This is a genomic window from Dyadobacter sp. AC419 (assembly GCF_979253085.1).
On sequence record NZ_CEEDCD010000019.1, the window covers coordinates 55,427 to 113,097 of the forward strand.

The 57,671-nt window shown below is 45.4% G+C and carries 55 protein-coding genes, 1 tRNA gene and 2 pseudogenes (2 of these 58 running past the window's edge); 44 read left to right on the plus strand and 14 right to left on the minus strand.

The window, feature by feature from the left end:
* From flxB to AC0IYG_RS13905, 21 genes are all read left to right on the plus strand, one after another.
* Positions 1-502, plus strand: the 3' portion of a protein-coding gene (gene flxB / locus AC0IYG_RS13805) for a flexirubin biosynthesis SDR family reductase FlxB (RefSeq protein WP_471711642.1). 230 nt of this gene lie to the left of the window's left edge; 502 of the gene's 732 nt are visible here — the last part of the coding sequence; its start codon lies off the left edge, out of view; its stop codon occupies positions 500-502.
* 3 nt (positions 503-505) lie between these two features.
* Complete coding sequence (locus AC0IYG_RS13810) at positions 506-1,726, plus strand: beta-ketoacyl-[acyl-carrier-protein] synthase family protein (protein ID WP_471711643.1); 1,221 nt, start codon at positions 506-508, stop codon at positions 1,724-1,726.
* Positions 1,727-1,920: 194 nt separating this feature from the next.
* Positions 1,921-2,187: an acyl carrier protein gene (locus tag AC0IYG_RS13815; protein ID WP_471711644.1), complete on the plus strand. Its 267-nt coding sequence runs from the start codon at positions 1,921-1,923 to the stop codon at positions 2,185-2,187.
* A 2-nt stretch (positions 2,188-2,189) separates the two neighbouring features.
* Positions 2,190-3,056: an LpxL/LpxP family acyltransferase gene (locus AC0IYG_RS13820; protein WP_471711645.1), complete on the plus strand. Its 867-nt coding sequence runs from the start codon at positions 2,190-2,192 to the stop codon at positions 3,054-3,056.
* Complete coding sequence (locus AC0IYG_RS13825) at positions 3,056-3,475, plus strand: hotdog family protein (protein ID WP_471711646.1); 420 nt, start codon at positions 3,056-3,058, stop codon at positions 3,473-3,475. Before AC0IYG_RS13820 ends, AC0IYG_RS13825 begins: the two co-directional genes overlap by 1 nt.
* A gap of 21 nt (positions 3,476-3,496) precedes the next feature.
* Positions 3,497-3,910 (plus strand): acyl-CoA thioesterase, encoded by a 414-nt coding sequence (locus AC0IYG_RS13830; protein ID WP_471711647.1) that lies wholly within the window; start codon positions 3,497-3,499, stop codon positions 3,908-3,910.
* Positions 3,911-3,956: 46 nt separating this feature from the next.
* The gene (locus tag AC0IYG_RS13835; protein WP_471711648.1) at positions 3,957-5,003 is read left to right on the plus strand and encodes a beta-ketoacyl synthase N-terminal-like domain-containing protein; all 1,047 of its coding nucleotides are present in this window, start codon (positions 3,957-3,959) and stop codon (positions 5,001-5,003) included.
* A complete protein-coding gene (locus tag AC0IYG_RS13840) occupies positions 5,000-5,617 on the plus strand; it encodes a hypothetical protein (protein WP_471711649.1) in 618 nt (205 codons plus the stop codon). The genes AC0IYG_RS13835 and AC0IYG_RS13840 overlap by 4 nt, the downstream gene beginning before the upstream one ends.
* Positions 5,618-5,651: 34 nt before the next feature.
* Positions 5,652-5,909: a phosphopantetheine-binding protein gene (locus tag AC0IYG_RS13845; protein WP_471711650.1), complete on the plus strand. Its 258-nt coding sequence runs from the start codon at positions 5,652-5,654 to the stop codon at positions 5,907-5,909.
* A gap of 15 nt (positions 5,910-5,924) precedes the next feature.
* Positions 5,925-7,109 (plus strand): beta-ketoacyl-[acyl-carrier-protein] synthase family protein, encoded by a 1,185-nt coding sequence (locus AC0IYG_RS13850; protein ID WP_471711651.1) that lies wholly within the window; start codon positions 5,925-5,927, stop codon positions 7,107-7,109.
* A 34-nt stretch (positions 7,110-7,143) separates the two neighbouring features.
* On the plus strand, positions 7,144-8,103 hold the full coding sequence (locus AC0IYG_RS13855; RefSeq protein WP_471711652.1) for a beta-ketoacyl synthase chain length factor: 960 nt from the start codon (positions 7,144-7,146) through the stop codon (positions 8,101-8,103).
* Positions 8,093-8,857: a polysaccharide deacetylase family protein gene (locus tag AC0IYG_RS13860; RefSeq protein WP_471711653.1), complete on the plus strand. Its 765-nt coding sequence runs from the start codon at positions 8,093-8,095 to the stop codon at positions 8,855-8,857. Before AC0IYG_RS13855 ends, AC0IYG_RS13860 begins: the two co-directional genes overlap by 11 nt.
* Positions 8,850-9,479, plus strand: coding sequence for a flexirubin biosynthesis/transport protein LolA2 (gene lolA2, locus AC0IYG_RS13865; protein ID WP_471711654.1), 630 nt, complete (start codon positions 8,850-8,852; stop codon positions 9,477-9,479). Before AC0IYG_RS13860 ends, lolA2 begins: the two co-directional genes overlap by 8 nt.
* Positions 9,480-9,502: 23 nt before the next feature.
* Positions 9,503-9,859: an ApeI family dehydratase gene (locus AC0IYG_RS13870; protein WP_471711655.1), complete on the plus strand. Its 357-nt coding sequence runs from the start codon at positions 9,503-9,505 to the stop codon at positions 9,857-9,859.
* Between the two features lie 57 nt (positions 9,860-9,916).
* Complete coding sequence (locus AC0IYG_RS13875) at positions 9,917-10,714, plus strand: glycosyltransferase family 2 protein (protein ID WP_471711656.1); 798 nt, start codon at positions 9,917-9,919, stop codon at positions 10,712-10,714.
* Positions 10,715-10,746: 32 nt separating this feature from the next.
* Positions 10,747-11,070 carry a DUF2062 domain-containing protein gene (locus tag AC0IYG_RS13880; RefSeq protein WP_471711657.1) on the plus strand — a complete coding sequence of 108 codons (324 nt, stop codon included), beginning with the start codon at positions 10,747-10,749 and terminating at the stop codon, positions 11,068-11,070.
* 157 nt (positions 11,071-11,227) lie between these two features.
* Positions 11,228-13,384 (plus strand): sodium-translocating pyrophosphatase, encoded by a 2,157-nt coding sequence (locus tag AC0IYG_RS13885; protein WP_471711658.1) that lies wholly within the window; start codon positions 11,228-11,230, stop codon positions 13,382-13,384.
* Between the two features lie 186 nt (positions 13,385-13,570).
* Entirely contained in the window at positions 13,571-13,867 is a 297-nt protein-coding gene (locus AC0IYG_RS13890; protein ID WP_471711659.1) for a nucleotidyltransferase family protein, read from the plus strand.
* Complete coding sequence (locus tag AC0IYG_RS13895; RefSeq protein ID WP_471711660.1) at positions 13,860-14,210, plus strand: HepT-like ribonuclease domain-containing protein; 351 nt, start codon at positions 13,860-13,862, stop codon at positions 14,208-14,210. Before AC0IYG_RS13890 ends, AC0IYG_RS13895 begins: the two co-directional genes overlap by 8 nt.
* A gap of 109 nt (positions 14,211-14,319) precedes the next feature.
* The gene (locus tag AC0IYG_RS13900) at positions 14,320-14,664 is read left to right on the plus strand and encodes a hypothetical protein (protein WP_471711661.1); all 345 of its coding nucleotides are present in this window, start codon (positions 14,320-14,322) and stop codon (positions 14,662-14,664) included.
* Between the two features lie 111 nt (positions 14,665-14,775).
* Positions 14,776-16,008: a multidrug effflux MFS transporter gene (locus tag AC0IYG_RS13905; protein ID WP_471711662.1), complete on the plus strand. Its 1,233-nt coding sequence runs from the start codon at positions 14,776-14,778 to the stop codon at positions 16,006-16,008.
* A gap of 80 nt (positions 16,009-16,088) precedes the next feature.
* Here the strand turns inward: AC0IYG_RS13905 and AC0IYG_RS13910 are convergent, their stop codons facing one another.
* Positions 16,089-16,688, minus strand: a complete 600-nt coding sequence (locus tag AC0IYG_RS13910; protein WP_471711663.1) for a class I SAM-dependent methyltransferase — start codon at positions 16,686-16,688, stop codon at positions 16,089-16,091.
* A gap of 88 nt (positions 16,689-16,776) precedes the next feature.
* Between AC0IYG_RS13910 and AC0IYG_RS13915 the strand changes: the two genes are divergently transcribed.
* The 4 genes from AC0IYG_RS13915 (at position 16,777) to AC0IYG_RS13930 (ending at position 24,807) form a co-directional block, all read left to right on the plus strand.
* Positions 16,777-18,609: a DUF885 domain-containing protein gene (locus AC0IYG_RS13915; protein ID WP_471711664.1), complete on the plus strand. Its 1,833-nt coding sequence runs from the start codon at positions 16,777-16,779 to the stop codon at positions 18,607-18,609.
* A 175-nt stretch (positions 18,610-18,784) separates the two neighbouring features.
* Entirely contained in the window at positions 18,785-21,106 is a 2,322-nt protein-coding gene (locus AC0IYG_RS13920; RefSeq protein ID WP_471711665.1) for a PSD1 and planctomycete cytochrome C domain-containing protein, read from the plus strand.
* A 33-nt stretch (positions 21,107-21,139) separates the two neighbouring features.
* The gene (locus AC0IYG_RS13925; protein ID WP_471711666.1) at positions 21,140-22,594 is read left to right on the plus strand and encodes a DUF1501 domain-containing protein; all 1,455 of its coding nucleotides are present in this window, start codon (positions 21,140-21,142) and stop codon (positions 22,592-22,594) included.
* A 41-nt stretch (positions 22,595-22,635) separates the two neighbouring features.
* Positions 22,636-24,807: a c-type cytochrome domain-containing protein gene (locus AC0IYG_RS13930; protein ID WP_471711667.1), complete on the plus strand. Its 2,172-nt coding sequence runs from the start codon at positions 22,636-22,638 to the stop codon at positions 24,805-24,807.
* 7 nt (positions 24,808-24,814) lie between these two features.
* Here the strand turns inward: AC0IYG_RS13930 and AC0IYG_RS13935 are convergent, their stop codons facing one another.
* Together AC0IYG_RS13935 and AC0IYG_RS13940 are read right to left on the minus strand one after the other, a co-directional pair.
* Positions 24,815-25,993 carry an AGE family epimerase/isomerase gene (locus AC0IYG_RS13935; protein WP_471711668.1) on the minus strand — a complete coding sequence of 393 codons (1,179 nt, stop codon included), beginning with the start codon at positions 25,991-25,993 and terminating at the stop codon, positions 24,815-24,817.
* 131 nt (positions 25,994-26,124) lie between these two features.
* Positions 26,125-26,454 carry a hypothetical protein gene (locus AC0IYG_RS13940; RefSeq protein WP_471711669.1) on the minus strand — a complete coding sequence of 110 codons (330 nt, stop codon included), beginning with the start codon at positions 26,452-26,454 and terminating at the stop codon, positions 26,125-26,127.
* 221 nt (positions 26,455-26,675) lie between these two features.
* Here AC0IYG_RS13940 and AC0IYG_RS13945 point away from each other — a divergent pair, with 221 nt between their 5' ends.
* A complete protein-coding gene (locus AC0IYG_RS13945) occupies positions 26,676-27,959 on the plus strand; it encodes a PQQ-dependent sugar dehydrogenase (RefSeq protein ID WP_471711670.1) in 1,284 nt (427 codons plus the stop codon).
* 66 nt (positions 27,960-28,025) lie between these two features.
* On the opposite strand, the gene AC0IYG_RS13950 is transcribed toward AC0IYG_RS13945, so the two are convergent.
* Complete coding sequence (locus tag AC0IYG_RS13950) at positions 28,026-28,811, minus strand: 3-keto-disaccharide hydrolase (protein WP_471711671.1); 786 nt, start codon at positions 28,809-28,811, stop codon at positions 28,026-28,028.
* Between the two features lie 250 nt (positions 28,812-29,061).
* Here AC0IYG_RS13950 and AC0IYG_RS13955 point away from each other — a divergent pair, with 250 nt between their 5' ends.
* Positions 29,062-29,595, plus strand: coding sequence for a hypothetical protein (locus tag AC0IYG_RS13955; protein ID WP_471711672.1), 534 nt, complete (start codon positions 29,062-29,064; stop codon positions 29,593-29,595).
* 82 nt (positions 29,596-29,677) lie between these two features.
* On the opposite strand, the gene AC0IYG_RS13960 is transcribed toward AC0IYG_RS13955, so the two are convergent.
* On the minus strand, positions 29,678-32,053 hold the full coding sequence (locus AC0IYG_RS13960; RefSeq protein WP_471711673.1) for a prolyl oligopeptidase family serine peptidase: 2,376 nt from the start codon (positions 32,051-32,053) through the stop codon (positions 29,678-29,680).
* Positions 32,054-32,139: 86 nt separating this feature from the next.
* Between AC0IYG_RS13960 and AC0IYG_RS13965 the strand changes: the two genes are divergently transcribed.
* Positions 32,140-34,641, plus strand: coding sequence for a M1 family metallopeptidase (locus AC0IYG_RS13965; protein WP_471711674.1), 2,502 nt, complete (start codon positions 32,140-32,142; stop codon positions 34,639-34,641).
* 112 nt (positions 34,642-34,753) lie between these two features.
* On the plus strand, positions 34,754-35,254 hold the full coding sequence (locus tag AC0IYG_RS13970) for a DinB family protein (protein WP_471711675.1): 501 nt from the start codon (positions 34,754-34,756) through the stop codon (positions 35,252-35,254).
* Between the two features lie 3 nt (positions 35,255-35,257).
* Here the strand turns inward: AC0IYG_RS13970 and AC0IYG_RS13975 are convergent, their stop codons facing one another.
* The 4 genes from AC0IYG_RS13975 to budA all read right to left on the minus strand — a co-directional run bounded on the left by AC0IYG_RS13975 (position 35,258) and on the right by budA (position 38,470).
* On the minus strand, positions 35,258-35,890 hold the full coding sequence (locus AC0IYG_RS13975) for an HAD family hydrolase (protein WP_471711676.1): 633 nt from the start codon (positions 35,888-35,890) through the stop codon (positions 35,258-35,260).
* 52 nt (positions 35,891-35,942) lie between these two features.
* On the minus strand, positions 35,943-36,437 hold the full coding sequence (locus tag AC0IYG_RS13980; RefSeq protein ID WP_471711677.1) for a hypothetical protein: 495 nt from the start codon (positions 36,435-36,437) through the stop codon (positions 35,943-35,945).
* A gap of 134 nt (positions 36,438-36,571) precedes the next feature.
* Complete coding sequence (locus AC0IYG_RS13985) at positions 36,572-37,594, minus strand: alpha/beta hydrolase (protein ID WP_471711678.1); 1,023 nt, start codon at positions 37,592-37,594, stop codon at positions 36,572-36,574.
* Between the two features lie 33 nt (positions 37,595-37,627).
* Entirely contained in the window at positions 37,628-38,470 is an 843-nt protein-coding gene (gene budA / locus AC0IYG_RS13990) for an acetolactate decarboxylase (protein ID WP_471711679.1), read from the minus strand.
* 240 nt (positions 38,471-38,710) lie between these two features.
* Between budA and AC0IYG_RS13995 the strand changes: the two genes are divergently transcribed.
* The 14 genes and pseudogenes from AC0IYG_RS13995 to AC0IYG_RS14060 all read left to right on the plus strand — a co-directional run bounded on the left by AC0IYG_RS13995 (position 38,711) and on the right by AC0IYG_RS14060 (position 52,524).
* Positions 38,711-39,919: a dipeptidase gene (locus AC0IYG_RS13995; RefSeq protein WP_471711680.1), complete on the plus strand. Its 1,209-nt coding sequence runs from the start codon at positions 38,711-38,713 to the stop codon at positions 39,917-39,919.
* A 123-nt stretch (positions 39,920-40,042) separates the two neighbouring features.
* Positions 40,043-42,052 (plus strand): 1,4-alpha-glucan branching protein GlgB, encoded by a 2,010-nt coding sequence (glgB, locus tag AC0IYG_RS14000; RefSeq protein WP_471711681.1) that lies wholly within the window; start codon positions 40,043-40,045, stop codon positions 42,050-42,052.
* 114 nt (positions 42,053-42,166) lie between these two features.
* The gene (locus AC0IYG_RS14005; protein ID WP_471711682.1) at positions 42,167-42,850 is read left to right on the plus strand and encodes a hypothetical protein; all 684 of its coding nucleotides are present in this window, start codon (positions 42,167-42,169) and stop codon (positions 42,848-42,850) included.
* A 23-nt stretch (positions 42,851-42,873) separates the two neighbouring features.
* Positions 42,874-43,545: an NUDIX hydrolase gene (locus AC0IYG_RS14010; RefSeq protein WP_471711683.1), complete on the plus strand. Its 672-nt coding sequence runs from the start codon at positions 42,874-42,876 to the stop codon at positions 43,543-43,545.
* Positions 43,546-43,653: 108 nt separating this feature from the next.
* Positions 43,654-43,728: transfer RNA gene (locus AC0IYG_RS14015), tRNA-Arg, on the plus strand.
* A gap of 247 nt (positions 43,729-43,975) precedes the next feature.
* A complete protein-coding gene (locus AC0IYG_RS14020; protein WP_471711684.1) occupies positions 43,976-44,254 on the plus strand; it encodes an Arm DNA-binding domain-containing protein in 279 nt (92 codons plus the stop codon).
* A gap of 152 nt (positions 44,255-44,406) precedes the next feature.
* Positions 44,407-44,685 carry a hypothetical protein gene (locus AC0IYG_RS14025; RefSeq protein WP_471711685.1) on the plus strand — a complete coding sequence of 93 codons (279 nt, stop codon included), beginning with the start codon at positions 44,407-44,409 and terminating at the stop codon, positions 44,683-44,685.
* Positions 44,686-45,029: 344 nt separating this feature from the next.
* Positions 45,030-45,538: pseudogene (locus tag AC0IYG_RS14030) on the plus strand (phage tail protein).
* A gap of 51 nt (positions 45,539-45,589) precedes the next feature.
* Positions 45,590-46,105 (plus strand): phage tail protein, encoded by a 516-nt coding sequence (locus tag AC0IYG_RS14035; RefSeq protein WP_471711686.1) that lies wholly within the window; start codon positions 45,590-45,592, stop codon positions 46,103-46,105.
* A gap of 46 nt (positions 46,106-46,151) precedes the next feature.
* Positions 46,152-46,673 (plus strand): phage tail protein, encoded by a 522-nt coding sequence (locus tag AC0IYG_RS14040; RefSeq protein WP_471711687.1) that lies wholly within the window; start codon positions 46,152-46,154, stop codon positions 46,671-46,673.
* Positions 46,674-46,717: 44 nt separating this feature from the next.
* Positions 46,718-47,215 (plus strand): GNAT family N-acetyltransferase, encoded by a 498-nt coding sequence (locus tag AC0IYG_RS14045; RefSeq protein ID WP_471711688.1) that lies wholly within the window; start codon positions 46,718-46,720, stop codon positions 47,213-47,215.
* Entirely contained in the window at positions 47,197-47,505 is a 309-nt protein-coding gene (locus AC0IYG_RS14050; RefSeq protein ID WP_471711689.1) for a DUF6916 family protein, read from the plus strand. Before AC0IYG_RS14045 ends, AC0IYG_RS14050 begins: the two co-directional genes overlap by 19 nt.
* Before the next feature lie 64 nt (positions 47,506-47,569).
* A complete protein-coding gene (locus tag AC0IYG_RS14055) occupies positions 47,570-48,445 on the plus strand; it encodes an Ig-like domain-containing protein (RefSeq protein ID WP_471711690.1) in 876 nt (291 codons plus the stop codon).
* Positions 48,397-52,524, plus strand: coding sequence for a T9SS type A sorting domain-containing protein (locus AC0IYG_RS14060; protein ID WP_471711691.1), 4,128 nt, complete (start codon positions 48,397-48,399; stop codon positions 52,522-52,524). Before AC0IYG_RS14055 ends, AC0IYG_RS14060 begins: the two co-directional genes overlap by 49 nt.
* A gap of 480 nt (positions 52,525-53,004) precedes the next feature.
* On the opposite strand, the gene AC0IYG_RS14065 is transcribed toward AC0IYG_RS14060, so the two are convergent.
* A complete protein-coding gene (locus tag AC0IYG_RS14065) occupies positions 53,005-53,454 on the minus strand; it encodes a VOC family protein (protein WP_471711692.1) in 450 nt (149 codons plus the stop codon).
* Positions 53,455-53,684: 230 nt separating this feature from the next.
* Between AC0IYG_RS14065 and tal the strand changes: the two are divergent.
* Positions 53,685-54,793: pseudogene (gene tal, locus AC0IYG_RS14070) on the plus strand (transaldolase).
* Positions 54,794-54,812: 19 nt separating this feature from the next.
* Here tal and AC0IYG_RS14075 read toward each other — a convergent pair.
* The 4 genes from AC0IYG_RS14075 to AC0IYG_RS14090 form a co-directional block, all read right to left on the minus strand.
* Positions 54,813-55,352 carry a hypothetical protein gene (locus AC0IYG_RS14075; protein WP_471711693.1) on the minus strand — a complete coding sequence of 180 codons (540 nt, stop codon included), beginning with the start codon at positions 55,350-55,352 and terminating at the stop codon, positions 54,813-54,815.
* Entirely contained in the window at positions 55,349-55,828 is a 480-nt protein-coding gene (locus AC0IYG_RS14080) for an RNA polymerase sigma factor (protein ID WP_471711694.1), read from the minus strand. Before AC0IYG_RS14080 ends, AC0IYG_RS14075 begins: the two co-directional genes overlap by 4 nt.
* A 203-nt stretch (positions 55,829-56,031) precedes the next feature.
* Complete coding sequence (locus AC0IYG_RS14085) at positions 56,032-56,892, minus strand: NAD-dependent epimerase/dehydratase family protein (protein ID WP_471711695.1); 861 nt, start codon at positions 56,890-56,892, stop codon at positions 56,032-56,034.
* A 147-nt stretch (positions 56,893-57,039) separates the two neighbouring features.
* Positions 57,040-57,671: the 3' portion of a helix-turn-helix domain-containing protein gene (locus AC0IYG_RS14090; protein ID WP_471711696.1), read on the minus strand. The gene runs 172 nt beyond the window's last position; the window shows 632 of its 804 coding nt (coding positions 173-804); the start codon falls outside the window, past its right edge; its stop codon occupies positions 57,040-57,042.

The following is a 57,671-nucleotide window of genomic DNA, read 5'->3' on the forward strand; positions in this document are numbered from 1 at the left end:
GAACGAGGGAAAGCACATCAGTGTTTTGGTCAATAATGCCGGAATTACGCGTGACGGGCTGTTTATGTGGATGCCGGAACAGGATTGGGACGATGTGATCAACATTTCAGCCAAAGGCCTGTTCAATGTAACGCAAAATGCAATTCAGGAAATGTTACGGAAGCGTTCGGGACGGATCGTGAACATTGCTTCTGTTTCGGGGATGAAAGGCGTTGCCGGGCAGACCAATTATTCGGCGGCAAAAGGAGCGATTATAGCGGCTACAAAAGCATTGGCGCAGGAAGTTGCAAAGCGTAAAATTACGGTGAATGCTGTGGCGCCCGGTTTTATAACCAGCGACATGACAAAAGATTTAAATGAAACAGAATTAAAACAAATGATCCCGATGAACCGTTTTGGCAAAGCCGAAGAAGTGGCGCATCTGGTGAGTTTCCTGGTTTCAGACAAAGCAGCCTATATTACCGGAGAAGTTATTAATATCAACGGAGGAATTTACTCATAACGAATGGATCGCAGGGTTGTCATAACGGGAATTGGAATTTACTCTTGTCTGGGCGAGAACCTGGAAGAAGTGACTAATTCGCTGTATGCCGGCAAAAGCGGGATTATCTTTGATCAGGCGAGAAAAGACTTCGGATTTCGTTCAGCCCTGACCGGCATGGTGCAGGAGCCCGATCTCAAAAATTACTTATCCCGGAGGCAGCGCCTAGGCATGCACCAGCCGGCGATTTATGCGTATATGGCGACCAGGCAGGCGCTCGAACTCTCCGGCTTGGATATTGAATATCTTGAAAAAACGGAAACAGGCATCATTTACGGCAATGACAGCACGGCGGCTTCTGTTGTAGAAGCGGTGGATAAGGCCAAAGAAAAGCACGACACCACATTAATAGGAAGCGGCGCTATTTTTCAAAATATGAATAGCACCGTTAATATGAACCTTTCGACGATTTTCAAGCTGAAAGGGATCAATTTTACATTAAGTGCAGCTTGCGCTTCGGGTTCGCATTCCATCGGGATGGGTTATCTGATGATCAAGCAAGGCTTGCAGGATAGAATCGTCTGTGGCGGTGCTCAGGAAATTAATGCTGCTGCAATGGCGAGTTTTGACGGATTAGGCACATTTTCAGTCCGCGAATCGGAGCCCGCAAAAGCATCACGTCCATTTGATCGCGACCGGGACGGGCTCATTCCGAGCGGAGGAGCGGCGACCGTTATTTTGGAATCATACGAAGCTGCGGTGAAGCGTGGCGCCCCGATACTAGCCGAATTGATCGGTTACGGTTTCTCATCCAATGGCGATCACATTTCCAATCCAAGCATTGACGGGCAGGTTCGCTCGCTAAAAATGGCGATGACGCAGGCCGGGATTAATGCTTCCGAAGTGGATTACATCAATGCGCATGCGACGTCCACACCGGTTGGAGACGGGAGCGAGGCACGCGCCATTTTTGAGGTGTTTGGTGGAGAAGTGCCGGTGAGTTCAACCAAGTCAATGACTGGCCATGAATGCTGGATGGCGGGTGCGAGTGAGATCGTTTACTCCCTATTAATGATGCAGAACTCATTTATTGCTCCGAATATCAACTTCGAAAATCCGGACGAAGATTCTGCACATATCAACATTGTTCCCGAAACTAAGGAACAGAATATCAATTGTTTCCTCTCTAATTCATTTGGTTTTGGCGGAACGAACTCGACGCTGATCCTGAAAAAAATGTCCTGAGCCGGACGATTCGGTGCAGTTTAACTTCGTGACCGGCACCGCGCTCCAATCAGAAATTTGTATTTTTGTTCTGCCCGCTATTCCGATATCTGCGTAATGAATTTCTTGCAAAATTATTGTGCAGCCGATTTAATTTAATTTAAAAAAGAGGAATATTTTTAAACTATCAGCCAGAATAATATATTTTTGTAGCCATGCAAGTTAACGACGTAAAAATGAGTTGGGAAGAAGTTATTGAAGATACGAGGGATTTCTTATCTGAGGAGTTTGAAGTAGACCGCAACCTGATTCTTCCGGAAAACAGTCTTAAAGATACGCTGGATTTGGACAGTCTTGACTACGTCGACCTTGTGGTGCTTATCGAAGAAAATCTCAATATCAAGATTACAGGAGAGGATTTTAAGGAAATCGTGACGTTCGGCGATTTTTACAAACTGGTCCGTAAGAAACTCGATTTATAGGCATGAGCCGTTGGGATGGTAAAACCAAAGGTTCATTAGCAGGTTACAAAATCTTTCTCTTTTTTATCAATTCGCTGGGACTGAATTTTGCTTACGGCCTGCTGAAATTAGTGACCTATTATTATTACCTTTTTGCAGCAAAGCAGCGGAACGCATTGCTGGATTTTTATCAAAATACCCTTCACTTCCCGCTTTCAGAAGCTAAAAAGCTTGCCCGCAAAAATTTTTATATTTTTGGGCAAACACTCGTTGACCGCGCAGCCTTTCTGCTCGGCAAAACTGAAAAGTTTACACATAAATTTGAAAATGAACAATATCTGCTCGATATCCGGGACGGCGGAAAGGGCGGGATCTTACTGAGTGCACATTTGGGAAACTGGGAAACAGCCGGAAATTTACTGAAAGGAAGGGTTACGCCGACGATCAACATTGTGATGCTGGATGCAGAAGTAGAGAGCATCAAGCAATATATGGACAACACCACAGGCGGTTCGCGGTTTAAGGTGATCGCCATCAAGAATGATCTATCACACATTATTGCCATCCGGAATGCGCTTGTTAACAACGAATTTGTCGCCATACATTCAGACCGTTATCTGGATGGAGCCAAATTCATTGAACTTGATTTTTTCGGGAAAAAAGCGAAGTTCCCATTCGGGCCATTTGTGATAGCTTCAAAGTTTGATGCGCCCGTTACATTTGTGTTTGCTGCCAAAGATGGCAATTACAGTTATCATCTCAGCGCAACATTGCCCATTACAACGAGGATGAAACCGGAGGAAATTGCCAGCATGTATGTAGCCGAATTGGAGAGAAAAGTCAAGCAATATCCTGAGCAATGGTTTAATTACTTTAACTTCTTTGTTTAATGAAAGTAGCCAAAGGCGTTATAGATCAATACATTCCGCATCGGGCACCGTTTGTGATGGTTGATAATCTGATCGCGGTAACCCAGGAACGTTTCGAGTCGGATTTTCAAATATCATCTGAAAACCTGCTGGTTGATGAGGGGTTTTTTCAGGAATCGGGTTTGATGGAAAACATTGCGCAGACCTGTGCGGCATCATTCGGATATCTGGACCGGGAGGAGAACGGAACACCAAAAATCGGCTTCATCGGTGCAATCACGAAAGTCGAAATACATGAGCTTCCGCCCATCGGTTCTACGATAAATACTGTCGTAACACCTTTGCATCAATTGGGAAATATTTATCTGGTTCGGGGGGAATGTTTCATGGAAGGGCGTATATTGCTTGGATGTGAAATGAAGATTGTAGTAAAAGAATAACCCCTAATGATAATAAGTGACATGATTGCTTCGGAAATCGAAATAGATATACGTTTCAGTGAAACCGATGCCATGGGAGTGGTTTGGCACGGCAACTATCTGAAATTCTTTGAGGACGGACGGGAGGCTTTCGGCAAAGCATATGGACTGGAATATCTCACCATTTTTGACAAGGGCTATTTTACGCCCATTGTCAAGTCAGAAATCGATCATAAGGCCCCCGTTTACTATGGGCAGATCATCAAAGTGATTACGAAATACATTCCTGCAAAATCAGCCAAGATCCAGTTTGAGTATGAAGTGATCAATCTCACTACGGGCGAATTGTGTGCAGTAGGCAAGACGATGCAGGTTTTCCTTGATCGGGAGACGCGTGTTCTGGAATTGATTACGCCGGATTTTTACCGGGAATGGAACGAAAAGTACAAGGCTTAGCATTTTAAGAATGACCTATATTGGTGCAGAAGTAATCATAAGTCCATTGGGTAGGACAGCGGCTGAAAACTGGTCGGCAATGCATGCCAATCAGTCGGGCATATCATTGGTTACCAAAGCCGGGTTCGATCATGCAGACCTTCACCTTGCAAAAATCCTTGATGCTGACAGTGACTTAAAGTTTGAGAAACTGCTGCTAATGGCATTGGAAGAAATTCTAACACTGGTAGATAGTGCCATTATTTGCTCAGAAAGAACGATTATGATTATCAGCTCAACAAAAGGCGAGCTGGCAAACCAGATTACGGATCAGTTTAGCCACAGTCTTGAAATGCTGGTTTCGCAATTTTCTCTCGCCAATCAGCCGCTTGTAATTTCCAATGCATGTATTTCGGGAGTGCTTGCAATCAATGCAGCGCAGCAATTTATTGATGCAAAAATATATGATCATGCGATTGTGATCGGCTGTGACGTCATTTCAGATTTTGTGGTTTACGGGTTTCAATCGCTTTTTGCGATTAGTGATAAGCCTTGCGCACCATTTGATGCCGCGCGGAAAGGCATTACAATGGGAGAGGGCTGCGGTGCGGTTGTGGTTTCCAATTCAAAAGAAGTTTTCAATAATCCACCACTCAGGCTGCTCAAAGGAACGAGCGCTAATGATGCGAATCACATTTCCGGCCCGTCCAGAACCGGAGAAGGTCTTTACAGAAGTGTAAAACGAACACTGGACATCAATGAGATTTCATTCGACGAGATTGATTTTATCTCAGCACATGGAACTGCAACGGTTTTTAACGATGAAATGGAATCCATTGCATTCGACCGGCTTGGCCTTAATAATGTTCCGTTAAACAGTTTGAAAGGCTATTTTGGTCACACGTTGGGTGCCGCAGGAGTCATTGAAACAGCTGCTTCCATGCAAATGATGCGACACAGCATTCTCATAAAAAGCCTGGGTTATAATGAAAGCGGCACGTCCAAGCCATTGAATATTGTCTCACAAAATAAAGGAAAAGCGCTTAATACCATCTTAAAAACGGCTTCGGGATTCGGAGGAGGAAACGCATCTTTGATCATCAGAAGTCTATGAGTTTGATTACAACATATTGCCGTCTGACGGCGGATCAATGTTCGGTTGACGGCGACATTGTGAACGAAAGGAAAGGTGATTCGGACGACAGCTGGTTCAAACAAATTTATAAGGATCAGGGATTTGCTTATCCGAAATTCTATAAGATGGATGCACTTTCGCAGGCTGGTTTCCTGGCTTCTGAATTGATAAAAAGAGCAAATCCGCGTGTTGGAGCTGCCTATCAGGACGATGAAATTGCTTTGGTTTTTGCCAATCATTCATCCAGTGCAGATACGGATATGCGGTTTGTGCGCTCGTACGAGCATAATGGTGCGCCGAGCCCTTCGCTTTTTGTGTACACTTTGCCCAACATTGTTTTGGGGGAAATTGCGATCATTAACAAATGGTATGGCGAAAATATGTTTGCCGTTTTGCCTAAATTCGCCCCGGAATTTTTTACGAATTACGGAAGCATTATGCTGTCCGGAACATCGAAAGCCATGTTATGCGGATGGCTCGAAATCATGGGAGATGCGGTTAATGTTTTGCTTTTTTTTGTAGAAAACAATGTAGAAAACGGCCTGCCATTTACCACTGAAAATCTTTTACAACTGAATAGCCTGATCTCGTAACAGATTGAAAATTACCCTTACATATTAATTTGCCATGGATAATTTAAAGGAAGACCTTAAAAATCAGATCATTGAGCAGCTGAATCTTGAAGACATTACGCCTGCCGACATTGCAGACGATGCAATGCTTTTCAATGACGACGGGCTGGGACTCGATTCTATTGACGCATTGGAACTGATCGTTTTGCTTGAAAAATACCACGGCATACAAGTGACCAATCCGGATGAAGGCAAGGTCGCATTCAAGTCGATCAACACGCTGGCAGATTACATTCGCAGCAGAAAAGACTGATAAAAATTTAACTCAATGGGCGTTCGAATTACCGGTTTTGGCATTGTCTCGGCCATCGGATTAAATGTTGCCGAGAACTTACAGTCGCTTCGTGACGGCAAAACAGGCATTGGTCCCGTTCGTTTTTTGGCTGAATCAGAAGGTTTGCTGGTTGGAGAAGTGAAGCTTTCGAATGCCGATCTGGAATCCGAGCTGAATGTTGTCAAAAAGCCTATTTCCAGAACTTCATTGTTGGGATTGAAGGCAGCGCGCGAAGCCTGGGGCCAAAGTGAACATTCGCCTGAGCTGCGGACCGGCATTATTTCAGCCACTTCTGTGGGTGGAATGGATCGAACAGAAAATTTCTACAAAAGCTATCTTGCCGATAACAGTCCGGATTTCAGCACATTAAGGACTCATGACAGCGGCAACACAACTGAAAAGATCGCTGCTGAGCTGGGGATTTCGGGTTATATCAACACGCTTTCAACCGCATGCTCGTCAGGCGCTAATGCCATTATGCTGGGCGCCAGAATGTTGCTGCAAAACAAATTTGACCGCGTTTTGGTCGGCGGATCAGATGCTTTGGCTAAATTTACGATCAACGGTTTTCGTTCCTTAATGATCTACGACGATCAATGGTGCAGGCCGTTTGATGAAAGCAGGAGCGGACTTAATCTGGGTGAAGGTGCTGCATTTTTGTTATTGGAAAACGAAAAAAGCATTAGCATAACGGGAAATAAGACCATTGGTTATGTCAACGGCTGGGCCAATGCAGCGGATGCTTATCACCAAACTGCCTCATCGCCGGAAGGAATCGGCGCGACGTTGGCCATCAAAAATGCTTTGGGAAAATCGGGCATCGAGCCGAGCAAAATTTCCTATGTGAATGCGCACGGAACCGGGACTAAAAACAACGATTTGTCAGAATCTGTGGCTTTGAAAAATGTCTTTGGCGAGCGTATTCCATCTTTCAGCTCCACAAAACCTTTTACCGGTCACACATTGGCCGCAGCGGGAGCCATAGAAGCTGTTTTTTCATTACTAGCAATACAAAACGACCTGATTTTCCCAAACCTTAATTACAAGAACGCTATTTCAGAAACGGGTTTGGAACCGGTAACCGCATTGCAAAGCCAGGAGCCGGTGCATGCAGTTTTATCCAACTCATTTGGCTTTGGCGGCAACAATTCTTCGCTGGTTTTTTCAGACCACGAGTGAGTTTAATTTGAACAAATTTCTAAGCATTATATAGTTGTATTACATTTCCGCAGCATCAACGATTTCTCATCAGCCTACATTTCAAAATGCAGGTTTCTCTTCATTGCTGACACCTTTGGAACCGACGGCTTTGCTTGCAAGTCCGGATTATAAGGGATTTATCGAGCCCGGATTACTGCGCCGGATGAGTAAGATTTTGCGAATGTCTGTCGCATGTGCGAAGGATTGCCTCACTAAGGCGGACATTGCACAGCCAGACGCGATCATTGTCGGCACGGGGTTAGGCTGTTTGCTGGACACTGAGAAATTTCTCCATAATGTGCTCACGATCGAGGGACTGCTGCCGCCCACGTCGTTTATTCAGTCAACCCATAATACAATGGCCGGGCAGATTTCGCTGAGCATTGGAAATCACGGTTATAACATGACCCACACGCAAAACTCGCTGTCATTTGAGCATGCGTTGCTGGATGCAATGTTGCTTTTGGATGAGGGAGAAGAGCATGTGCTGGTCGGGGCGGCAGATGAGGCAATTGATTTTCTTGCCGAGGCATCGTCCAGGATTAACCTGAATTTAAAGCAACCTTTGACTTCCGGGGCATCATTTTTTATACTTTCAAAGCAAAAGAGCGACGCGGATGTTGCCCATGTGCAGGACACAATCGCTGTTGGGCTGGCTGAAAATGTGGCCGCTGAGATCACTGCCTTTTTGCAGAGAAATCAGGTTGAAACACTGGATTTGTTGCTCTATTCAGGATCTTTAAACGAGCTTAATCCGGAAATGAGCGCCTTAGCTGAACATCCGGCGCTTATGAAGGCTGATAACATACATTATCTTTCATTGTCAGGCATTTACCCAACGGCTTCGGCTTTTGCAATGCATTATGCTGCGGATAAAATGAAAAATAACGCGACGATTAAAAACGCATTGATTTGTAATACATTAATTCATAATAATCTGGGGTTGACACTCTTGCAGTCAGTTGAAGCATAACATTGTCACAGCGATCACCATTACAATCATTGCCCTGAGCGGAATTATCTTCTGGGAAACGGGATTCGTATGGCTCGTGATGGCACTGATTGTGCTCATTTATCTGGCCATAACCGCCTACGGTTCCTATCATATTCAGTCCAATTATTTTGTAAAATCGATCAATAAGGGAAAACGCAAAGCCATTGCCCTCACATTCGACGACGGTCCTGATCCTCAAACGACGCCACAAATATTGGAGACCTTACGCGAGAAAGGGGTCAAAGCCACCTTTTTTGTCATTGGCAAAAAAGCAGAAAAACATCCAGAATTATTACGCTTAATCGACGCAGAGGGCCATATCATCGCCAATCATTCATACAGTCATCATTATTTTATTGCCTTTTTCTCAAAAGCGAAGCTGAAAGCCGATATTGAGCAATGTGCAAATGTGATCAAAGAGGTTTTGGGCAAATCGCCCGTCTTTTTCCGTCCTCCGTTCGGCGTTACCAATCCGCGATATGGAAGTGTGATCAATGCGCTTAAAATCAACTCCATCGGCTGGTCCATGCGCAGTATGGACACGCAGGCGAAGAATAAATATGAGCTGATTAATCGTGTTCTTACGAAACTTAAAACCAGGGACATTGTCCTGTTGCACGACGACCGGGCCGTTACAGCCGAAGCACTTGGCGATTTGATCGAACATTGTCGGCAAGCCGGAATTAAAATCGAAACCCTTTCCCGGCTTATCCAGAAAGAACCTTATGCGTAAAGCTCAGTTACTAATCATCCTATTTTTACTTGGGCTAAGCAGCGCCTTCGCGCAGACTTATAAACCTGTTTCAAATCCGGATAAAGTCTTTGAAGAACTTCGTAAAACGGCGCAATCAGTTAATTCTATCCAGGCCACATTCAGTGAAGACAAACATCTGGCTGTTTTGAAGGAGCCGGAGCATTCTTCGGGCTCTTTTTATTATAAAAAATCTGACAAAATGCGTTGGGAACAGAAAGTGCCGGTTAGCTATGTAATTTTAATTAACGGTGATAAATTACGTGTTCAGGAAGCTGGAAAGGAGAAAAACGTTGGACAAGCGGGTAGGATGGCAGCGCAGATCAAGGAGTTGATGATCGGGTTGGTTAACGGAGATTTTCAGCAAAACAAGGCGTTTTCACAAAGCTGTCAGGAAAGCGGCGATCAATATTTAGTCGTGCTCATGCCGGTCAATCGCAGGCTGAAAAACATCTATTCAAAAATTACTTTGGTTTTTCCCAAAAGCACCCTACATCTAAAAGAGCTGTCGTTTTTTGAAAAAAATGGTGACAAAAGCATCATGAAGTTTCAAAACGAAAAATTTAATCAGCCCATGGAAGATGGCCTTTTTGTAAACTTATAGCGTAATCACTGAAAGCAATTTGCATGTTTGTAAATAGTCTCTATTCCATTAACAGCACAGAATTTTCGCCTGAAACCATTGTTGCGGGCATTACAATCGACCAAAACCATAGTATTTTCACAGGCCACTTTCCGGGTGCGCCCGTTACTCCCGGGGTGGTGCAGGTGCAGATTGTGAAGGAGATTATGGAGTTGCAATTGGGTAAGAAACTGGTGATGAAAAACATGCGGACGTGCAAATTTTTAGAAGTGTTAAACCCTGTTGAAGATCCGTCCGTCCGGATCAACATTAAATACAAACAATTGGAAATGCTTGAAGTAACTGCGTCCGGCGAAAGCCATGGAAAAGTTTTTTTCAAAATGCAGGCCAGTTATCTTTAAATTCTCATCTACTCAGCGGCCTATCTTTCATAAAGTAGCCACCTGACCATCATAACAATGTCTTCTAAGGATATCAATTACTGTATAATTGTTCCGACTTACAATAACGAAAAAACGATAAAACGCGTAATCGACGCGATTCTTGAATATGCAGGCGATAAGGACATTATTGTCGTCAACGACGGTTCCACCGACCGCACCCTGCTGCTTCTGGCACATTACGGGCTCCGGCTCCGGGTGCTCAACAACATTGTGAACCGCGGCAAAGGCCACGCGCTCCGCACCGGGTTCAAAGAAGCGATTAAGCTGCAATACACTTACGCCATCACCATTGACTCTGACGGCCAGCATCTTCCATCTGATATTCCTGTTTTCCTTGAAGCCGCGTTAGAGAATCCCGGCGCGCTTTTGATGGGATCGCGGGATATGGAGCAGGAGGGGGTTCCGGGGAAAAGCTCTTTTGGGAATAAATTTTCCAATTTTTGGTTCAAATTCGAAACCGGCATTACACTGCCGGACACACAAACGGGTTTTCGCCTTTATCCGCTGGATGAAATTAAGAAAATCAAGCTGTACACGAGCCGGTTCGAAACTGAGATCGAAGTCATTGTAAAGCTAGCTTGGCGTAATGTTCCGATCTTGCCTGTCAAAATCAATGTGATTTATGACAAAAATGAGCGCGTCACGCACTTCCGGCCATTCATCGATTTCACGCGGATCAGCATTTTGAACACCTGGCTGGTGATGCTTACATTGCTTTATTATTTACCAAAAAGGCTGATTGGCCAGGTAAAAAAAAAGGACTTTGGTCGATCCTCAGACACGAGGCCATTAAGCCGGAAGAGTCGAATTTAAGCAAAGCGAAGTCGGTCGGATTCGGTTTTTTTATGGGCATTGTGCCTGTTTGGGGCTTTCAGCTGCTCATTGGCATTCCGCTTTCCATTTACTTCAAAATGAACAAGGTGCTATTCCTCGCCGCGGCCAACATCAGCATCCCGCCCTTTATTCCTTTCATCATTTACGGCAGTTACAAATTCGGTGGGCTGTTTTATCAAAACGGTGTGCAACTCACTTCATTTGAGAATCTTACACTCGAATCGATCCATGTAAATTTCGTACAATATTTCATCGGCGGCACGCTTTTGGCTGTCATCGCCGGCCTCGCTGGTTTCCTTCTGACCTACGTTTTACTGCTTGTTTTCCGCAAGTAAGCCTTCCTGATTACCAGTGCGTTAATGAAGTCAATCTACAAATCTTCATAAAATCTATACGAATTGATCAAAAATAAGCGGTTTCTCATTTTGATATGAGGTCTCATTCTCTATATTTACGAGATTTTAAAAACCTCTAACCAAATTAGTTTATCGCATGAGTAACATTACCTATTTAGTGCCGGCTTTGGGCCTTGTTGGCTTGCTGGTTATGTTCTTTAAAAGAGGCTGGGTTATCCGGCAGGACGGCGGAAGTCCTGAAATGAAAGAAATCGCAGACGCCATCGCCGACGGCGCGCTTGCCTTCCTCAAAGCCGAATGGCGGGTGCTCATCGTATTTGGAATCATCGTTAGCATTCTGCTGGGTTACTCCGGCACATTGGTAGAAAATTCTAGTGCATTTATTGGCATCTCGTTCCTGATTGGCGCATTTATATCAGCATTTGCAGGCTATATTGGGATGAACATTGCGACAAAATCCAATGTAAGAACCACACAAGCAGCCCGGACAAGCCTTACCAAAGCCCTTGAAGTTTCTTTCACAGGAGGCTCGGTTATGGGAATTGGCGTAGCCAGTCTTGCGGTTATAGGACTTGGCGGTTTGTTCATTATATTATATTCAGTGTTTATTGGCGACAGCTCGGATGTGAATGGTCTGGGCATGGAGAAAGTGCTCGAAGTCCTTGCAGGGTTTTCGCTCGGGGCAGAGTCAATCGCCCTTTTTGCACGTGTCGGCGGCGGAATTTATACAAAAGCGGCCGATGTGGGCGCTGACCTTGTAGGAAAAGTAGAAGCCGGAATTCCGGAAGATGATCCGCGAAATCCTGCAACCATTGCGGATAATGTGGGTGACAACGTGGGTGACGTGGCAGGGATGGGAGCGGATTTGTTTGGCTCTTACGTCGCAACGATCCTGGCAACGATGGTGTTAGGTCGTGAGATCATTTCAGAAGGGACAGATAATTTTGGCGGCATTTCCCCAATCTTGCTTCCTATGGTCATTGCAGGTGTCGGCCTTATCGCTTCTATCGTGGGCATGCTGCTGGTTAGGGTGAAAAATGACCAGGGAAATGTGCAGGGTGCCTTGAACATGGGCAACTGGGGTTCTATCATTCTCGTCTTAATCGCAAGTTATCCGCTCACATTATGGATGTTGCCAGAAGGAACATTGACCATTCGCGGCGTTGATTTTACTGCGCTGGACGTTTTCTGGGCAATTTTATTGGGTTCAATCGTTGGTGCGATCATGTCCCTGGTCACAGAATATTATACGGCAATGGGCAAAAGACCAGTGCAATCCATTGTAAATCAATCGTCGACAGGTCACGCAACCAACATTATCGGCGGACTTTCCGTGGGGATGGAATCAACAGTAATTCCTACACTGGTTTTGGCAGCGGGTATTTTCATTAGTTATGAATTTGCAGGGTTATATGGCGTTGCAATCGCAGCGGCCGGCATGATGGCAACCACTGCTATGCAATTGGCAATTGACGCATTTGGTCCGATTGCTGATAATGCAGGTGGAATCGCAGAAATGGCACATTTGCCAGAAGAAGTGCGCGGCCGCACAGACGTTTTGGATGCAGTTGGAAACACGACGGCCGCTTCTGGTAAAGGGTTCGCAATCGCGTCAGCAGCACTCACGTCACTTGCACTTTTTGCTGCTTTCTGTGGCGTAGCGGGCATTAATTCCATTGATATTTACAAAGCCAATGTGCTTGCTGGCTTATTCGTAGGCGCAATGATTCCTTTCATTTTCTCATCTTTGGCAATCGCAGCCGTTGGTCGCGCTGCTATGAAAATGGTGGAAGAAGTGCGCAGACAATTCCGTGAAATTCCCGGCATTATGGAAGGAACTGCGAAACCAGAGTATGACAAATGCGTCGCCATTTCAACACAAGCGTCTATTCGTGAAATGGTTGCGCCGGGTCTGATCGCTTTGATCGTGCCCGTGCTGGTTGGATTCCTTTTCGGACCTGAGGTGCTTGGCGGAACATTGGCTGGGGTTACTGTTTCCGGCGTTTTAATGGGTATTTTTCAAAACAATGCAGGCGGTGCCTGGGATAATGCGAAAAAATCCTTTGAAAAAGGAGCAGTAATCAACGGAGAGACATTTTACAAAAAATCAGAGCCACATAAGGCAGCCGTGACAGGTGACACAGTCGGTGATCCGTTCAAAGACACATCCGGTCCATCAATGAACATTCTGATCAAATTAATGTCCATCGTCTCCCTCGTCATCGCACCACACATCGCAGTCGAGAAGGCCAATGTTGAAAGCTTCGCACCAAAAGCGAAATCTATAGAGTGACATTAACGAGCGCTGAACAAAATGAAAAAGCTGACCTGGCGGTTTATCCTGCAAAGGAAATAGTCAAGTAACAATCCACATTGATATGCGAAGCGGCCGAGATTTATCCCGGGCGCTTTTTTTGTTATCTGGTTCAATGCAGTTGCATTTTTTCTTAAATCAAATAACTTTGACTAAAAAAAGAGGATGCTCAACAAATCAGCGATTCAGCAAATATTAAGATCTTCCAAGCCCTACCTAAATCAAATAGGCGTCAGTAAGATTGGCTTGTTTGGTTCGGCTAGAAGAGATGAGATGACGCAGAACAGCGACATTGATATTTTGATAGATTTTGAAAATGATAAAGAAACCTATCTCAATTTCATTGCTACTTGCGACTTTCTGGAATCAGTCTTTAAAGAAGCAAAAATAGACGTTGTTTCATTAAAAGGCCTAAGCCCGTTCATTGGGCCTCATATACTCAGGGAAGTTGAATATGTCTAAAGACTACATCGAATATCTTCGCCATATCTTGCTGGAGATCTGTGAATACATCACGTCGGTGATAACCGACGACGTTGACAAGGATATATTTCTTCGAGACGAAACTTTAAAGCGAGCGGTAGTCAGGAGCCTTGAAATTATCGGTGAAGCGACTAAGAAGATTCCCGCAGATGTAAAGGTTGGGTGGAGTCAAATTGCCTGGAAAAACATGGCAGGAATGCGAGACCGACTTATTCATGACTACATTGGCGTTAATTACTCCATCGTTTGGGACGTTGCAAAGAATATTATCCCAGTGATCAAAGTCCAGATAGGAGAGATTGTCTCGCAACATAACTCATAATGGTAACCCCGGAACGATTTTTGTTGCTATACATTAATGCTTCGTTATCACACGCTGATCTGGTTGATTGGTTTGGGAAGCAACAACAATCTCAACAAAAATAAGGATCATGAAAAAAGTATTTGTTTTGGCTGCCTTGATTGGATTATCAACAGCGGCTTTTGCCCAGGAAGAAAAGCAAACAAAAGCAGAAAAAGCAGTAGCCAGCACAAAATCAGCTGGAAAGCAAGCAGGTCAGGAGATTAAAAAAGACGCGAAAGTTGTTGGTCAGAAAACCAAAGATGGCGCTGAAAAAGTGGGTGACGGCGTGAAAGACGGCGCACACAAAGTGGGTGATGGCGTAGAAAAAGGCGCTCACAAAGTTGAGAAAGGCACCAAAAAAGCTTACAAAGCCACAAAGAAAGAGGCTAAGGAAGTGAGAGATGATGTAAAAGAGAAAGTGGACAACAAATAGTCCAATAAAGACATAAAACGACCCATCAGTTCAATCAAACGAGCTGATGGGTTTTTTTGTGGAACTTAAAATGCTCGCAATCCCGTTAATCTTATATATAAGAGCAGCATTATGAGTCGTAAGCAATATTTTTTCATTATCCTGATCTTGGGCTCACTGGCAACAGTCAGTCCTTTTTCAATTGATATGTATCTCCCTGGCTTCCCAAGGATCGCTTCTGATCTGGGGACCACTATTGATAAAGTTCAATTTTCGCTGACGAGTTACCTGATTGGAATTTGTATCGGACAGGTGCTTTATGGGCCGCTTTTGGACCGTTTTGGTCGGAAAAAACCATTATATGCGGGACTGGCACTTTACGTTCTGGCTTCATTCGGCTGCGCAGCAACGTCGTCTGTTGACTCGCTTATTATGATGCGGTTTTTCCAGGCAATGGGTGGTTGTGTCGGATTGGTTGCCTCTCAGGCGCTGGTAAGCGACCTTTTTCCATCTGAAAAGCGTGCTGAAGTCTTTTCGATGATCACATTGGTGATTGCCGTTTCACCCATGATCGCGCCCACGGTTGGCGGATACGTGACGTCTTCTATCGCATGGCAATGGATCTTCATCATTCTTGCGGGAATCGTTTCAGTAATTATTGCCGCCATTTATTTCTTTCTTCCAGTCGGCAGAGCTGCTGACACGTCCGTTTCATTGCGGCCAAAAGCGGTTTTAAATGGATTTGCAACGGTTATCAAACAGCCACAGTTTTTGATTTATACGCTGGCAGGTGGTCTGGCAACAGCTGCGCCGTTCGCTTACATTGCGGGCTCGTCGGACGTTTTTATGAACATTTACAAAGTGACGGAGCAGCAATATGGCTGGATTTTCGCGTTTTTGGCTGCCGCAATGATCGGATCAACGCAGCTTAACCACTTTTTGTTAAAGAAATTCAAGAGCGAGCAAATCATTCGCATTACGCTTTTTTACCAAAGCATTGTGGGTATTTTGCTCATAGCCGGTGTCTATAACAACTGGTTCGGATTGTATTCACTGATCGGAATGATGTTCATTTTCCTGACCGGCCAGGGACTGACAGGGCCTAACAGCTCTGCATTGTCACTCGCTCCATTTAGAAAACACACCGGAAGTGCTTCTGCGTTGATGGGCAGCTGGAGAATGGGTGCCGGCGGGATCATTTCTGCAATTGTGAGCGTCCTTCACAACAATACAGCATTGCCGATGGTGGGCATGATGGCTGCTTGTTCGTTAGGCGGACTTCTGATTTTGCACGCTGGAAATGCGGTTGTAAAACATCACGCACGCACTGCGGATGTTGAAGACGAAGTGTCGGTGCTGCTGTAAAAGAAGACTTTTCGTAACAATTTCCTGAGCACCATAATGCCCAAGTTGTGGCATTAGCAATGTTGGTTAGCTCGCTTGGGTTAGCCTTTTTTTGCGACCAAAATTCCTAATCCGTGGTGCTGCGGATAATTATAAAGCCGCTGACCTGTCTTTTTTGCCAGATCTTTCACCGCGCGCCTTACTTCTGGAAAGCTCTCGGTGTCGTGAAAAATAGTGCAGTCGCTGTGCTGAGCAGCCCAAAGGCCGCATTCAAATGTCTCGGCATAATTGTGCACAATGTCGACGTGCGCAAGATTGTAATGCTGATCATCCTTCGCGATCCAATCCTTATAGTCAGATTTAAATAGCTGAATGTTCTGGTAAGGAGCCAGTCGCTCGCGCGTTTGCGCATAATGCTCCTCTTTATTGGCCGTATGCTCATCGCCTTCAAAAGTATCAACGCCGGTGACAGATTTGAAATAATTCGAAAAAACGACTGCCGAATAACCAAACTCTACACCAAACTCAATGCAGCGCTCACGGGGCAGGTTAAATTGCTCGGTAATGTCGGCGATGATCAGTTCGAGGCCTTTCCAGGCGGAGACAATTTTCAGCATCTTTTCAGGCTTCTGCAAATGCTTCGGCTTGTACGGCTTAATGTCCGTGATAAAATTGTCCTTAATGTATGTTCTGAGTCCCATGGCAAGCAGATTAGTAAAGTTGCAAACCTATTACAAATAATTAAAATAGCGCCGGTTTACTTGTTTTATTCGTTTAAAAGCGATCTTTATGGACTTAGTCTGCCAGTCGGACGGAGCCATATTTTCCAATCTGCAAATTCAGCTGATCATGTCTAAACTCGTTTTATTCCTCATTTTATTAGGAGCCGCTATGCAATCTTGCCAACAAAAAACAACCAACGAAGCGGAATTGCCGCCGATAAAGGACGTTTTCGAAAATTATTATGAGGAAAGGCTCGAATTGTTTCCGCTCGAAGCCACGATGAATGGAGACAACCGTTACAATGACCGGATGTCCGATGACCTTTCGCAGGCAGGGAAAGCAAAAACGAAGGCGTTTTTTGAAAAATACAAGGCTGAATTGGCAAAATACGACCGTGAAAAGCTCTCCGCGGAAGAAAAAACAAGCTGGGATCTGCTGCAATGGGAATGCGACATCAGCCTCGCGGGCCTTAAATTTCCAACCGAATTAATGCCGCTGAACCAGATTTTCTCTACGCATTTGATGATCGGGCAAATGGCCAGCGGAGCAAGTGTGCAGCCATTTAAAACGGTTAAGGATTATGAAAATTGGCTGAAACGGGTCGACGGATTTGTAGTTTGGTGCGATACGGCGCTTGTAAACATGAGAAAGGGGATGAAGCAAGGTTATGTTTTGCCAAAACCTTTAATCAAAAAAATGATCCCTCAACTGGCTGATATGGATCATGGCCCGGTGAAATCACACCTTTTTTACACACCAGCCAAAGATTTCCCAAAGGACATTTCTGATGACGATAAGCTGCGGTTGGAAAAAGCATACACTGCAATGGTTGAGACGAAGATTATTCCCACATTCAAAAAGCTGCACGACTTTGCTGAAAAGGAATATTTGCCGGCGGGAAGAACAACAAATGGTTTCGACGCGCTGCCAAACGGCAAGGCCATGTACGATTACTACATTAAATATTACACAACGACGGAGATGACCGCCGACGAAATCCACAAACTTGGATTAGAGGAGGTTGCGCGGATTTCAGGTGAAATGGAGCGTGTTAAGGAGCAAGTCGGTTATAAAGGCGACTTGAAATCATTCTTCAATGCTGTGCGCGAAAATAAGCAGCTGATGCCTTTTACCAAACCCGAAGATGTTATCGCTCATTTCAATAAGATACATGAAACGATGAAGCCTAACCTGCAAAAGTTGTTTGAGCTTACGCCAAAAACACCTTTTGAAGTGCGTAGGACGGAAGCATTTCGTGAGGCGTCAGCTTCGGCGGAGTATAATCCGGGGCTGGCGGACGGTTCGAGACCGGGCGTATTTTATGTGCCAATTCCGGATGTGCGGAAGTATAATGTGGTCTCGGACGAGAGCTTGTTTTTGCATGAAGCCATTCCCGGGCACCATTATCAGATCTCTTTGCAGCAGGAAAACAAAAACTTGCCCGATTTCCGTAAAAACCTCTGGTATAGCGCTTACGGCGAGGGCTGGGCGTTGTATTGCGAATCTTTGGGCAAAGAACTCGGCCTATACACCGACCCCTATCAGTATTTTGGAATGCTAAGCGGTGAAATGCACCGTGCGATCCGGCTCGTTGTGGACACGGGACTGCATTCGAAAGGATGGACGCGTGAGCAGGCAATTCAATATTCATTGGATCACGAAGCGGAATCAGAAGAAAGCATTACTGCGGAAATCGAGCGTTATATGGCAGGAGGCGGACAGGCGCTGTCTTACAAAATTGGACAGTTGAAAATCAGATCATTACGCGCAAAAGCAGAGACAGAACTGGCTTCCAAATTTGACATTAAAGAGTTTCACAAGCTTGTTTTGGAATCGGGCTGCGTGCCGCTGAAATTGCTGGAAGATAAAGTGAATGTCTGGATCACATCAAAAAAATAGCCTCATAATCAAATTGATATCTGCTTTCCATCAGGCGATTATTTGATTGAAGAACAGCATAGAACAGGACAGTTGGCATTCAGAAATTGACATTATTGTCAAATAAATGTGCATTTTTTTACTTAATTAATTATATTAAGTCGGAAATGCACATTTGCCGCCTGAACCCACGAATATGTTTTTTAAAGGAAAATTATTTTTGGCCATGCTTTTGGCTGGGTTCGGAGCTTATTTCCAGGCCTGCAAAAAATCGTCAGATAACCAGACTGTTGACGAAGCTATTCCCAAGGAAGTCAGCTATAATTTCGACATTCGCCCCATTCTTTCTGACAAATGTCTGGCTTGCCACGGCCCCGACGCGAACAAACGGGAAGCCGGTCTCCGACTCGATGTTTCAGTAGATGCTTTCAAAGCTTTACAGGAAAACCCAAAAGCCCACGCACTCGTAGCGGGAAAACCCGAAATGTCGGAAGTTTACCTGCGCATCACCTCGCCCGACACGGCATTGCGCATGCCGCCCACAGGCTCCAATCTCAAACTCACGCAAAGGGAAGTAGATCTGATTGAAAAATGGATCAAGCAAGGTGCCAAATATGAAAAGCACTGGGCATTTGTAGCGCCCAAAAAACCAGCATTACCAGAAGTCGAAAACACAGATTGGCCAAAGAATGAAATTGATTATTTCATTCTCGAAAAGCAGGAACAAAAAGGACTTGAACCCAACGCGGAGGCGGATAAGGAAAGACTTTTGAAACGACTTGCGCTGGATCTGACCGGACTGCCGCCAACGTTGCAGATGATGGACGAATTCATGGCCGATAACAGTGAAGAGGCTTATGATAAAATGGTTGATCAGCTGCTCAAAAATCCTGCATATGGTGAGAAAATGTCGCTTCATTGGCTGGATTTAGCCCGATATGCCGATTCGCATGGTTACCAGGATGACGGTTACCGCACGCAATGGCCGTGGCGCGATTGGGTGATTCATGCTTTTAACAAAAACATGCATTATAACGACTTCGTGACGTGGCAACTGGCTGGGGATCTGCTTCCTAACAGCTCCAAGGAGCAATTGCTGGCGACCGGATTTAATCGAAATCACAAGATCACAGAAGAAGGTGGCGTCATTCCCGAAGAATACCGGATTATGTATGTCACAGATCGTAACGACTTGTTTGGCAAGGGATTGCTTGGCGTAACGCTCGAATGCGCACATTGCCACGACCATAAATATGATCCGCTTTCTCAGAAGGAATATTATCAGATGTTCGCCTTTTTTAATAATGTGAAGGAAGTCGGCATTGAATCGGTAATTGGCGGGCCCGAAACTTATGCCAAAAAACCATTGATGGAGATCAGTAATGACGATGTAAAAAAGATCCTGACATTCATCAATAAGCCAGATACGAACCAGCTCATCGTTTCCGTAATGGGCGATCTGGACACTTTGCGTAAAACGCACATTCTTAAAAGAGGCGTTTACGACGCGCCGGGCGAAGAAGTGCAGCCTGCAACGCCGACCTCCATTTTGCCTTTTGATAAAAATTTGCCCAAAAACAGGCTGGGACTTTCCAAATGGCTTTTTGACAAAAGAAACCCCTTAACAGCGAGGGTTTATGTCAATATTTTATGGCAGGAATTCTTTGGAAAAGGCATTGTCAAAACTTCCGGTGATTTTGGCATGCAGGGTGAACTGCCTTCCCATCCGGCCTTGCTCGACTGGCTGGCGACAGACTTTATGGAGCATGACTGGGACATTAAACGCCTTGTAAAACAGATGGTTACTTCCGCTACTTACAAGCAATCAGCAGTCATTACAAAGGAAAAGTTGGCAACTGATCCTGACAACATTTTACTGGCCCGCGGGCCGCGTTATCGCATTCACGCAGAATTTATCAAAGATTTGGTGCTCGCCAGCAGCGGGCTGCTTAATAAAACAATCGGTGGGCCGAGCGTGAAGCCGTATCAGCCCGCCGGCCTTTGGGAAGGAGCCACTTCCGGACGTGGATTACTGTCGGTTTACAACCAGGATCATGGCGGTGCATTGTATCGGCGGGGAATGTACACTTTAATCAAAAGAACGGTCCCTCCGCCCACAATGAGCATTTTTGACGCAAGTAACCGGGACCTTTGCGAGGTGAAAAGATTGAAGACCAACACGCCATTGCAAGCGCTGGTTATGATGAACGATCCGGCTGTGCTGGAAGCTTCACGTGTGCTGGCGGCCAAGTTATTACAGGAAAAATCGGCTTCAAAAGACAAGATCACCAAAGCATTCAGGCTGATCGTTTGCCGCAAGCCGAGTGAAAAAGAATTGGGTGTGCTGACGGCTTACTACGAAAAACAATTGCAGTCCATGAAGCCTGTAACTGCGGAAAAAATGGTTTCGGTAGGCGAGTATCCACTCACGCGAAACGTGGACAAAAAGGCTCAGGCAGCATTAATGCGCGTTATTTCAACGATTTATAACCTCGAAGAAACCATAACGAAATCTTAAAGCGGATGGCTTTCGGCCGAAGTTTGCAAGCATATGGAAAAGGAAATATTAGAGCACGGATATAATTTCAACAGAAGGCGCTTCCTGTCTTCGATGAGCCTCGGCCTAGGCAGTGTTGCGCTCGGTTCGCTGCTGATGCCCGACTTGCTGAGCGGAGGCGGACTGGAAGAAGAAGGCCTGGCGCCCGGCATCCCGCATTTTGCACCGAAGGCAAAACGGGTTATTTATCTATTTCAAAACGGCGCACCTTCGCAGCAGGAATTATTTGATTATAAGCCAAAACTGCGCGAGATGCTTGGACAAGAGATTCCGCCATCTGTTCGCGGCACGCAGCGGCTGACCGGGATGACAGCCAATCAGGCGTCTTTTCCACTGGTGGGTTCGTTTGTGGATTTTAAGCAATATGGCGATTCCCGCGCGTGGGTGAGTGATTTGATGCCTTACACAGCCAAGATTGTCAATGATCTGTGTTTTGTCAAATCAATGTATACCGAGGCCATTAATCACGATCCGGCCTTGACATTCCTGCAGACGGGCTCGCAACAGGGCAACCGGCCGAGTATGGGTTCATGGCTCAGTTATGGCTTGGGAAATGAGAACAAAAACCTGCCCAATTTTACGGTTCTGCTTTCGCGCGGCGTGGGCAATGGTCAGGGCGTTTATTCTAAATTATGGTCCAACGGTTTTCTGGATTCCGTGCATCAGGGCGTCCAATTCAGCAAAGGCGAAGATCCTGTTCTGTATTTGCGCGACCCGGAAGGAATGGACCGGCACGACCGCCGCGATATGCTCGATAATCTGTCTCAACTCAATGAGCTGTCTTACCAGGAGTTTGGCGATCCGGAAATTACGGCTAAGATCAAACAATATGAAATGGCTTACCGCATGCAAACTGCGGTGCCGGAAGTGATGGATTTGTCCAAGGAATCTGACGACATTATCAAGCTTTACGGCCCGGAATGTCTTGTGCCAGGAACATACGCGGCCAACTGTCTGCTCGCCCGCAAGCTGTCTGAAAACGGCGTGCGTTTTGTCCAGCTTTATCACCAGGGCTGGGATCAGCACGGCAATCTTCCCTTTGAAATCACCAAACAAGCCATGGACGTGGACCAGGCGTCGGCTGCATTGGTTACCGACCTGAAACAGCGCGGGTTACTCGATGAAACGCTCGTGATCTGGGGTGGCGAATTTGGCAGGACGAGTTACACTCAGGGCAAACTCACAGCTGATAATTACGGGCGTGATCACCACCCGAGATGCTTCACGATCTGGATGGCGGGTGGCGGCATAAAGCCGGGAATGGTTTACGGTGAAACGGATGAGCTGGGCTATAACATTGCGAAAGATCCTGTGCATGTGCATGATTTTCAGGCAACTGTGCTGCATCAGCTTGGCTTGAACCATGAAAAATTAGTCTTTAAACATTTGGGAAGAAGATATCGCCTGACCGACGTCTCGGGAAAGGTGGTGAGAGACATTATCAGTTAACCCGGCAGCACGCGTCGATTCAATCAATTTACCCGATTATAATGCATTTGAGATTCAGGATTTTTGCCGAGCAGTTATTGGTCGCCGCTAATATCTTCATTTTGTTTTTGCTGATATTCGAAAGCAAGCTGGTCATTCCGACCTGGTTACAGACCGTCGGCCGCATGCATCCGCTCATCTTGCATTTCCCGATCGTGATCCTGCTTATTGCGATGCTTTTGGAGTTTTTTCGCTTCAGGCCAGAATATGCTGCCAATTTGTTTTATAAAAATTTCCTGCAAAATATGCTCCTGATCGGAGCCTTGTTTGCTGCCGTGACGGTGATTATGGGCTTGTTTTTGTCAAGAGAAGAGGGTTATTCCGGTGACATTCTGACTTATCACAAATGGACAGGCGCAGGCATTTTCTTTTTCGCTTCACTCATTTATTTTGCCCGCAATGCGGCTTGGTATCAGGCTTCTATTGCAAAAGCAGGGGCATTGGTGACCGTCGTTGCATTGGTTTTAACGGGACATTATGGAGCAGCATTGACGCATGGAAGCAATTTTATTTGGGAGCCCATTGACAGTCAGCAAACCATGGCGGCGGTTCCGTTGGAGCAGGCGGTTGTTTTTACCAATGTGATCCAGCCGATATTGGAGCAAAAATGCACAAGCTGCCACAATCCGGATAAGCTAAAAGGTCAGTTGAGCATGACTGATGCTGAATCATTGCTGAAAGGAGGGAAGTCAGGGAAGTTGTTTGTGGCTGGAAATCCGGAAGTGAGTTTGCTTTTAAAGCGCGTTCATTTGCCGATGGATGACAAAAAACATATGCCGCCCACCGGAAAGGCGCAGCTTTCTTTTCAGGAGATTGCGTTACTGACACTCTGGGTAAAAGAGCGCGCTGATTTCAGGCGAAAATTAACTGCATTGCCAACTAATGATTCGCTGCGTATGCTGGCAGCGGCTTATTTGCAGCCTGTTAATCAAGAGGTTGATTACCATTTTCCAACGGCTGACGAAGAAATTGTTAAAAAGTTAAACACAGATTATCGCACCATTTTACCATTAGCCAGAGAATCACCCGCATTGGCAGTCAACATTTACAACAGCGCCACATACAATGTAAAGCAGCTGGATGAATTAGCGGACATTAAAAAGCAGGTTATCTCGATCAATTTGAATAAAATGCCTGTTAAAGATGCAGATTTGAAAAGCATTGCGCAATTTGAAAACCTGCGTAAACTGGACCTGAATTTTACTGATGTAACAGCTGGTGGGTTGAAGTCGCTCGCAACATTGAAACACCTGGAAAGCCTCACATTATCAGGAACAAAAGTCGATTACAACGATCTGAAAGGTTTGTTGCCCGAATTAAAAGCATTGAAAACCATTGCTGTTTGGGATACAAAACTGACTGCTGCCGATGTGCAGAATTTGCAGAAAGGAAATAACAATGTTGACATTATCGGCGGTTTTAAGGATGATGGAAAAAATCCGCTTAAACTAAATCCGCCGCAAGTAAAAAACAGCTCCACGATTTTTGCACAGTCACTTGCCTTGCAATTGCGCCACCCGATCAAGAACGTGGATATCCGTTACACGACCGATGGCACCGAGCCGGACAGCATTAATGCACCGATATTTGATAAAATGCTTGTTACCAAAAGCGGAACCATCAAGGCGCGTGCATTCAAAAACGGCTGGTATGGCAGCGATCTGGCCACATTCGACTTCTTCAAAAGTGCTTACCGACCCGATAGTGTCAATTTGTTGAAGCCATTGAACCGCGTGCATCAGGCGGAAGGCGCAAAAACATTTTTTGATCACAAACTCGGTGCGATTGGAGCCAATAATCCAGCCTGGGCGAATAATTGGGCTGGTGCAAAGGACAACGACATGGCTTTTATCTCAGAATTCAAGAAACCCGTCACGATTTCGTCATTGGGCATACATTATATGATTGAAGAGGACACCGGCATATTTCCACCGGAGTCAGTGGAAATCTGGGGTGGCGAGAATGCGGATAATGTAAAGCTTTTGGTAAAATTTAACGCGCCTATGCCCTCAAAAGGGGATAAGCCCAGCCTGAGAACGGTTGAAGGATCGTTCAAGCCGCAAAGTGTTTCTTATCTGAAAATCGTTGCGAAACCATTGAGTAAAATCCCTGAATGGCACCGGAGCAAAGGCAACAAAGCATTGCTGCTCGTTGACGAAATGTTCCTTAATTGATCTGAAATCAAACTTTCGAAACACGCCGCAGCATTTCTGCACATGCGCGGGCATTGTGATAAGGGCATTTCCAAAAATTGATTTTATCGCCTTTCACCGGTGTCCCGTCTGCCTTCACTGTGCTGTGCCATTCGCCTTTTTCGTGGTCCACAAACTTGTCTATAATGTAATCCCAGCTGCGCTCGGCTTTCACCTTGAACTGGTTTTCTTTGGTCAATTGATATGCATTGTAAAACCCGACCATTTGCTCAGCAGCCACCCACCAGCTCCTGTCTGTTTGCAAGTGCTTGGTTTCGGGATCATATTCGTAATTGAGCGCGCCGTCTGTCGCCAGGCCTTTGCTTGCCGCATTGGCCATGTCAATCGCAACTTTTTTCAGCTTCGCAATCAGTTCTTCATCGTGTAAAATCTCTGCCGTTTCAAAAAGAAGCCAGGACGCTTCAATGTCGTGGCCATAGGAAACAATGTTGTCTTTCGGCTTCCACTTTTCATCAAAAAACAACCGCATCGTATTCGTTTCCGGATTTACAATGTGCGTTACAATGGCATTAAGCATGTCAGCCGTTTGCTTTTTTAACTTTTTATCCGGCCAGACGCTGTATAAATTGGTGTAAGCCTCCACCAGATGCAAGTGCGTATTCATGCTTTTATTCCAAGGGCTTTTGCTCAAAATATAATCGTCCGTATTAGACCAATCTCGCGCGAAAGCTTCCCTGTAACCGCCGTTAACCGGGTCAAATGCATGCTTTTCGATCAGATTGAAAAGTTCTTTTGCCTTATCCAATGCAGGCTGATGATGGGTAACGCGGTAATATTCGCTCAGGCCATACATCGCAAATGCATTTCCGTAGATCTGCTTTTTCGTTTCGAGCGGTGATCCGTCTGCATTTACAGACCAATAAACGCCGCCATGTTCGGGATCAAAAAAGTATTTAACCAATTGCTGATATGCCCTGTCTGCCAAAGTCAGATAATTCGCCTGTTTTAAAACCCGGTGAGCCAGCGAGTAAGTCCATAAGATCCTGCCGGTGAGCACAACCGAACGTGGCGAATCTTTAATCGGCTCATTATCATAATTAACCCGCCCGTAAAAACCGCCTTTTTCAGGATCGGGGCCATATTTTTCCCAGTAACTTAAAATATTCACCAGTTCTTTCTGGAAAGCTTCGGGCGTAAATGCGGCCATTTTTGTCAAATGTTTTTTTTACAAAAAGCAGCCTGAGAATCATTCATACTTATGCGCATTATGCTTCCATAAGGCACAAAAAAAAGCCAGAAGCATGCTCCCGGCCTTTCTACAATATCTTCGTGAAGAGACTAATCGCCCTGATTTTCTTCCAGGTTGTCGTGATTATCTCCGCCAAGGCTGTAATAATTGTTTTCTTCGTCTTCTTTTCCGATCATCTCATCTTCATCGTCGAACTCCGATCCCGGCACGTCCAGGTCATCACCGATCAGATCATCGTCGAAAGATTTTTCGTTCCAGTCATCAGATTCAAGTTCTATTTCACTTTTAACTTTTGAAATGTCCTCAGGATCAATGTCGCTATCAATTAAGCCCTGACGGAAAATGTCTTCTTCCGCGGGATAATTTCCTGGTAAATCGTCGTCAAACAAGTCATCTTCTTCGTCGTCGTATGGATTCATAGCTTTGGTATTTATGGGTTTTGAAGTTGTAAAGTGAGGATTTTTTCTCATTCACGTTTCAAAGATGTTAAAAAAAATCATTCCAATTTACATTTGCAGAAGGAAAATTGAGGCACCCGGACAAGTAATAAACTTTCATGGAAATGCTTTTTAGGATACAAACCAATTCGAGCGGCCCTGTCCCTTTAATTTTATTTTTTTAACCCCTTATAACTCATTGCATGCAAAGAAATTTAACAAGAATCGCGAGCGCTTTTTTAGCGATTGCAGGGGCGACTGGCCTCTTCGCATATCGCAACGCTCCGGTCAACCTTTCTGATTCAGCACATCAAAACTTGCCCATTGAAGCATCGGAATTAAAGCTTCCGGCAGGATTTACCGCCAAAATACTTGCTACTGATCTCGGCGCAACGTGTCACATGGTTATTGGCAAAAATGGCGATATGTATGTAAAACTTTCCAAGCTCAAAGACGGCAAAGGCATTTACCACATTAAGGATGCCAACGGTGATGGAGAACTTGAATCAAAGACATTGTTCGGCGATTATCCGGGCACTGGCATTGCCATCAAAAACGGTTATCTGTACAGTTCTTCAAACAAAGGCGTTTTTCGCTATAAGCTGAACGACAAAGAGGAGGTGATCGATTTTGACAAGCCGGAAATGATCATTGAAGGCCTTACTGATCACGGTCGGGATAATGCCAAACCCCTTGCGCTTGACAATGCAGGCAACATTTATGTGACCGTGGGCTCATATAGTGACAATTGCCGTGAAACCGGCTCCGGAAAAGGCATGTCGCCTTGCACGATCCTGGATTCTGCGGGTGGCATCTGGAAATTCAAAGCGGACAAGGCGGGGCAGACTTTCTCGGATGGCGTTCGTTTTGCAACAGGTGTAAAAAACGCGGTTGGGATTGATTGGGATAACAAAACCAATGCATTATATGCCACTGTGCATGGCCGCGGCAAGTTTGATGACTTTTACCCGCAATATTATACGCCCAAGCACAGCGCAGAACTGCCAGCCGAAACGCTTTACAGATTAAAGGAAGGCGATGATGCGGGCTGGCCTTACATTTACTATGACCATTTCCAAAACAAAAAGATCCTAGCGCCTGAATACGGCGGCGACGGCAAGAAAGTGGCAGGCGAAAAAGCAGTTGATCCTTTGGTTGCGTTTCCAGCGCATCTTGGCCCAAATTCTGTGATGTTCTATACGGGCAATATGTTTCCGGCCCGTTATAAAAACGGTGCTTTCATTGCTTTTCACAGCCAGTCTGCGGAGCTGAAAAAGGGTTATATGGTTGCTTTCGTGCCATTTGTAAACGGCAAACCGGGTAAGTGGGAGATCTTTGCAGACAACTTTGCGGGAACTGATCTGGTTAAGCCAACCGGCCCGATCCAGCACAGACCTTGTGGCCTGGCTCAGGGACCGGACGGAGCACTTTACGTAACCGACGACCTGAACGGCACTATTTTCAAGATTGATTACAAGAAAAAATAAGTGACGCCGAATGCAAAAAGCCTGTTTGAAAATCTTCAAACAGGCTTTTTTAATGCTACGCAATCATTAGAAATTCGTATCGGCCTTATTGATCGACTCCTCTTTGATCCAGATATTCCTGTAATAAACATCGTGTCCTTCCGATTGCAGCTTTAAGCCGCCAGGCGTGTCTGTAATGCCTTTTCCACCATCATTTCCACCGTCGATTCCTGAATTAGGCCCACCCCAAACCTGGCTGATCGGCTGGTTGGTGTGCACTTTTTTACCATTGAAATAAAGGGTTACCAACGGCTTTTCAACCAATTTTCCGTCTTTGAATCTTGCCGCACGAAACAGAATGTCATAAGAATTCCATTTGCCGATGCCATTGTAAGCAAAGTAAGGCGACTTGGATTCATTGATCACAGCAGCCATTCCATGTGAAGTGGTGTCGCCGTCCAAAACCTGGATCTCATAACGGTTTTGCAAATAAACCCCGCTGTTTCCGCCTTCCTTGGTAATGAAGAATTCAACGTGCGCACGGAAATCCTTGAACTGTTTTTTGGTAACAATGTCGGCCGAGCCATATTTGCCGCCGGCAGATGCAGGGTCATTGCAATTAATCACTGTTCCTTTATCCACGGGGTCGTTTACAACCGTCCATTTGATAGGCGGCTTCGCCGAAAACCGAGGTCCTTCCCAGTAAATCCATTTCTCATCCAGCATTTTTCTGCTGCCGTCCATGAAAACTTCTGCTCCGGCTGGTGCCTTCGTGCCCACGCCAACCTGCGCATGCGCAATCGTTGTACACATCACAACAACCGCTGCCGACACAGGGATCATTGTTTTTATCTTCGAAAAAATTGTGTTCATATGTGAGTTTAAATTTGAAAATGAATGTTAATCAAGCCGATCAGTCGGCAACCGATATAAGTCTGACAGTTTTTGTAAATACTCTTTTGCCCAATTGATTTGTATTCGTGTAGAACAAAAACCACATCGCTTTTGACGTATAATAACGTAAAAATGAGTCGGTTCCACAATGACAGATCTTTCCGGAATAAAAGTAGCCTGGTTGGGAAGGGAATAGTTTTTTAATAATCGGCATCACTAAACACAGGTCATGTTGAACTATTACGAGGCGAACGAAATGATAAATGAGACACCAAATAAAAGCATTAACACCGTTACGAGTGTATTTGCGACCAGGGCTGACGCGGAGAATGCTTACCAGTCTTTGATAAAATTGGGCTATAAGCCAGAAGAAATTACGCTGATCATGTCGGAGGAAACTTCGGAGCGGTTGTATCAATATCACGACACGGACACATATGATCCTCATGAGCTGAATTACAGCGGAAAGAAAAAGCTACAAGTTACCAGGATCTCGGATGCATTGGATGTGTATGGAAGGTTTGTGGCGATTCCGGGACTGGCCCTTGTAGTGGCAGGAAAGCTGAATGAAGGCGGTCAGCGCGCCATTGCAAGCACTGTTTTATCTGACGAATACGCAACCTATTTCCAGCGGAGAATTCAGGAAGGAGAAATTCTGATATACTTTGGGTTGCATAACCTTAAAGAGCGAAACCTGATTGTCAATCTTTGGGAAAATTACGGAGGTTATTCTCTGGTAAGAAAAGTGAGTGCTGCTGCGTAATATTAAGCTGCTGCCTTGCATTAAATATGATGTGCCATTAGTTCAAAGTCACTTACTGACCTAAAACTAATGGCATTTACATTTACAATTTCTCTTCAAAAAGCTTCAATATGCGCTTGTATTCGTCCGTCCAGGATGAAGCTTCTACAAATGCATGATCTTCCATAGGATAGGAGGCAAGCTCCCAATTGTTTTTCCCGAGTTCGATCAGTCGCTGAGAAAGCCGGACAACATCCTGATAATGCACATTTACATCCACCATTCCATGACACATTAACAAGTGATTTTTGAGTCCGGCTGCGTGATAGATTGGTGAACTTTTGCGGTAAGCAATGCTGTCGGCTTGGGGTTCATTCAAAATGTTAGCCGTGTAAGGATGGTTGTATGCAGCCCAGTCAGTCACGGGCCGCAATGCTGCGCCGGCTGCAAAGACCTCCGGCGTTGTGAACAGGCCCATTAATGTGATAAATCCGCCATATGAACCTCCGTAAATGCCTATTTTTTTCGGGTTAATGCCGTAGTTTTTGATCAGCCATCTTGCGCCGTCCGTGTTGTCTGTCAAATCTTTGCCACCCATAAATCGATAAATGCCTGTGCGCCAGTCGCGACCGTATCCTGAACTTGCCCGGTAATCCAGGTCGAGCACTGTATAACCCTTATCCGTAAGCATATTATTGAACATATATTCACGGAAATACTGGCTCCACCATTTGTGCGCATTTTGCAGATAACCAGCGCCGTGCACGAAGATTACAGCCTTTCCATTTGATTTTTTCGGTTCGTAAACCCTTGCATAAATGTCCTGGCCATCCGTTGCTTTGATCGTCACAACCTTCGCTTTTCTCCACGGATAGGACAAAAATTCTTCGCTTACTGACCTTGTAATCTGTTCCGGTTGACTGATTTTTACATTGGAAGCGGACGAATTATTCGCCACAAAAAGCTCCCAGGGCACATTACTTTGTGAAAATCGGATCGCAAGTTTATTCTCATCCGGTGAAAGTGTGACTTCGTTGGCACCCGTTTGCTGCGTGATGCGGGTGCGTTGCCCACCGGATGCAGCCATCTTATAAAAGTGCTGCTCGCCGGGATGCAATTCATTGGTTATGAGGTAAAAATACTTTTTATCTTTGGACAAAACCACATTTTGCACCTCGAACTTCCCCGATGTCAATGCTGTCTTTTTGCCAGTTGTTACGTCCAGACTATACAAATGTGAGTAACCCGTTTCTTCGCTTTGGAAATAAATCGTGTTGTCATTAATATAACCGATTTCACCTGAACTCATCGGATAACCGCCAATGCCGGGCCCGCCGATCCAGGCTTCATCTCGCTGGCGATCCAGTTGTTTCAATGTTAATGTTGCAGGATCAAGCGCCATGATCCAGCGGTCTTTCCCATCCATTGAACGGATGACTACGACGGCATTTTTCCCATTATCCGACCAAAACGGGCCGTTGATCACCACATCCCGTTCCTTATTTTTCCAGGCCGAATCTTGTTTGGGATAGTCTTTCAGATAATCCGGCTTGTCGTTAATGCCCGGAATGTCTTTCACTACAACCTTCAATGTGGTGTCCTTTTGCACATTGTAAACCCAAAATTCCGTTGCAGCCGCAGGCGCGCCCACTTTCGTTCTTGCAGAAATATCTTCTGTAAAACCCGATTCGGTAACGTAGTTGGGGACGATTGTCGATTTAGCAGATTTGTTGGAAGCGGTTAATCGGTAAGTCACAAACTTCCCATCCGGACTCAATTGCAGATTCGAAACGTTCTTTTCGCCCAGGTAAATTTCTTTTGGATAAGCCGCTTTTTCGGTGTCCGTGATTTTCTTGCCCGCATCTTTTTTGTCTTTCCTTTCTTTCAAAACCTCAAACATAGACAGCTGATCGTCTTTCAAGAATTTCTCCTGGCCTTCCAGCTTGGCGTCGGTTTTATTTGCACCAGTCTTGAAATCAGTTAGTTGGGTAAGAAGGCCGTCGGTTAAGCCCATGCTGAACAGGTTCATCCCCCTCGTAAAAACGACCCGCTGCTCGTCACCGCTGAAATTCGGATTGTTCTCACGTTCGACTGTGTTGGTCAGCTGCCGGATTTTAAAGTCGGCTGTTGAAATCAAAAACAAGTCACCATTCTTTTCATAAAGTCGCTGCGTTTTTTGCTTGTTATAAACGGCACTTTTTGCAGGCAAAATCCTTCGCTCACCGGGCGTAACTTTCTTTATTTTCTTGGAAACAAGCTCATAGGCATAGAGCGAATCGCTTGGATTTTTATCCGGATTCCAATTGAAATAAATGGTTTTGCTATCCTCCGACCACGCAATGTCAGTCGGCGAAGTCCCGATCCACATTTTAGGGTCCCGCATAATCTTCTCAACACGCAACTGCCCAAGTTTCTGAGCCTGTATTGAACCGGAAATAAAAAGAAGCGCAAAGATTGAGAGGCGTAGAATTTTGAACATGAAAAGAATAAGGCAGGTGAGAATAAGTTTTTGACTCAAAATTAACATTGCAAGTGCTATTTTTGGCCATTACTGATAACTCACTTATGAAAATTTTTTGCTGGATTGCGTTTGTAATGTTGTTTTTGGTTGAATTTGGATGCTCGGAGAAAAAATCTGCATTACCGGAAAAAGGCGTTAGTTATCAGCTTAATGAGCGTCGCAAAAAGACGATCGACAGCATCCGTTACAACATTCAGCTCGACATTCCGAGCCAGAAAAACGAACCGATTAAGGGAATCGAGACCGTCAGTTTTAATCTGAATGCTTTGGATTCGGCGCTTGTTCTGGATTTTAATTCAGATAGCACACACATTATTTCGGTGCAATCGGAAGGTGATGAAATTGAATTCACAGTTGCCAATCAGCATCTTATTATTGAGCCGGCTGCGCTTAAAAGTGGGCGAAACATGCTCACAATCGGCTTCATAGCAGGCAACCTTTCGCTGAACCGGAGTGACGAATATTTATATACGCTCTTTGTTCCCGACCGCGCATCCACTTGCTTCCCATTGTTCGATCAGCCAAATCTCAAAGCAACATATGAACTTACATTAAGCGTCCCGGAGAGCTGGCAGGCGGTTTCGAACGGGAGCTTGAAATCCAAAACAATGCGCAGCGGCAAATGCGTTTTTCAATTTGCCGAAACCAAACCAATCAGCTCATATTTGTTTGCTTTCGCAGCTGGTAAATTTTCCAAATTAGAAAAAACATTGAGCGGCCGGCCAATGACAATGTATTATCGGGAAACTGATTCGGTAAAGGTGAACCGCAACACGGACGAGATTTTCAGGCTGCATGCAAAATCGCTCGCCTGGCTGGAAGATTATTCCAACATTCCTTATCCTTTTGAAAAATTCGATTTCGTGCTCATTCCTTCGTTTCAATATGGCGGCATGGAGCATCCGGGTTCTATTTTTTACAATGAGTCTTCACTATTTCTTGACGAAAATGCTTCTGTAAATGAGCGTATGGCGCGTGCGAGCGTCGTTGCGCACGAATCGGCGCACATGTGGTTTGGTGACCTTGTTACTATGGACTGGTTTAATGACGTCTGGCTGAAAGAGGTTTTTGCCAATTTTATGGCTGCCAAAATCGTCCACCCGAGCTTTCCGGAAATAAATCACGATCTGCGCTTTTTGCTCGCACATTATCCAGCCGCTTACGACGTCGACCGCACCGCCGGAACGAATCCGATTTTGCAGGAACTTGGCAATTTAAAGAACGCCGGGACTTTGTATGGAGCGATCATTTACATGAAAGCACCAATCGTAATGCGACAATTGGAGCGGAAAATTGGCGTGAAGCTGATGCAGGAAAGTCTGCGCGATTATCTGAAAAAGTATGCGTACAGCAATGCGCGCTGGGACGACCTGATCCAGATCATTGATCAGAAAACACCGCTCGACATTGCGGATTGGAGCAAAGTTTGGGTGAAAACGCCAGGGATGCCGGAATATGCTGGTTCAGGCTCGGAAGAAAATAAATTTGTCCAAAAACCGGATTCTGTTGCAAACCGGACCTGGCAGCAACCGGTTACTTTTTCGGTAATCGATAGAAAAAACGACCAGTTTTATTTCCCAAATCCTGACGGAACGGGTTACGGTTATTTTGCTATGGATAGCGCGAGTACAGCGAGCTTTTTTGAAACCTACAATGAACATGGGGATGCGCTTTTTTCCAAACCTGTGTTTCGCGGTTCCATGCTTGTGAATGTTTGGGAAGGATTTTTGCGCGGCGACGGGCCGGCACCGGACAATCTTTTAAAACACGTGCTCCGGGCATTGCCGAAAGAAAAGGACCCGCTGCTGACTGATTATTTGTTGGGAAGGCTGCAAAGTCTGTGGTGGTCGTTTTTAAGTGATCAAAACAGGACTAAATATCAGGCAGAAGTGGAGAAAGTAGCCTGGGATTTGCTCAACAAAACGGTGGATAAGGGAATTAAAAAGTCTTATTTCCGGACATTTAAGCGTGTTGGTCTGAGCCAGGATGCTGTTAATAAAATGGAATCGCTTTGGAATGGCAAACTGGTAATCAAGGATCTGGTTTTGTCGGAAGAAGATAAAATTTCGCTTGCTTATGAGCTTGCGATCAGGACTTCGGGTGATGCCAATGCGATATTGAAAACGCAACTGGACAGCACCAAAAACCCCGATCGCAAGGCCAGAATGCAGTTTGTGATCCCTTCACTGAGTCAGGAAGAGGCCAAGCGCAATGCATTTTTTGAATCGCTTAAAAAACCTGAGAACAGGGAAAAAGAAGCCTGGGTGCTGGATGGTCTGGCTAATTTGCACCATCCTTTAAGAGCCGCAAGCGCCGTGAAATATTTGCGTCCCTCCCTTGATTTGTTACAAGAAATCCAGCTAACCGGCGACATTTTCTTCCCAACGCGCTGGACTAACACGACTTTCTCAGGACATTCATCAATCGAGGCGACGAACATTGCTTACACATTTCTGAAATCACATCCGGATTATCCTTACTTCCTGAAAAACAAGGTTTTGCAAGCCGTGGATATGCCGCAACGAGCAGCGAAGTTGAAACGGTAAGTGCTATTGTTCCTGATTTGGCGAGTAAGTAACGATGTCAATGCCGCGGGGTCTTAAAAATGAGTCAGTCGGGCATTGTTTTTTTGCATTTTTAGGTAAAAAACATTTAGCTATGGACAACAGATCATTTGCAGCTGCCTATATACAGGAGCTTGATGCAGAGTACACTGCGACCAGAAAATGCCTGGAAAGAATTCCCGAATCAGTTTATGGTTTCAAGCCTCATCCTAAATCAATGGAAATGGGTTACCTCACTTTCCTAGTTGCTGAAATCCCGCTTTGGGTTGCATTGATGGTTGAGGATGGAGTCATTGATTTTGTGACATTCAAGCATTTCGACACGCGCGAAACGCAAGCCCTTGTTAACCACTTCGAAGAAAATATGCAGCGGGCGAAAGATGCTTTGCAAAATGCAACGGATGAGCAGTTTAACCGTGATTTCGAGCTAAAAAACAATGGACAGCTTTTGTACGCACAACCCATGATTGCCGCAATCGGATCGACGATCAATCACTGGGTGCATCACCGCGGTCAATTAACCGTTTATATGCGGCTCAACGACATTGCAGTCCCATCCGTGTACGGGCCTTCGGCAGATGACAAAGTGTTTTGATATTTAAGCAACGTTGTTAAAGCGTTCTTTTTTCAGGTTTTCCAAAATCTCTTTTGTAGACTCAAACCCAGTATGGTGGAAGGCTCGCAATCCGAGCTTTTTCGCCATATTGGCAAACATAATGCGGTCGTCGAAATACACGCATTGACTTGGCGTCGCCTGAGCAATGCCCATTGCGAGCTCAAAAATCCGTGGATCCGGCTTGCGCATTTTTACTTCGCAGGAAGAGATGAAAGCGTCAAAACAGGTGTGCAATTTGAATTTTTGAACGCGGTAATCATTCAGTTCTTTGCCTTCGTTGTTGATGGAAATGATGCGAAAGCCGCAATCTTTTTTCCACTCTTTCAGCCACGCAAGCATTCCCGGCAGCTCAACGGATTGCGCATACATAAATTCCTTGAAATCTTCCCGGACGAAATCTCTCGGATGGTTGAAAATTACCGTGTCCAGATATTGATCCAGATCGACGCTTCCAATTTCGTAAACGTTGAAAATAAAGTTGTGAAGCTGATCCATCTCTTTATAATCAAGTCCGAATTTTTCTGCTGCCAAAATCCGGGATTCATGCCCCCAGCCGTTGCTAAGCAGCACGCCGCCAATATCAAAGAAAAGAATTTTAAGGTCACTGATTTGCATTGCGATTGAAGATTCAGGTAAGCGATGTAACTCCGACCGGCAATATATGCATTCAATCCATATCTAAAAACACTCCGCTATGATATGAGGGCACATAAGTCGCTAAAAAGAACTTTCGGAACGCCTTGTCATTTCGCATAAAAGCGGCAACATCCAACCCGCGAAAAGCAAGAACGCTGACCTTGGAAAACTGAATGCGCTCGTGTCCGCTGCGCCGAATGATCATCAGCGTATCGCCATGTTTTCTTCGTCCAGCCTTTAATTTGAAGGTAAAAGAATCGCCATTGGGCATAGGGCCCGGGATGTGATGATAGCCCGGATCTCCGTCAATCGAAGCTTTGACCATAACTGCATAGTTCGATTTCCGGAGTCCGTACTTTCTGAGTGGAATGCGGTAAACGTCGCCAGAAGCGGAATCGAATGTAATGTTAGCAATCCGCAACTCGGAACATTGCATGTCACTGGAAACGAATGTGGCCTGCGCAATGCAATGAAAGGAGATCAATGCTGCGATAACACAGCTGATGAGAATCAATAAAATTTTCATGGCTAATAGATGATATGAACTTGCAATGTGCCAGTTGCCGACAACTGACAATACAAAATTCCATAAATCAGCCACGCCAAAAAATCAACAATTTTAATGAGACCGCGAGCGATGATTTCGAGGCTTCGGGAATGTTATTTCACTGTTCTTTTAGCCCAGTTGAAGATGGTGGAGTAGACTTCTTCGCGGATGGGTTTTCTGGACAGAATCAGGTCGTGCATGCCGCCGGGGATGGCTTGAATGCTGTATTGGCCCACGATATTTTGCGCCTTACGCGCGACTTCGTCAACATTAAGCACAGCATCGCCGGTAAATAGTGCTTCACTCCACTTTTTTTCATCAATGGATTTTGCAGCATGCAGCACCAGCACGGGCTTATCGATTTGTAAACCTTGTTCCAGTTGCAACTGGCCGAGATGAACAGCGCGGATCCAGCCAATGTTCACCGGCGGGACAATGTGCGGTTTCCAGCCAAGATTATAGGTCCATTCGCCATGTGCGTCTTTATGCAAACTTTCTCCATATAAAGGAGTTATCCCGGCGCTGATCGATGTTTCGGGATGTTTTTCAGCTCTTTTAACCATCATCGGCAAAGCCGTTTTCTTCAAACCAGAAACATTTAAGTCGAAAAAAGGACTGTTTAAAAGAACGGCTTCGAAAAGCTCATTTCCTTTATGCGCGGACGCGTAAAGCGAAACCGTTAATCCGCCTAATGAATGTCCGCTCAACAGAATTTTTTCCGAGCCTTCGCTTTTCATAATGTGTAGCACGGTGTCGATATCAGCGAAATATTCTGACAAATCACGAACATTATTAAACTTTTGATTACTTAAAAATGACCGTCCGTATTTGCGCAAATCGACCGCATAAAAGTTGTAACCTTCGCTGATGAATCGCTCTGCCATTTCTTCCTGAAAGAAATAGTCATTGAACCCATGTACATATAATACGGCTTTGTTGCTCTTTTCGGGAGTTGGCTTTTTGATCACCGTGCATGTTACACTTCCCTCATAATCAGATGGCTGGACAATGGTTGCTTGTTTGAAACCATGCCCCAGAATGTCAGCATAATAAGTGACTTGTCCGAAAGCAGCGGCGCAGCCCAACAGGTTGAGGGCGCAGAAAAGCAATATGTTTTTGGATAAAGCGTGCATCATTGTTTAAATCTCCATCGGGCCGAAAGCATAAATTTACTCGATTTTTTTAAGCTCAGCACCGCGATCCGGTTTGAGATTAACATTCATGAATTCCGCATTGGTGTTGTTTTCAATGGTAAATCCTTTGGCATAATCGATTTCAACGACAACGGAATTGGCCTTAAACTTGAAAATATGCCCGCCGGCTTTCAAATCATCCGCAATGTAATGCAAGTGAAAGCCCGGAACATTAGTCCTGGCCAGATAGGGCGGAAGCAAAAAACCAATGCAGCTGCCGGTCGTATTTACGTAGTTAAAAAGCTTTTGATTTTCACCAAGATGGGCTGTTAGCGTTTTATAAGGCGGTTTGGCCGGACTTGCTGCGCGCGTGGTCATTGTTGAAAATGTGCCGCTGATCTTGATCGCATATATCGTGTTTGCATTCAGTTTGTCAACCAAAAGCTCCTGTATTTTTTCGTAAGTCAGGTTAGGTTCATTGAAACGAATGATCGTATCGCTTTTGAAAAATTTAACAAAAGCAGCCGAAGTGCTGTCTATGTCCGGAACCTCCTTAACCAGCCCGTCAGCGCTCATTTTGTACACACGGCCTTTAATCATCATTAATTCGCCATCGACTTTATTAAATGTCCCGACGCCGAAGTCACCTTTTGTCTTCAACTTTCCAATGCGCAGGTCGCCGTCGAAAACACCCGCCATTAGTGCATCAATGATCGAGTATTGATACATAAAATCCTGCTCAATTGCGCCCGAAGTGCTTTTTGTAGTTTTGGAAACCGATTGGCGGGGTGAATGACAGCTTTGCAAAAAGCCGAAAGCGAGGGCAGCAATGACAATTGAAAATGTATGCAATCGGGTTTTGAGGAGATATTTTTTCATATATAATAAGGAGGATGGTTTTGTAGGGTAAGCCTGTCAGGCTCAATTAAAATGCAAGGTAAGTTTTGTCTGCCTAACGACTGCATTGATGCGGCAGATTGCATTGCAAATTTAACTGAATAGAATCTTGGCAGTGATAATTAGGAGTAAATGAAGGAAAAGGCTTGCTGAGTTGATAAATCAGAAAAAAAGGCTCAACTTAAAAACAGATCAAATCCTAACACCAATCACTCCTGTTAAATGAAAAAGCTATTACTCTTGTTATCGCTGCCGGTTCTTTCGCTGGCGCAAACTGCCCCAGTGAAAATGTCGCCCAAAGCTGCAAAAATTCACGAAAAGGCGCTCACAATTGATACGCATGCCGATGTGCCAATCAATATGATGAAGCCTGGTTTCGACATTGCGGTGGAACATGACTATGAAAAAGACCGCTCGCAAATCGATTTTCCGCGCATGATCAAGGGCGGGATGGACGGAATGTTTTTCGCAGTTTATTTGGGACAAGGCAAACGTTCGGATGAAGCGAATGCCGAAGCCAAGCAAAAAGCGCTGGCCATTTTTGACAAAATTCATGAATCTGTAAAACTGAACCCCGCTGTCGCCGGCATTGCTACGACTTCAAAAGATGCTTATCGCTTGCAAAAAGAGGGTAAACGTGCCGTTTTTATTGGCATGGAAAATGGCTGGCCAGTTGGTAAGGACATTGCAAACCTCAAACAATATTATGATCTCGGCTTGCGCTACGTCACATTATCACATTCATCCAATAACGATATCTGCGACTCTTCCACAGACGGCGATGGGCCAGAATTCAACGGTTTAAGCGCTTTTGGCGAAGAAGTTGTTAAAGAAATGAACCGGTTGGGCATGATGGTTGACATTTCCCACGTTTCGGACTCGACTTTTTATGATGTAATCAAATTGACAAAAGCGCCTGTTATCGCTTCGCATTCGTCTTGCCGCGCATTGTGCGACGTTCCGCGTAATATGACGGATGAAATGATCAAGACTTTGGCAAAAAACGGAGGCGTAATCCAGATCAATTTTGTGCCTGGATTTGTCAAAAAACCTTCTCAACCACATGAAATGTCACTGAAAGCATTGCGTTTGAAGATTCGTCAGACGGATTTATCAGATGCAGACAAAAAGGCGCTGCGGGATGAAATGAAAGCGATTAATGAGAAATATAAGTCGGATATGCCAACGCTCAAAGAAGCGGTTGATCACATTGAGCACGTTATTAAGCTGACAAGTGTGGATCACGTGGGCATAGGAATGGATCTTGACGGCGGCGGCGAGGTGATCGGACTGCACGATGTGAGCCAGATTGGCGGCATTACGGAAGAACTTGTACAACGCGGTTACTCGGCAAAAGACATCGAGAAAATCTGGGGCGGTAACATTATGCGGGTGTTGGACCAGGTTGAGAAGGCTGCGGGCAGCATGTAATTATGCCGCTGTAATTGACTGTATTAACAATTAAGCCTAAAAAAATATATACATTTTGAGAAATAGTTTAATAAAATTATAAATCTTACATGCTCGTAGGAATTCTAAAATTGTGTATTACAAATGGCTAAGTCAACTGGTAAAAAAAAGACAGAACCAATTTCTGATCCTGCTGAAAGTCAGATGGACGTTGTCCGGGATCACGGGTTGAATGCGGTAGAAACTATTAGCCGTTTTACAGAATTTGATATTCACCTTTTTCGTCAGGGGAAACATTACAAACTTTACGAGAAACTTGGCTCGCACGTAATGGAAGTAAAAGGCGTTACCGGAACCTATTTCGCGGTTTGGGCGCCTAATGCGACATACATATCGGTTATCGGGAATTTTAATGGATGGAACCAGGGCACGCATGCGCTGGCTGCCAGATGGGACAGCTCGGGGATTTGGGAGGGCTGGATTCCGGATGTGGGAGTAGGAGAGGTTTACAAGTATTTTATTGTATCTCAAACCGGCCAGTCGCAGGAAAAATCCGACCCGTTTGCGCTTTGGTGCGAAGTTGCGCCAAGGACTGCTTCCATTGTCTGGGACACCTGGTATGAATGGAATGACGCGGAATGGATGAAAATCCGCAAGGAAAAAAACAAGCTGAATGCACCAATTTCGGTTTATGAAGTGCATTTGGGTTCCTGGCAGCGCGATCCTTCCGATCCTGAAAGATATTTGACCTACAAAGAAATCGCCGTGAGCCTCGTTCCTTATGTAAAGGAAATGGGTTTTACGCACGTGGAGCTGATGCCGATTATGGAGCATCCTTATCCGCCATCGTGGGGTTACCAGATTACGGGATATTTCTCGTGCGCTTCGCGAATGGGGACTCCGCAGGAATTAATGTATCTGATCGATCAGCTGCACCAGGCAGGCATCGGCGTTTATGTTGACTGGGTGCCTTCTCACTTTCCGGGCGATGCACATGGATTATTCCGCTTTGACGGAACATCGCTTTATGAGCATGAAGACCCAAGGAAAGGCTATCACCCGGACTGGAAAAGCTACATTTTCAACTACGGTCGCAATGAAGTTCGCTCATTTCTGATTAGTAATGCCATTTTTTGGCTCGACAGATATCATACGGATGGACTTCGTGTGGATGCAGTTGCTTCAATGCTTTACCTGGATTATTCAAGGAAACATGGCGAATGGATTCCTAACGAGTTCGGCGGTCGCGAAAACCTGGAAGCAATCTCATTGTTAAGAGAAATGAATGTTGCCGCTTATACAGAGTTTCCTGACATTCAAACCATTGCAGAAGAATCCACTGCTTTTCCGGGCGTATCCCGTCCGGTTTTCGTAGGCGGTCTGGGTTTTGGCATGAAATGGATGATGGGTTGGATGAACGACACATTGAAGTATTTTGAAATGGATCCTTCATTCCGCAAATGGCATCAGGACCAGCTGACATTCAGTTTGGTATATGCATTTTCAGAAAACTTTATGCTGCCCTTCTCGCATGACGAAGTGGTTTATGGCAAGAAATCGCTGATTAATAAAATGCCGGGCGATGAGTGGCAGAAGTTTGCGAATCTGAGGTTAATGTTCACCTACATGTTTACGCATCCGGGAACGAAGCTCATGTTCATGGGTTGCGAATTTGGGCAGACGTCCGAATGGGCATTTCAGCGCAGCCTTGACTGGCATTTGCTTGAAAATCCGGCGCATAAGGGCATGAAAGATTGTGTTACTGCCTTGAATCATTTATACAAGACCGAGCCGGCGATGTACGATTTCTCATTCTCGCACGACGGATTTGAATGGATCGATACGCAGGACAGAGAAAACTCTGTTTTGGTTTTTGCAAGAAAAGCATTGGATCCCGCTCAAAACCTGGTCATAGTGCTGAATCTGACGCCGGTGCCCCGCATTGGTTACCGGGTGGGCGTGCTCACGGAAGGCAGCTGGCAGGAAATCTTTAATTCCGATGCGGCGTCATTTGGCGGAAGCGGCGTTATCAATTACAATCCGGTTGCTTCTGAGGGACATCAATGGCATGGAAAAAGCAATTCACTGATCCTGGATCTTCCGCCGATGGGAGCAATTGTTCTTAAGAAAAGTCCAGCGCAAATAGCAAACTAAGCTGTAAAAGGCCGTTTGCTTAATTTGTCACCATACTTAAGGCAGAGATGCAGATCTCTGCCTTATTTTTTTGTACATTTTTTTACCTTTGCCCATCACATCATTTAAAAATCAATGAAAAGCTTCCGCTTAATAGTACTATTTGTCTTTCTTGGTTCAATTCAGGGGTTTGCGCAAAGTCTGTCACGTGTGACATCAGGCATTGATCTGGGGGTAGGTTATCAGGACAAAGAATGGGTGCCGTCGATCATGTATCATCAGGAACTGAGCCTTGCGAATTTCCAATGGTTCCGGATTGGCTGGGGCGTTCGCACGTGGGGATATTACGCTGGCAGGACTAATTTGCTGCCAAAAAACAATGCACTATCACAGGACACACTCGAATTCGGCAGGTTAACTGCAAATGGAGCAAGCTTTTTACTTGGTGCAAATGTCCGGTTATGGCGATTTGACATTGGTGCAAATACCGACATTTTCGGCATTGCATTCGGGCTAAGAAGAAATGGGCTTTATACCAAGCCGACTTTCTCGGAAGGCGAAGGCGCCGACTATTATAACAAATACGTGAAAAGCAATCCCGCCACATTGAACTTGCTTCCGTTGGCGATGGACAACCAAAATGGACAATCAGAAGTGTTCCTTCGCTATTGGGTTACGGATCGCATTGGTGTGAAACTGGGCTACACGCACGGAAGGATCGTTTATGCAACCGAAGTGAAGCTTGACAACGGCCAAAAGCGTTTCAGTAAAAGTTACGGCGTTCCATACATTGCCATCGCATTTCCCCTCTACAATTAATTCCAGGCATTTAGCATTATACCATGAGCGAAAAGCTTACCGACTCACATAAATACAATCTTTGGAAAAATAAGCTGGAAAGTAACGGGCTCGAAATTCACAATATCGATGAGCTTTACAGCCGCAGAACGGGCCATGGAGAAATCCTTTTTTCGCTGCTTTACACGGATGCAACAACTCCCGAAGGCAACAAAATTCCGCCGATCTGTTTTTTAAAAGGCGAAGTTGTCAGCGTTCTCATCTGCTTTATTGATTCAGAAACCAGAGAAAAATACTTGTTACTGGTTCAGCAGCGGAGAATTTGTGATGGGTCTATGACTTACGAGCATCCGGCAGGAATGCTGGACAGCGAAAGTGATGCAGCAGCCGTTGCCGCAAGGGAAGTTTTCGAAGAAACAGGTATTTCCGTTGAAATAGAGCAGCTTATTCAGGTTAATAAAGAGCCATTCTATCCATCCACCGGCACGAGCGACGAGGCAATGTATATGTTTTATTGCGAATTGGAATTGAGCTCCGAAGCGATCCAATCGTATCATAATCAGACTCAGGGGCTGCTTTCGGATCACGAGTACATTAAGACGCACGTGGTTCCATTCGTAGAGGGCCACCGTCTGATCAACAATGTAAACGGCGTGCTGCTCGATTATCTATATCTCAAAGATGTCGGCGACTGGGAGCTGCTGAAACAATTGTAAGGCCTTATTTTGCCAAAAAGTAGCAACTAATTTTCCGTTGCAGTTGCTGAAAAGACAAAATACGGGCTATATTTGCACCCCGTTACAGGCATACGGCCTGTCAAAAAAGCACCCATAGTTCAATGGATAGAATTTCGGTTTCCGGTACCGACGATATGAGTTCGAATCTCGTTGGGTGCACCAGATAACTTACTAAAACCAATCAAAACCCTGCAAATCAATGATTTACGGGGTTTTTGTTTTTTTGAAAGATGTCAAAATTTGCAATTTTTAACAAAACTTTGGTGAGCAAATCGAGAGTCACCTCTGAAAGCAAAATTGACTCACCAGAAATGGTTTAATTAATTGTATTACAGCCAGTTCACCTCGTAAACATCTTGATTTTTTAAGACCTGCAGACCTAATTTTATTCACATAAAACAGGTATGTTATGCTTAGTAAAACATTCACATTGCTCTTTTATTCAAAGAAACGCAGCAATTACTTAGGTGGTAAGTTGCCGATATATATGCGTTGCACCACGAATCGATCAAGATTTGAATTGGCAGTAAAAAGGGATTGCGAGCCAGAAAAATGGAATTCATCATCGGGAAGTTGTCAAAATGGATCAGTATTTTTCCGTTTTGTTTATACCAATAGACAAAAACTGGCAGCAAGACACGGTAACTGTTCAGATGTTGGATTTGCTACTGGTATTGGTAATACATGAACTTGACGGCTTAATGTTGAAAAAGCTGAGTCCGACCTGGGCCAGTTATGCTGGTGTCTTGGCGAAGCCAACAGAATATGAACGGGTGTTTCGCTGCCGGCCTAAGAGGGGCGTATGCAGCACCGAATTAAGGTTTGACAATTCTTTTTGGGATGAAAGAATCATTACCTCAAACTATCGACATCAAATTTATTGTTGGAGCAGGTTGGTTTAACCCTTACAAACGGTTGACCGGCCAGACCCCTGCGGCCTATCAGAAAAAAATTCTTTTACTTAACGATCAGGCCGCGTTGCGCATTTGCAGGGTCCCTGCGACCCATTGCTTTTTCAACAGGGCAAGACATTTGGATCCCCAGTCCATTTTTTATCTCCATTACCAGCTTCGCTTCTGTAAAGATCTGCAAGCACTCTTATACACCTATTCTACCTAATTGTCATTGAACTAGTACATAACCAAATGCTTTGAAGGTGGGAGTCAAAAACCGTATTTCTATATGCTTCCTTACCGATAACTAATTTTTTTACAATTTTTTGTTTAAATATGCCTAATATTAGTTCCGAAATGCTCCAAACCTAACTCAACAACTTCTAATGATTCCACTTCAAAAAAGCCGCCAGTTCCTTTCCAATATTTTCTATATTCCTCAAAATATCCTTCGCAAGTTCTGACTCTACCTCCTGCGATCAGGTTACACTCCTTTGCTACCCGCTCCGGCATTCATGTCGGAACTTCCACTTGTAAATCAGTAATCTATCAATAATCAAACGTTTCTACATGGCCGAACCATTTCTATCCGAAATCCGGATGGTAAGCTTTAATTTTCCGCCCAAGGGCTGGGCGCTTGCCAACGGACAACTCCTTCCTATCAATCAGAACCAGGCGCTGTTTTCGCTGCTGGGTACCACTTTTGGTGGTAATGGGCAAACAAATTTCGCGCTACCGAACTTCCAGGAAGGACCCCCGTCCACGAGGGTCTCGACAAAAGGCTTGGCCAACCAGGCGGAGAAGAATCACACACGGTGATAATCCCTGAAATGCCATCGCACAACCACAATGTTACAGCAGTAGATGCCGGGCCTTCGAACCAGAATGATCCTACTTCTGCTTACCTGGCCAACAGTGCACCCAACAATTTTTACAGCTCCGCGCCAAGCGGTTTAGTAGCGCTCCAGCCGGCCACCATTTCCACTGTCGGTGGAAATCAGCCCCACAATAACATGCAGCCATATCTGGTGATCAACTTTTGCATTGCATTGCAGGGAATTTTCCCAAGCCCTAATTGATGCCTGCAAACCATTATTTCATTTTTAATTAAACCAAAACCTTACAGTTTTATGGCACAACCTTATGTTGGGGAAATCAGAATGTTCGCTGGCAATTTCGCCCCGGTTGGGTGGATGTTATGCCAGGGGCAATCAATTCACATTTCAGATAATGACACCCTGTTTCAATTGATCGGAACCACGTATGGCGGAGACGGCCAGGACACGTTCAACCTGCCAGATTTGCAGGGACGCGTGCCAGTCCACCAGGGCCGCTCCTATAGCGGAACCACATACCAAATAGGAGAACAAGCCGGCAGCGAAGATATTACGCTTACAACGCAGCAGATGCCGAGCCATAACCACGCTATGCTCGCCTCGACGAATAGTGCGGACGTGGCCAGCCCGAATAGTGCATTGATCGGGGTTTCCACAACCATTAATGGCTTTATAGCAAGCGTGCCCAGCCAGCCGATGGCAGCAGATGTTCTTCCGATAGGAGGCAGTCAGCCGCATACGAATATGCATCCCTATCTGTGCGTGAATTTTATCATTTCGATGTACGGAATATTTCCTTCACCAACCTAAGTGCTTCAAAGGAAAATTCTTAAAATCTTAAAACTTTAAAAATACTATGGACCCATTCGTCGCAGAAATAAGATTATTCCCCTTCAACTTTGCCCCGCAGGGCTGGGCATTTTGCATTGGTCAAGTTATGCCGATTTCTCAGAATACCGCATTGTTTTCATTACTTGGGACAACCTACGGTGGTGATGGCAAATCTAACTTTGGCTTACCCGATATGAAGGCTTCGTCTCCCATGCAACAGGGCCAGGGAGGTGGACTTTCACAGCGTTACCTGGGAGAAAAGGGTGGGATGGAGACGGTTACATTGCTCGAAAGCGAAATACCGGTTCATACGCACATTATGAATGCCGCCCCTGAACCAGCAGAATTAAAAACACCCACCAACCAAGCACTTGCAGGCTCTACACAAGGGAACGTTTACAGCGACAGTACCCAACAACCCAACGTCCAGACCAATCTTACTACGTTGTCAATCGTAGGCAACTCGTTGCCCCACAACAACATGATGCCCTATCTGACTGTGAATTTTTGTATCGCCCTGCAAGGTGTCTACCCGCAACGCCCATAATCAACAGGATACGCATTGATTTTATTTTTCTGAATAAATACAAAATGAAGCTTACCAACACTGACCTTGCTTTAAGACCTATTGCCTTTGATGACGCTACTTTTCTGAGCCAGCTATATGCGAGCACGCGCGAAAACGAAATGCAGCAGGTTCCCTCATGGACCGATCAGATGAAAAAGGAATTCCTGACAAGCCAGTTCAAAGCGCAGCAAGAGTATTATCAGAAAAATTACATCGGTGCCCATTTCTGGATAATTGAATATGAGCACAAAATGATCGGGAGACTTTATCTCGACATGAATTTCCAGGGTAAGGGTATGCGGATCATCGACATTAGCATCCTGCCTGCATACCGCAACCGCGGTTTTGGCCAAGGGATCTTTGAAGATCTCATGAAAAAAGCAGCAGAGCTTAACACTCCGCTCAGCATTCATGTGGAAACCTTTAATCCAGCAAAACATCTGTATACCCGCCTGGGATTTAAAGTTATCAGTGAAACCAATGGAATTTATCATTTAATGGAATGGAAACATACGATCTGAGTAAGCTTACCGCAGCAGAATTTCAATCACAAAAAGGCGAACGGGTGATGATCCAATTTGCACAAAACCTTTCGCTGCCAGCCACCATCGTGGCAGCAAACCAACTTGGCGGCTACTCGCCACTCGAACGGGGTCCATTTTCGGTGGAGTTTCAAACCACTGCCCAAAACAGTGTGTACGAACAGGGTATTTACAAAGTCCTTGTGCAGGACGGTAAATCACTGGACCTGTTCCTGGTTCCAATCGCCCAGAATTCGGACGGAACGCGCTATGAAGCTATTTTTTCCTAACCTGACTTCTGAAAACATTCAATACTTCTTTTAATGAATCAAATTTTTCCTTCAAACTAAAACCATGAAAAAATTCTACTTCTACCTGGCAGGGCTTGCCTTGTTGGCCTCGGGCAGCGAGATGGTTAGCAAGCTCACAGGCAACGTATCCATTGCTTACGAGCGCTTGGAAAAACCGGCTGCAAACTCCATTCAGAAAACACAGGTAAAAATTCCATTTGTACGCAAAAGGTCAGGACCCAAAAGATTACTTGCACCAGCGCTCACCGCTACAAACACCTACGCTATCACTAATGGCAGCAACACCGCAGGCGGAGAGCTCGAATATACCATTGTAATTACTAACAATGGGCCTGATGCCGCCACCGGAACAACATTTAGCGAAACGATAGACGTTAATACAACACTGGTGACCGGCTCGGTTAAAGTAAGTCCGGTTGCCGTAAATGACAGCTACGTGACGATCGGAAATGTGGGTATCAATGTCGCATCGGACCAGGGTCTTTTTCAAAATGACGTGAGTCCGTCAGGTTCCGCACTGAGTGTCAACGGCCTTACCAATGTTATCACTGCAAATGGCGGAATGGCCACAATTACTGCCAATTCCGGTGCATTCACCTATGAACCCATGGCCGGCTTTACAGGCACAGACAGCTTTACCTATACCATCGAGAACGGCTCGGGCCTTACTGCTTCTGCCACTGTATCCATTACAGTTTCAAGCGCTATCTGGTTCATCGATGATGATGCAGCTGGCGGCGGCACAGGCACACTTTCCAGACCGTTTAACTCATTGGGTGCATTTCAGGCAATTAACACAGGGGAGCAAACCGTCCCCAGGACGGGCACTCCATCTTTATATATAGCGGCAATTATGACGGTGGCATTACGTTGCGTAACAATCAGAAAGTGTTCGGTCAGGGGGCAGGCTCATCACTGATTGCACTCACTGGCCTTGCTGCGCCCAGCGGTAGCAATTTGCTTCCGGCTACCGGCGGCGCGCGCCCGTCCATCGTTAACTCTGGCGGGGACGTGTTTAACATGTCCGGCGCAGCCACGGTCCAGGGACTGAACATTGGCAACAGCTTAGGCGCCAAATTTACAAGTGGTGCCAGCGGGAAGTTCACGGCAAGCGAAATTAACCTGACCGGCACAGGCGCTGCGTTCAATATTTCGGGTAAAGAATTGGCTGCTGTATTTGGCGAGGTTTCATCCAGCGTTAGCGGAAGCAGTCCGATCAAGCTTTCAAACGTTACGGGAGGTATCGTAATTTTTTCGGGAACACTCACGGCTACCAATGCTCCGGCTGTTGATATTACCGGAGACATCGCCATAAATGTGACCCTGAATACGGTCAACGCGAACGGTGGGAACAAAGGGATAATCATTTCGGGTACCAATGGTACATTTCAGGTTACCGGCAGCGGAACTAGTGCCGGAACTGGTGGGACTATCCAAAACATCAGCCAGAGAGGCATTGATTTGCAAAACACCACCAACATTATATTGAAAAATATAAACCTGGTAAATGCTAACCAGGTCGACGGCACTACACCAGCCGGTACTACATCTCCTGCGGACATCAACAATTCAGGGGCCAATGCAGCAGTGTTTGCACTTAATACCAACGGCTTGACTATGGACCGTGTATTTATCAGCGGAACGGTAGCACAGGAAGGGATAAATCTAAGGGGTTGCAGTAATTTCAATTTTACAAATGGTGCCATCGGTTCATCAGGTTCAGCAGCCAATTCGTTTGAAGGCTGTATTTTCGCCGTCAACACGGGTGGAACAAATAGCATTGTGAACTCGACCTTAAGTGATCCGGGTGGCCGGGTAGCTTACTTTGCCAATTTCAGCACCAACATGACAAAGCTGACCGTTGACAACTCAGTGTTCCAGGATGCGGATGGCGCTTCGGGCTTGCAGGTGATTGGCTATGGCACTTCTGTCATGAATGTAAAGGTGACAAACAACTCAAAATTCTTGAACTGCCGCACCGCCGGAATAGAAATATATGCGAATGACAACAGCCAGGTTACCAGTGACATCCGGGGTTCGGGGGTTGATCCGGGCAACGGCATTGGCAGAGGTATCGATGTGGCTGCATTCAATAATGCCACTGCCAAATTTCACCTGGAAGGCAATTCAGTAAAGCACAATGGTGGGATTGGGATTAATACCTTTGCATTTCAGAACGGTTTTATGGAAGGAACCATTCTCAATAATACAACCGAGAATGCAGTGGGTTCCAATGCTGTCTCAGGAATTGTTAGCTCCTCGGAAGGCATTGAACCGGGTCTGAATACAGCCAGAGGAACGGTCCTTATCCAAGGGAATACGGTAAAAAATGCAACTAACATTCATGGCATCAGTATCCAGGCCACCAATACGGGCGGCGCGCTAAACAATTATACGATCAGCAACAACAATGTTGAAGTTACGGGAGCCACTTCGTTTTTCTATGGCATTGATGTAACTGCACCAAGTCTGGGGGAAGTTACCCCCAATAACAGCGCTAAAATTTGCTCGAATGTGACGGGTAATGTTATCACCTTGCCCACGCCCACCCGCATTGCCTTCCGTGCCAGAGCCGGTAGTCCGATTTCGGAAGTTCGCTTGCAGGGTACCGGTTCTACCGTACCCGCAGTATGGAATGCTGGCGGCAACACGCCTGTCGACCGTGCTATACAAAGCGGATTAGGCACCATATCTTATAATGCTACATGTGTATTGCCTGGCGCTGTCAATCTTCGCGAGGCTATCGCAGAAGATATGTCCTCTGGGAAACAAGATGCCAGTTCTGCCACCGCTGTTGTTACCCAAACCCAGCTGAATACTGCGGCCGCCACATCTGCCAAACAACCCATATCTAAGGAACTTACCGATTCAGTTGCGCCAAGTGCAGCCAGAACGGAAAATGCACAAGCTGGCGAAACGGTAACAGTGAATGGAACGGGGAGCGGTTTTACCTTAGCCAGCGGCAAAAGTATCACCATCAAGTTCAAAGTAACCATCAACAGCGACATTGCGCCTTCCGTCTGCCTGCTCTCTACGCAGGGTACAATTTCCGGAAGCAATTTTAGCAGTGTATTGACAGATGACCCCGCTGGGCCTGGTTCAAACGATGCAACGGTTACCGCTATCACTTCAACCCCAGTCATCACTTCCTGCCCCGGCGATCAGACATTGTCACCCGATGCAGCAAGTTGTACTTCTACGCAGAGCTTTACGGTAGGCGTGGATGCATGTCCGGCGGCCACCATCACTTACACGGTCAATGGGAATCCAATCACTTTCCCATACGCATTCCCTGCGGGAGCTACAACTGTTCAGGTCACTGCATCCAACGGCATTGGCACTGGGCCAACCTGTTCGTTTGTCGTCACGGTAACGCCTACACCAGCACCACCAATCACAGACGAGCCGGATCCACAGACCATTTGTGCAGGTGCAAACACTTCTTTCGTTGTGGCATCTTCCCAGTCCGGCCTCACTTATCAATGGCAGAAAAAACCGTTTGCAGGATCATTCAATGATATTACGCTTGCCGATAATGCATCTGCAGATGACGCTACATTAACTTTGAGCAACGTTCCGGCCACGGATAATCAGTCGGAATACCGATGTATTATTTCAAATCCATGCGGCAGCAGCACTTCGGCGGCAGCAGTTTTAACGGTAAATGAGATCACAAGCGCAACAGTGAGTGGAACAACGACGGTCAATCAGGGAGCGATTCCACCCGTTGTTACATTTGAGGCTGCGGGCGGCACTCTGCCTTATACATTTACTTATCATGTGAATGGCGGCAGCAATGTGACGGTTTCCACGACAGTAGCTGCAACGACGGCAACGGTAAGCCAACCAACGGGTGTTACAGGCGTATTCAACTATGAACTTGTAAGCGTTTCAGATGCATCATCCTGTTCGCTGACGCCTTCCGAGGTGCAAAGCACCACTATCACGGTTGCTAATGATCTTTCTGCAACCATTTCGGGAACGGTAAACACTTGTCAGGACGCAACCCAGCCCCTGATAACCTTCTCGTCGGTCAACGGGATAGCACCTTTTACATTTACTTATAACGTTAACGGCGGTGCGGATCAAACCGTGTCGACAACGGGTTCCAACACAACGGCGACTTTAAGTGTATCCACCAGCACCACTGGAACATTCATTTACACCTTAACGAGCGTCAGCGGCGCAGGTGAGGCATCGAGTTCTGTATCCGGACAGACTGCCACGATTAGCGTAAGCGAATCGCCGACCATTGCTCTTTCCGGCGCGCAATATGAATGCGCGACCAACCTGAACACGTACACAGTGTTGTTTACAGCCTCGCCGGGAGCAATTATCACGTCCGACTTGGGCGTTGTAAGCGGCAATACCGTAACAGGTATTCCAAGCAAGCAAACCGCGACGATAACTGCCACATTAGGGACCTGTTCGACAACGCTGGTCGCTTTCAAGGATTGCTCGCTGCCGGTTACCCTAATCGAATTCACTGGCTCTAACGTTGAAAATACAGCTGTTCTGCAATGGCGGACCGCAGAAGAAACTAATAGCGACAGGTTTGATATAGAGCGCAGCAGCGATGGTAAAAATTGGCAGACTGTGGGCACTGCAAAGTCTAATGGCGAAAGCTTTACGCTAAAATCTTACGGATTCGTAGACAGTAAACCGAGCGCAGGCGATAATTATTATCGCCTGAAAATGATTGATCTGGACAGAACTTTTGCTTACAGCCGGGTCATCAATGTGGCATTTGCCGTTTCGGTTCTTCAATCCGGGTTTCATCCAAACCCGGTTTCGGACTTACTTTACCTGACCAGCACCGATTGGAGCCAGGTCAAATCAGTCGAAATTTTTAATATGGTGGGCAAGTCGGTTTACCAGTCAGGCGAAGCAGTACAGCAACGCATTTCTATTAAGCACTTGCCTGCGGGAATGTATGTTTTGAAAATCAGGCATACCAACGGCGAAGAGGTCAGCCGACGGGTCATGCTTAATCGATAAGCCCGGGCGAGCGATATTTTTATTATAGTTGATTTCAAAAACAGAAAACTATCGGAAGCACTTTCCGCTAGTTTTCTGTTTTTTAAGTTACGGCTTTACAGGAACATGGAATTTCACTTGGAGTACATGCTCACTTTGGAGCGTATCTAAGAACCAGATGGAAGAAAATTAAGCGCGTTTAAGTTTGCTTGCCTGAAGCACAAATCTAATTTTTGGCCGCAATGTTGGCACACCAAAACCTTATCATCGCTGGTGCGATGTCGGCAGCGTTTTATGGGGAGAAGAAAGCTTGGTGCCTTTGCCAGCCTACCAAAAACATCAAAATCATGATGGGTACGCTGGTCAAAGGGCTTAGTTACTCTAAACTTACTTTGGATCTAAATTCACTTTTCCCGGCAGTGTCCTACAAAACCATGCCTTTATAAAATTACGTATAGTGCCGCGTTAGAGCTTAATGTTGCAAGTGTTATTGTAGTATTATCAAGACTTTTTTTGTTTTAATGAAAGTAGTTTAGCGTTTGGTAAATGGTCCATTGCGGCATTAGTTTGATCGGACGCAGCAGGCGTAAAGAAGTTTACCAGGTTTCCATCTGGATCACGGAATAACATCGAACGGTTCCCCCAGGGCATGGTTGTTGGTATCTGAAAAATATTATCGCCCAGAAAGTCTTTAAGATTATTAAATTCAGCATCAACATCATTCACCTGAAACTCCAGTATTACGGAGTGGTTTGAAGCCGGTGTCGCCAGATGAGCTCCTCCGAAAAGTTGTAAGGTGCGGGTACTGCCTATCGCTATTATGAAAGATGAAGAACGTAATTCTGCAAAATCGTCCGTGTGCCGGGTAACCGGCAAGCCTGTAACCCTTTCATAAAAACCAATGAGCGGGTTAATATCTTCGGTAATAATTCGAATGGATGTAAATTTCATAGGATTGAAGAATTCGTTATTGTCTTTCCAAAAGTATGTAGCGGCAATGACAGCTGTATGTCAGTAGGATGACTAGAACTTCGTTTTTGTACAAATTTCATTTAATGGTTAATGTTAAGAGATATTGATTCGTGACAGTTACGGTCCAATCCGGCAACAATCTACATTTGTATACATTGGCACGATTATTAAATGGGCGCTTTAATACTTATTATAAACGAATTCTGAGTATGGATATCAATAAAGTGAAACAAATACATGATTTCGGCCAGAGCATTTGGCTGGATTTTATTGATCGTAGGATCATTTTTTCGGGAGAATTAAAGAGATTGATTGACGAAGATGGTGTGCGCGGCGTCACATCTAATCCTGCCATTTTCGAAAAAGCCATTAGCGGCAGCTCCGATTATGACGAAGATATTACCCGACTAACCAAAGATGGCCTAACTACTGATGAAGTATTCTTTCAAATGGCTGTATCTGATATCAAACTCGCATGTGATGTGCTGGCACCTGTATACAACGAAGAAGATGTAGTCGGCGTTGACGGGTATGTCAGCCTGGAAGTATCCCCGTTCCTTGCGCACGATACCCAAGCGACCATTAGGCAGGCGCGCGAGCTCTGGCAGCAGGTTGATAAAGAAAATGTAATGATCAAAATCCCGGGTACTGAGGCTGGAATTATTGCAATCCAGACAGCCATTAGCGAGGGGATCAACGTGAATGTTACTTTGCTGTTTAGCCTTGAACGTTATGAAGCGGTCGTGGAAGCATATATTTCGGGCCTAGAAAACAGGGACAGACAAGGATTGCCTATCAATACTGTATCTTCAGTGGCCAGCTTTTTTTGAGCCGAATAGACATTTTAGTAGACCCTTTCTTAGAAAAGAATGGCCTAGGTGACCTGCACGGGCAAATTGCCATTGCATCCGCAAAAATGGCTTATCAAATTTATAAACGCATGTTCAGCTCCGACCGCTGGAAAAGATTAGCTGAAAAAGGTGCAGTTCCGCAGCGATTGCTTTGGGCAAGTACAAGCAGTAAAGATCCCGGTTTCAAGGATACGCGATATGTCGAAGCACTCATCGGGCCGAACACGGTCAACACCATCCCACTGCAAACGTTAGAAGCATTCCGGGACCATGGCGATCCGGCAAGCCGCCTGGAAGAAGACGTGGATAATGCAGCAACTATTTTACAAAGGGTAAAGACAGCTGGGATCGATATGGGAGCTGTTGCTGTCCAGCTAGAAAAGGAGGGAATCGACAAGTTTATCGAGCCTTTCCAAAAACTGCTGGATGCGATTGAAAAGCAAAAAGAACAGTCAGGGGATACATAATATGATCGAATTAAATTATCTATGATTGCCAATTTTCAATGCAATCACCTATTCTCTTTATTTTGGCGGACCAAATCTTATAATTTAAATAAGCCTGAATAGCGACAAGCAAAACTAAGCCAAAAAGCGTCCAGTTTTTATCAGTATTGAGCTCTATCGAGGAAACAAAAAAGATCAATAGACAAGCCAATGAGACCGTCCGTGTCAGCAAAGAAACTACAGCGTATCCTTTAAGCTTTTTGTGGTAACTGGCCATTGACTGCAAAATATTTTCTCCGGATATGACATTCTTTGCTGCCAAGTAGCCCGTCAAGGCATGGATGATGACCATGAGAAAAGATCCAATAAGTAACAAATTAGCGTATAACGGTTTTTTGTCCCCATCAAACATCGTATAGTAAACAGCCAGAAATATGACGTACGACACCATTTCTATGGCAAGCCGCAGTCTGATAGCATTTAACTGGTTATTACCTTTTTTTTTCATTGGCTGCTCTTTCATGCCGGTATTTTCCGGCCTGATATTGTTCCAATCGTTTTTCAATTCATCAATATTCATTTTGCTGGATTTAATGTTTTTTTCAACTTAGACCTAATCCTTCCCATTTTTACGGCGATATGGTTTTCGCTCAACCCTGTTATTTCCGCCATCTCGCGATAGTCGAAATCTTCGAAAAACAATGCGAGTAAAGCCCTGTCTGCTTCATTTAACTTTTTAAGTATGGCAAACAGCTGTTCTTCTCTTTCCCGATTTTCATAATCAATGTTGCTGTCTTCTTTATCCGGTAACCGCTCGGTAAATGATAACGTTATACGCTTCTTTCGATAACAGGCCATTGCGGTGTTAAGGGCAATTCTATATATCCAAGTACTTTGCTTGGACTTTCCCTCGAATTTTGGGAAAGACTGCCACAACTGTAAAACGATCTCTTGAAAAAGGTCCTCTCGGTCTTCAAGGCTGTCCCGGTAAAGTCGTGACACTTTGTGAATGGTGGCTTTATGTATGGCGATCATCTCCAAAAACTGTTTTTCCATGCTATTTGTTTTTGACAAAATGAAATGATTGTCCCTTTAAGTTGGCTTTGAGGTCTTTCATGGTGTAATCTATATCTTTTTCAAATTCAAGTTGAACGCGAAGGGTTTTTCACTGTTAATCCGCACCATTAGTAGCGATTTATTGAAAAAGATGACAAGTGATAAAGAATTATTTATTTATTGAAAGCCAGCCCAGGGTATGGCTACAAAATATCAAGATCGCGGGCCACATAATAGCTAGGCACCAATGGCCGGAAGCCGGTTTTCCTGCGGAGTTTGGAAATATCCTGAACGCCTTGAAAAGGGTCATTAAGCGGCCCGTCCTTTCCATCAAAGGTATCTGTCGCTTTTCCGACAGAATCAGCCAGTTCATACAAAGTGATTGGCGCATCGTCGGCCACATTGAAGATTTCGCCATCCAATCCTTCAATGGTAAGCAGCAGAACCAGTGCCTGCGCAACATCCAGGTGATGTACCATGTGCATGCGCGATCCTGAATGCATGTTCAGTTTTTTAATGTATGGGATAATTTCGGCGATGTGGGGGTCTTTATCACCGTAAACAAAGCCAAGACGCAAGATACGAACGTCAAATCCCTGGTTTTGCTGCATCTCGATCAATTCCCTTTCTGCCGCGATCTTGCTGGAAGAGTAAGCGCGTGGATCGTTGATATCCACCTGTTCGTTTTCTTTTGCAGGGCGGTGGTAACCTGACCCGTACACATTAGAGGTGCTGGTAAAAACAAATCGTTTGACACCGGCTTCGTGTGCTGCTTGCGCTAATGCGATACTTCCCTCGTGGTTGGTTTTGATGATGCCTTCGTTATCTGTAAGGGTTCGGAAGAGCGCGGCAAGGTGAATAACGGCATCCATGCCAGCTACCGCCGCAGGCAAGGTGGCTGGTTCAAAAAGATCGCCGGTTATGGGTGTTGCGCCGAGTTCTATCAATCCGCCAGCCTTTGCCATGTCCCTGACCAATATCGATACATCAAAACCTTTGGCTATCAACCGTGGCACTAAACGGCTGCCTACTTTTCCTGTCGCTCCTGTTACTAAAATTTTCATTGTTGAATGATTTAATGATGATACGGCAAAATTAGGCCGCAGTTGGGCGGAGCAGCCAATCAATATCAAACCAATAACTATGATTTTCAAACCTTGCGAAAACTGTTCGGTGTGCTGCCTGTCAGGCGTTTGAAATAGTTATTGAAATCAGGCGGGGTACTCAAATCCAAGCGCATAAGCGATCTCGGCCACGCCCCAATCACTGTGTTGCAACAGTGCTTTTGCTTCGACAATAATGCGCGAGGATATATGCGCCGAAGTGGTTTTGCCCGTCGTTTCCCTGACAGACCGGTTCAGGTAATTGACATGTACATTTAAATGTCTGGCATATTCCTGGGGACTGCGCAAGTGGAGCGGTTGGTCGCTGCGTTCTATCGGGAACTGCTTTTCGAGCAGGTCAATGAAAAGGTGTGCAAGGCGGCTTTCGCCATTCTTGATGGTCGAGACATGCTGCGCCGGCTGTATTCGAAGAGCCTCGTGGATGATCAGCGCAATGTAGTTTTTGATCAGATCGCCTTTGTAAAGATAGTCTCCATCGTAAACAGCCAGCATTTTCTCAAAAAGGCCACTCATAAATGCAGCTTGTTCCACATTAAGGGGTACGACTGGATTTTCGCCGACGTGGAAAAGCGGGGAGTCTTGTAATTCCCGGCCGTTGAGGAAGGTTTCGGTAAAGATACAGGCATAACCACTGGTACGATTAACGCGGCGGACAAGCGCGTGCTGCACATGCGGGTTCACGAAAAAGAGTACCGTTCCTTCAATGTTCAGTAGCTGAC

What these genes read in the sequence shown, in the direction of transcription:
- AC0IYG_RS13845 (WP_471711650.1), top strand. Translation starts at nt 5,652, where the DNA reads ATGGATAATTTAAAGGAAGACCTTAAAAATCAGATCATTGAGCAGCTG.
- AC0IYG_RS13815 (WP_471711644.1), top strand. Translation starts at nt 1,921, where the DNA reads ATGCAAGTTAACGACGTAAAAATGAGTTGGGAAGAAGTTATTGAAGAT.
- AC0IYG_RS13895 (WP_471711660.1), top strand. Translation starts at nt 13,860, where the DNA reads ATGTCTAAAGACTACATCGAATATCTTCGCCATATCTTGCTGGAGATC.
- AC0IYG_RS13905 (WP_471711662.1), top strand. Translation starts at nt 14,776, where the DNA reads ATGAGTCGTAAGCAATATTTTTTCATTATCCTGATCTTGGGCTCACTG.
- AC0IYG_RS13935 (WP_471711668.1), bottom strand. Translation starts at nt 25,993, where the DNA reads ATGGCCGCATTTACGCCCGAAGCTTTCCAGAAAGAACTGGTGAATATT.
- AC0IYG_RS13965 (WP_471711674.1), top strand. Translation starts at nt 32,140, where the DNA reads ATGAAAATTTTTTGCTGGATTGCGTTTGTAATGTTGTTTTTGGTTGAA.
- AC0IYG_RS14065 (WP_471711692.1), bottom strand. Translation starts at nt 53,454, where the DNA reads ATGAAATTTACATCCATTCGAATTATTACCGAAGATATTAACCCGCTC.
- AC0IYG_RS13870 (WP_471711655.1), top strand. Translation starts at nt 9,503, where the DNA reads ATGTTTGTAAATAGTCTCTATTCCATTAACAGCACAGAATTTTCGCCT.
- AC0IYG_RS14050 (WP_471711689.1), top strand. Translation starts at nt 47,197, where the DNA reads ATGGAAACATACGATCTGAGTAAGCTTACCGCAGCAGAATTTCAATCA.
- AC0IYG_RS13995 (WP_471711680.1), top strand. Translation starts at nt 38,711, where the DNA reads ATGAAAAAGCTATTACTCTTGTTATCGCTGCCGGTTCTTTCGCTGGCG.
- AC0IYG_RS13950 (WP_471711671.1), bottom strand. Translation starts at nt 28,811, where the DNA reads ATGAACACAATTTTTTCGAAGATAAAAACAATGATCCCTGTGTCGGCA.
- AC0IYG_RS13810 (WP_471711643.1), top strand. Translation starts at nt 506, where the DNA reads ATGGATCGCAGGGTTGTCATAACGGGAATTGGAATTTACTCTTGTCTG.
- AC0IYG_RS14085 (WP_471711695.1), bottom strand. Translation starts at nt 56,892, where the DNA reads ATGAAAATTTTAGTAACAGGAGCGACAGGAAAAGTAGGCAGCCGTTTA.
- lolA2 (WP_471711654.1), top strand. Translation starts at nt 8,850, where the DNA reads ATGCGTAAAGCTCAGTTACTAATCATCCTATTTTTACTTGGGCTAAGC.
- AC0IYG_RS14080 (WP_471711694.1), bottom strand. Translation starts at nt 55,828, where the DNA reads ATGGAAAAACAGTTTTTGGAGATGATCGCCATACATAAAGCCACCATT.
- AC0IYG_RS14005 (WP_471711682.1), top strand. Translation starts at nt 42,167, where the DNA reads ATGAAAAGCTTCCGCTTAATAGTACTATTTGTCTTTCTTGGTTCAATT.
- AC0IYG_RS13820 (WP_471711645.1), top strand. Translation starts at nt 2,190, where the DNA reads ATGAGCCGTTGGGATGGTAAAACCAAAGGTTCATTAGCAGGTTACAAA.
- AC0IYG_RS13945 (WP_471711670.1), top strand. Translation starts at nt 26,676, where the DNA reads ATGCAAAGAAATTTAACAAGAATCGCGAGCGCTTTTTTAGCGATTGCA.
- AC0IYG_RS13930 (WP_471711667.1), top strand. Translation starts at nt 22,636, where the DNA reads ATGCATTTGAGATTCAGGATTTTTGCCGAGCAGTTATTGGTCGCCGCT.
- AC0IYG_RS13960 (WP_471711673.1), bottom strand. Translation starts at nt 32,053, where the DNA reads ATGTTCAAAATTCTACGCCTCTCAATCTTTGCGCTTCTTTTTATTTCC.
- budA (WP_471711679.1), bottom strand. Translation starts at nt 38,470, where the DNA reads ATGAAAAAATATCTCCTCAAAACCCGATTGCATACATTTTCAATTGTC.
- AC0IYG_RS14025 (WP_471711685.1), top strand. Translation starts at nt 44,407, where the DNA reads ATGAAAGAATCATTACCTCAAACTATCGACATCAAATTTATTGTTGGA.
- AC0IYG_RS13980 (WP_471711677.1), bottom strand. Translation starts at nt 36,437, where the DNA reads ATGAAAATTTTATTGATTCTCATCAGCTGTGTTATCGCAGCATTGATC.
- AC0IYG_RS14045 (WP_471711688.1), top strand. Translation starts at nt 46,718, where the DNA reads ATGAAGCTTACCAACACTGACCTTGCTTTAAGACCTATTGCCTTTGAT.
- AC0IYG_RS13890 (WP_471711659.1), top strand. Translation starts at nt 13,571, where the DNA reads ATGCTCAACAAATCAGCGATTCAGCAAATATTAAGATCTTCCAAGCCC.
- AC0IYG_RS14075 (WP_471711693.1), bottom strand. Translation starts at nt 55,352, where the DNA reads ATGAATATTGATGAATTGAAAAACGATTGGAACAATATCAGGCCGGAA.
- AC0IYG_RS13940 (WP_471711669.1), bottom strand. Translation starts at nt 26,454, where the DNA reads ATGAATCCATACGACGACGAAGAAGATGACTTGTTTGACGACGATTTA.
- AC0IYG_RS13970 (WP_471711675.1), top strand. Translation starts at nt 34,754, where the DNA reads ATGGACAACAGATCATTTGCAGCTGCCTATATACAGGAGCTTGATGCA.
- AC0IYG_RS13885 (WP_471711658.1), top strand. Translation starts at nt 11,228, where the DNA reads ATGAGTAACATTACCTATTTAGTGCCGGCTTTGGGCCTTGTTGGCTTG.
- AC0IYG_RS13975 (WP_471711676.1), bottom strand. Translation starts at nt 35,890, where the DNA reads ATGCAAATCAGTGACCTTAAAATTCTTTTCTTTGATATTGGCGGCGTG.
- AC0IYG_RS13915 (WP_471711664.1), top strand. Translation starts at nt 16,777, where the DNA reads ATGGACTTAGTCTGCCAGTCGGACGGAGCCATATTTTCCAATCTGCAA.
- AC0IYG_RS14010 (WP_471711683.1), top strand. Translation starts at nt 42,874, where the DNA reads ATGAGCGAAAAGCTTACCGACTCACATAAATACAATCTTTGGAAAAAT.
- AC0IYG_RS14040 (WP_471711687.1), top strand. Translation starts at nt 46,152, where the DNA reads ATGGACCCATTCGTCGCAGAAATAAGATTATTCCCCTTCAACTTTGCC.
- AC0IYG_RS13830 (WP_471711647.1), top strand. Translation starts at nt 3,497, where the DNA reads ATGATTGCTTCGGAAATCGAAATAGATATACGTTTCAGTGAAACCGAT.
- AC0IYG_RS13880 (WP_471711657.1), top strand. Translation starts at nt 10,747, where the DNA reads ATGGGCATTGTGCCTGTTTGGGGCTTTCAGCTGCTCATTGGCATTCCG.
- AC0IYG_RS13985 (WP_471711678.1), bottom strand. Translation starts at nt 37,594, where the DNA reads ATGATGCACGCTTTATCCAAAAACATATTGCTTTTCTGCGCCCTCAAC.
- AC0IYG_RS13955 (WP_471711672.1), top strand. Translation starts at nt 29,062, where the DNA reads ATGTTGAACTATTACGAGGCGAACGAAATGATAAATGAGACACCAAAT.
- AC0IYG_RS13850 (WP_471711651.1), top strand. Translation starts at nt 5,925, where the DNA reads ATGGGCGTTCGAATTACCGGTTTTGGCATTGTCTCGGCCATCGGATTA.
- AC0IYG_RS13900 (WP_471711661.1), top strand. Translation starts at nt 14,320, where the DNA reads ATGAAAAAAGTATTTGTTTTGGCTGCCTTGATTGGATTATCAACAGCG.
- AC0IYG_RS13910 (WP_471711663.1), bottom strand. Translation starts at nt 16,688, where the DNA reads ATGGGACTCAGAACATACATTAAGGACAATTTTATCACGGACATTAAG.
- AC0IYG_RS13840 (WP_471711649.1), top strand. Translation starts at nt 5,000, where the DNA reads ATGAGTTTGATTACAACATATTGCCGTCTGACGGCGGATCAATGTTCG.
- AC0IYG_RS13825 (WP_471711646.1), top strand. Translation starts at nt 3,056, where the DNA reads ATGAAAGTAGCCAAAGGCGTTATAGATCAATACATTCCGCATCGGGCA.
- AC0IYG_RS14035 (WP_471711686.1), top strand. Translation starts at nt 45,590, where the DNA reads ATGGCACAACCTTATGTTGGGGAAATCAGAATGTTCGCTGGCAATTTC.
- AC0IYG_RS14055 (WP_471711690.1), top strand. Translation starts at nt 47,570, where the DNA reads ATGAAAAAATTCTACTTCTACCTGGCAGGGCTTGCCTTGTTGGCCTCG.
- AC0IYG_RS13925 (WP_471711666.1), top strand. Translation starts at nt 21,140, where the DNA reads ATGGAAAAGGAAATATTAGAGCACGGATATAATTTCAACAGAAGGCGC.
- AC0IYG_RS14020 (WP_471711684.1), top strand. Translation starts at nt 43,976, where the DNA reads ATGCTTAGTAAAACATTCACATTGCTCTTTTATTCAAAGAAACGCAGC.
- glgB (WP_471711681.1), top strand. Translation starts at nt 40,043, where the DNA reads ATGGCTAAGTCAACTGGTAAAAAAAAGACAGAACCAATTTCTGATCCT.
- AC0IYG_RS13920 (WP_471711665.1), top strand. Translation starts at nt 18,785, where the DNA reads ATGTTTTTTAAAGGAAAATTATTTTTGGCCATGCTTTTGGCTGGGTTC.
- AC0IYG_RS13875 (WP_471711656.1), top strand. Translation starts at nt 9,917, where the DNA reads ATGTCTTCTAAGGATATCAATTACTGTATAATTGTTCCGACTTACAAT.